Genomic DNA, 57,671 nt, shown 5'->3' with positions numbered 1-57,671 from the left:
CCTAGACCTACGGGCGCAGGGAATGTTTGCCCTGTTTGGCCAAGAACATCAGCTCACTTTTGGCTGGACGGGTCAGCGCCAAGAGTTTGCCAACCCGTACTATTATCCAACGGCCGCCGTACCACCCTTGGGAGATTTTCGCGATCCCAACTTCCAGTATCCAAAACCGCAGTGGAAAGACACTCACACCACGGGCTCCTTCGGTGAAACCGAGCAAAGCGCCGCCTATGTGGCCACGCAGCTCAATCTGACCGATGCCTTGGCATTACTTGCGGGGCTGCGCCTTAATCAGTGGCAAACCGACCAAAATAACTTTGGCAGTTTGTATGATTTTAAGGTCGACAATGAACTTACCACCTATCTTGGCCTGACCTACGCGCTGACCGAGCAATACTCCCTTTACGTCAGTTATACCGATATTTTTGCGCCACAAACCTTGCAGCGCATCGATGCCAGTTACATCGATCCCGTCAAAGGCAAAAACTACGAGGCGGGCATTAAGGCAAGCTTGATGGATGAAAGCTTAGATATGTCGTTGTCGGTATTTGAAATTCGCCAAGACAATGTTGGCGAACGCACCGGCGATGTGTTGCCAGGCACCACTATCCCTGTGTATCGAGAGGTTAACGGTACTAAGACCAAAGGCTTTGAGTTTGAATCCACGGGCAAAATCACCGATGACTGGAATATCTACTTCGGTTACACCCAGTTCAGTACCGATGATCCTAAGGGCAATCGCATCAACACCACTTCCCCTCGCCAACAGCTAAAACTCTTTACCACTTACACCTTTAGCGGCGATTGGAACAAGTTGCAGCTTGGCGCTGGGGTCAATTGGCAAAGCCGAGTCTATCAAACCGTGAACTCGCCCTTAGGCAGAGTCGAGGTTGAGCAAGACTCCTACGCATTAGCAAGCTTAATGGCAAGTTATGCCTTTACCGAGCAGCTAAAGCTAAGCGCCAATCTGCACAACGCCTTGGATAAAACCTACTACAGCCAAGTGGGGCAATATAGCCAATTCCAATACGGCACCCCGCGCAGCGTGAGCGTGAATTTGGATTATCGCTTCTAACAGACTGTCGATAACCAGCTGTTCATCAATGAAAGCTGCGGTGACTAGACTCGCCGCAGTTTAATCAATTCAAGCCAAAGGAGTGATTATGGCGCGCCAAAGGAAAACTATACCGACCTTAGCCAAGCTTTCCAGAGGAACTCAACCTGAACATACCAAGCAGTGTCATCACAAACCCTCACAGAGTGTTGGCACTGTAGGCGGCGCGCAAACAACCGACTTAACAGCGCTAAGCCCTGCGGATTTAACTCAAGTCGCCAAAGCGTTTAATCAACGACTGGCGCTGCGCGCCCCATTTTATGCCCAGCATTTTGTAGCAACCACCAAGCCCCAAGGACTCAGTATTGATACTTGGAGTCAGCCAGCCGTGTATCAATCGCTATTACTAGATTTTGCCAAAGCCTATCCACCTTTGGCAAAAACCACAGCTTCCATCCCGTTAGAAAATATACCCGAGCAGATTTTGCTCAGCCATAGCCATAATTCCAAAGCCCTGCACTCGCTCTGGGGACAGTGGTATTTCGGTCTGTTAGTGCCCCCCATGTTGGAATGGATTATTAACGCGCCGCACTCGCTCGCGAGCACGATTGAGCAAATTGAGCTGATTGATATAGCGCCTGAGCATTTTTATCTTCGGCCCAACAATTCGGGCAGAGTCGCAGGTTTTGAGTTTCAATTAACACCCACTCCTAAGGTGAAAACCGCCATAGTTAAAACCACGGTCTTAACGCCCCACCGCGAGCGACAACTTATTAAGTGGATTCAAAACCATCTAATCCCAAGCATTGAGCGATTAACCAGTCTAAGCCCAACACCCGCAAAGCTGTATTGGAGCCATTTAGGCTACCTTATTCACTGGTATTTAGGCGAAATGGCATTGCCAGAAATTGAATTTGAGCACCTCAAGGCGCTGCTATTTAACACAACATCCTTTGACGATGGCGAGGTTAATCCACTCTATAACAGCATTAATCTGCTACCCGCCCCAGTTGCTGACGTGGGCAATATTCGCCGCGTGTGCTGCTTAAGGTATCAACTCACGAATAGTCATCGCTGCGGCGATTGCCCGTTAGCTACGCGCGCCCAAGCAAAATGTGCTGCTCACGCTTAGCCTTATCGGTCGCAGCTCGCAGACTTGATGGACTATATGGATTACAACAGCCGTTGCCGCCGCTTTCATGCAACAGTTAGCAATCGGTCACCTTTCACGGCTTTTTCCCTCTAGCCCCCCGTGCTACACTCAAGCCCACGTCTTCTTAACACGATTATTTATGAAACAACTGCTTGATTTTTTGCCACTCGTTATCTTTTTTGCCGTCTATAAATTTTTCGATATTTATATCGCCAGTGGCGCCTTAATCGCAGCCACCGCACTGCAATTAGTCGTGACCTATGCGCTGTATAAAAAATTGGAGAAGATGCACCTGATTACCTTCGCTATGGTGACAGTGTTTGGCACCCTCACCTTAGTGTTCCATGATGATGCCTTTATCAAGTGGAAAGTCACTATTATTTATGCGTTATTTGCCCTAGCCCTTGGCGTGAGCCAACTACTCGACAAGTCGATTTTAAAGTCCATGTTGGGTAAAGAGATGAAGGTGGCCGATAAGATTTGGGCACATGTAACTTGGTACTGGGTAAGCTTTTTTGCCATCTGTGGCCTAGTCAATATCTATGTTGCCTTTAGTCTGCCATTAGAAACTTGGGTGAATTTTAAAGTGTTTGGCCTCACCGCCTTAACCCTGATTAATACCGTAATCACCGTCTTTTACCTTTATAAACATCTTCCCGAAGATCAACGCAAGGAACTCAAATAATGTGGTATATGATTTCAGCTCAAGATGTTGAGAACAGCTTAGAAAAACGTTTAGCAGCACGCCCTGCACATTTAGCACGCTTACAGGAACTGGCCGATGAAGGTCGCCTGCTCGTTGCCGGTCCACACCCGGCTATCGATAGCGAAAATCCAGGTGATGCAGGGTTTAGCGGCTCATTAGTGGTTGCAGATTTCGATTCGTTAGCCACAGCTCAAGCCTGGGCAGATGCAGATCCTTACTTCGCGGCGGGCGTATATCAAAGCGTTGTGGTTAAACCCTTCAAACGAGTTCTGCCTTAATGAAAATCGTTTCTTTCAATATCAATGGATTGCGTTCTCGCCTGCATCAATTGCAAGCGTTAATCGACAGCCATCAGCCCGATATTATCGGTCTGCAAGAAACCAAAGTGCACGATGAAGCCTTCCCGCTCGCCGAAGTTGAGGCCATGGGTTATCACGTGCATTACCACGGTGGCAAGGCACACTATGGCGTTGCCATGCTCTCCAAAGTCGCCCCACTTAAGGTGCAAAAGGGCTTTGCAACCGATGAAGAAGATGCCCAGCGCCGCATGATTATCGGCACCTTTGCTCAGGCAAATGGCCGTCCGCTAACTGTGCTGAATGGTTATTTCCCTCAGGGCGAAAGCATTGACCATCCGACTAAGTACCCTGCTAAGCGTAAGTTTTATCAGGACTTAATGGCGCATTTGCACGCTAATCATAGCAACGATGAAGATATCGCCATTATCGGGGATATCAATATTTCGCCCATCGATTTGGATATCGGCATCGGTGAAGTCAACCGCAAGCGTTGGCTAAAAACCGGAAAATGTAGCTTCCAACCCGAAGAGCGTGAATGGCTCAAAACCCTGCAAGATTGGGGACTGGTGGATACCTTCCGTCAACTGCACCCCGACCGCAGCGAGCGTTATTCATGGTTCGATTACCGCAGCAAAGGCTTCGATGATAACCGCGGCCTACGCATCGATGTGATCTTAGCTACGCCGTCACTGGCCGCGCGTTTAATCGAATCCGACGTCGATTACGATCTGCGCGGCATCGATAAACCCTCAGATCACGCGCCAATTTGGAGCTCCTTTAAAGAAGCCTAACTCGCTTGAGTGTCTACTTTAATCGATATAAAAAACATCGGCCTAAGCCGATGTTTTTGTTTGTCATTAAAATATAATCTCCGATTAATGATTGAGTGATTACATTTGATCATCGACATACTGAGATTAACCTGACACAGAAATTTGAACGGCCTCTTGGATTTCTATGTTTTATTTTCTGGTGATAGTGACGATTGTGAGGCCTTATCAATGAAGGGAGAGCGAAATTTGTCACTTAACGTTGTAAAAGAAAGCGTTAAAATTACACCATTAGAAAAATAGAAGATTTGTACAATAAAAATTTCAAAAGCGCTGTACGCCGCAACACCTTCAAACAATGAAATTGACAAGCTGATTAAACTTAGAATTGCAAATATATTCCTCGCTATCAGGTTAAAACTTAGCATAATTAAAGCCGCAACCTGCAAAGGACCAATTATGGACAATTTAAGCCAATGCGGAATTTGTGAATTAAAACCGTGCCATTCCATCGCATTGACGATGTCACTATGATACTCCCAACCACCAGTCATATAGTTCAAGAAGAAACTAGCAAAGCAAAGAATGATAATTGATATTCTATAGATTGTTTCAGACTGCATCTAAACTCCATTTCGCAATAAGAAAATAAATCCTGCCATCCGTATTAGCTCAACAACATAATGCACTTTCTGTTCTTCTACAACCTGCACAGGCCAAAGTAGCTTGGATGAGCGTCATCAAAAGTCGCAGGACCTTATCTGAGGAAAAATCGAGCTAATGCTTTAGAAAAAAATTGAGACTGACATAGCCTCAAGGTCGCACGTGAGCCTTTAGCTTTCTATCTCGACAACGTTACTCACCCTATTACCTTTGAATAGCAAAACGACTGTGGGTATAAGTTTTTTGGCCAAATGTACAGTCAATTTACAGTTAAACTAAATGAACAATATTGTCTAATTTTAAGAATATAAAAATGGCGGTACATCAGATGTAACCGCCATGTTTATTTGACTATTACGCTTCGCCAAGGGAGCGAGATTCAGCTTCAAAGCTAATGAGGACTCATAGAGCTAATCCACATAAAAGCAACCACTTAGCTAGTGCGGTACTGTTTAAGGATCCCTTCGAGTTCAACCGAGGCATGTTGCAAATCATGTGCTAGGGTGACACTGCGCTGTGCTGTTTGTTTAATGGTATCGGATTGATGACGGATCTCATTAAGCTGGCCAGCAATATCGCGAGCGGCAACGCTTTGTTCTTCCGCCGATGCAGCAATTTGGCTACTCATATCAAAGACGGCATTTACCGATTGCGCCATCCCTTCAACATCGTTACCCACTTCAACAATGGCACTGCGGCCTTCATCGGCGCGGTCCACAATCTCGGTGGTGATATTGGAGAGCTGACGAGTGCCCGATTGCAATCCTTCGATCATCGCTTGGATCTCAACTGTCGCTTGTTGAGTACGTCCCGCTAAGGTACGCACTTCATCGGCAACCACCGCAAAACCGCGACCTTGCTCACCTGCGCGCGCCGCTTCAATGGCCGCATTCAGCGCCAGCAAGTTAGTCTGCCCAGAAATACTATTGATGGTTGTCACTACCGCATCAATAGCCGCCGCATCCTTAGATAATTGTTCTACCGATGAAAAGGCTGCACCAATTTTGGTTGAGAGCAAACCAATACTGTCCACCGTATGGCTAATACGCCCTTGGTTGGCACTCATTTGGCTGGCGTTATCTTTAGTCTGTAGTGAAGTGTTACTGGCATTAACCGACACTTCTTCAATCGCCGAAGTCATTTGCGCCATGGCCACAGCCACTGAATCTAAAAATTGATGCTGGGCACCAATTAACTCACCGCTGATTTTTGCTTGCTGATTAAACTCATCGGCAGCGAGGGAAAGTGTTTGGGCATTATTGCGGATAGCGCTCACCATTTCGCTCATGTTATCGGCACAGCGGTCAATTTCGCGGGCGATTAAGCTGAAGTCATCAGTACCGAAAAAGTTTAATCTGAAACTTAAGTCGCCATCGGCTAAGCGTTTGATGGCCATGTACATATCCCACAGACCACCGCCGAGGGAAGTTGAAATCCAATAGCTTAATTGGAATAAGGGCAATAAACCGATTAATGCAAACCAAAACATCAAATTAGCATCGCTGCGGCCATCACTTTCCCATTCGGACACATTTTGCGACAGTGCGAGCGCGCTGCCAGATGCCACCGTGGCGCTGGCGGTAACATTATCCCTTTGGCGCTGCGCCTCAGTTTGGCGAGAGACAACACTTAAACCATTGTCTCGGGCAAATTGTGATAATGCATCGCCCTGTAACTGTTGCGCATTTGCGACTTGGGCAAAGGCATCAACCGTCGCCTGAACTCGAGCCAAAGAGGCTGCTTCTAGGTTGCGGTGAGCATGTTGGTAATTGATAAGTGCGATGGTAGCCGTGATTAACGCCACCATAGAACAGACAATCCAAAATTTGCCGTTAAGACTGAACTTGATCAATATGGCATCAATGGTGCGAAACTGGATTTGTTTCATCTTGATATTTCCTAAGACCTAAAGCTATCGGGTACTAAATCAGCATTATAGCTCATCTATTCGATCACTCAGTTACCGCATGGCTATCATGCGAACACAAAAGTGATGGAAGATTAATCGGCACTGGCGATTTCAGAACCTGTTGATGCTGACCATTTTTGGCGAAGAGTGATTAACTGCGCCGTCAATAAGCTCATGCAAAAACCTAACAGGGCGCCTAACACTAAAGGCGGCACAATATTGGCCACATCCCCAGCCATAGCAAAGGTAATACAACAGCCGATAAAGGCACCGGGAATAAAACTGAGTTTTTGATAACTGGCCTGTAGGCACATTGCCGAGGTAGCGATACCCGTAAACAGATAACCCGCCACAGGCGATACGAAAAAACTGCTACCGCTGATAATGAGCCAAGCCCAAAACACACCGGAGAGATTGGTGCACCACGCCATCATCACGCCTTGAAAACCGGCCTTCGGCTGAGCAAAAAACGTGCTACAACCTAAAAAGCCAATCCAAGTAACAAGATGAAAAGTATCTGCGATACCACACCATATTGCGGCTAATAGCCCCGCAGAAATAGCGACCTGCCAACGATTTTCCATGATGACCCCTTTATTGTTTTCACGGAAGTTAACTACTCAAATGCGCTCAAGGTGCAGCTGTATTATGGTGTTATAGCGCCCTTCACTTCCGTGTCGATCAATTTTTAGTAGGGATCTGCAATCGAAAACTGACTCACAGGCCGACTAGTAACCGATTCAAATGAATGTGTACGCGAGTCCGCATACCTTAGGTCACTTGAGTAAACATATTGGTTAAATTACCTCTATTCTGGTAACAAAAACCTGATCTATTGCTAATTTTCGGCATTAATGCCCGTAAATTTGCTAACAAGCAATTTATTTGTGGTAAAAAAACGAAAAAAGCGCTTATTAGGCGCTTTTTTGCTCACTCAGGTGTCGTTTACAACATCACACCTTTAACTGTTTATTAACCGGCAGGTCTCGGATCCTAAGGCCTGTTGCGGCAAATATCGCATTGGTCAGACTAGGCGCCACCGGCGGTACGCCGGGCTCACCCACACCCGCAGGTGGTGCATCCGAGTCGATAATGATGATCTCCATCTCGGGCACTTGGGGTAGACGTAGCAAGGGATAATCATGGAAGTTAGACTGCATCACCTTACCCTGCTGGTAACTGATCTCACCCATTAGCGCCAAGCTTAAACCAAATACTATCGCGCCTTCGGTCTGTGCTTTCACCCTATCGGGGTTAACCACAGTACCAGCATCAATCGCGGCAATGGCATTCAGCACTTTAAGCTGCTTATCCTCACCGACCTCAACTCGTATCGCCACCGCCACCACACTCACAAAACTGCGATGCACGGCAAAGCCCCAACCTTGATGTTTACCCGCTTTAGGCGCCTTAGCCTGAGCTTGTTCAACCGCCTCAATTACCTTGAGATAACGGCCAACATCGACGGGATGACGATTTAAGTCTTCACCATAGTTACCATATTTAAAGCCTTGGTTCTCAAAGGTCTCTCGCCTTGCTTGCCCCAGCAAGCTACGCCACATATCGGGGCAAGATAACTTGGCTTTATGGGCCATTTCATCGACAAAACTGCCCACGCCAAACCCGTGTTGGATGTTACATACCGAGCGCATCCAACCAATACGGCTATGGGCGCTGGCCTTTACAGCCTCATAGCGTAAATTTGCCAGAGCAAAGGGCACATCGACAAAACCTAAGTCCAACTCACCGCCGGATGGATACTCGACGCCCTCGGCAAAGGTGGAGCTGATCGACGGGAAGCCCGTACGCGCTAATAGCGCCGTCGGTTTGTTGTTGGCATCGAACAAGGCCTGATAACACTGGGCACTGATGGCATGGTAATAACCGTTTTGGATCTCATCCTCACGGCTCCAACTCACCTTCACCGGCCGTTTAAATTGCTTAGAGAGTAGCGCCGCCTCCACACTGAAATCTGGTTTGGACTTGCGCCCAAAGCCGCCGCCCAGAAGCGTGACATTCACTTTGACCGCCTCTTCGGCGATACCTAAGGCCGCAGCCACATTTTGCTGGGTACTCTGCGGTGTTTGTGTCGATGCCCAAATTTCACAGCCCTTCTCGGTCACATTGGCGGTGGCCACAGGCGGCTCGATGGAGGAATGGATAAGGTAAGGCACGGTATAAATCGCCTTAAGAGTATCGTCCTTTGGCCAGGCTTTGACCTCATCACCAACTTGACGTACCACCTTGCCAGGGGCTTGTACCTTGTCCACCAGCTCTTGCAGATAGGTTTTAGAATCGTGGCTACTGTTGGCAGACTCAGTCCAGCTCACTTGCAAGGCTTTACGTCCCTGCAGCGCGCTCCAAGTATTTGTCGCCACCACAGCTACGCCGCCTAAGGCTTGAAAAGCGGGCGCGCCCTTGGGCGTTGGCAAACGGTACACATCGACCACACCCGCTACGTTGCGCGCTGCACTATCGTCAAGACTTGCCACATCGCTCCCCAATACGGGTGGGCGCATAATGCTGGCATAAAGCATGTTATCCACTTGGATATCATAACCATAGATAGCCTTTCCCGTGAGCATGGCCTGCATATCGACTATCTGACGCGAAGCCCCTATTTGCTTGAAATCCTTAACCGCCTTTAATCGCAGCGAATCAGCCGCAGGCAGTGGTAACGCCGCCGCATCGAGGGCTAATTCGCCAAAGCTGGCAGAACGGCCAGATTTGGCATGCAGCACTTGATGATCTTTAGCCTGCACTTCACTCACAGGGACTTTCCAGCGGGCTGCTGCGGCTTGCTCAAGCATGGTTCGAGCCATCGCGCCCATCTCACGCATGCGATCATAGTTTTCGCGGATACTGCGACTACCATCGGTATTTTGGCTGGCGTAGCGTTTATCGGCGAGCCCTTGAATAGGCACAATTTTATCCCAATCAGCCTCTAGCTCTTCGGACAAAATTTGCAAAATCCCCGTGCGGATCCCCTGACCCATTTCGGAGCGGTGGCAGGTCAAATAGACCTTGTCGTCCTCACCGATGGCGATAAACAGATTGAGCCGCGCCTGTTGGTCCTGCGCCAATGCCATTGGACTCCAACTGAGGCCACTGGCACCAAGGGCGAGGCCGCCCCCGACGGCGCCGAAGAGTTTTAACACATCGCGGCGACTGATATTTTCAACTGCGGTGAATGTACTCATCTTAGCCCTCCTGTTTGGCATAGCTTTGCAGCGCCGCTTTTATCCGAGGATAGGTACCGCAGCGACACAAATTACCCGACATCGCAGCATCGATTTGTTCCGCCGATGGTTTTGGATGCTGAGTGACTAAAGCCGCTGCTGACATTAATTGCCCCGCCTGACAATAACCACACTGAGGCACATTGTGTTCGGCCCAAGCATTTTTAAGCTTTTGATTACTCAGCCCTTCGATCGTAGTCAGTTGTTTACCCTGCACCTGGGATAAGCTGGTTAAACAGGCGCGCACAGGCTGACCATCTACATGCACGGTACAAGCGCCACAGAGTCCGGCGCCGCAGCCATATTTAGTGCCCGTTAAGCCTAAAATATCCCGTAACGCCCAGAGGATAGGCATATTGGGATCCGCATTTAAGGTAAAGGATCTGCCATTAATGGTCAGGTTTAGGGAAGGCATCGCAAGGCTCTGGTCCTGTGCCGCCTCCGAGGATGGTATTGCCATAACTCACTCCTTAAGTGCCAACCACGACGCAAGATCGGCTTTAGTATCAATATCAATCGCGGCATGGGGCAAAGGAACAGCCACTAACTCACCCACATTTGCCAGTTGTTTTAAGATGGATTTGGCGCCGCGATCGCCAGTCAAATCCGTTAATAAATCGAATATTGAGGCATTAAAAATAGCAGGGGCGCCTAATTCATCCAACGTCCCTTGTTCATCCAACGTCCCTTGTCCATTCAACATCTCAGCTTCGTTCGTATAAAGAGCGGCCACAGATTGTTGACTCGTCTGCCAAGTCTCAATCACCTGCCGATAGTCTTCAAATGTCAGCGCGACTTGATCCGCTAAGGTGAGTAACATGCCATCAAACTGCTGCGCTTTTGCAAAGTCCGCCGCAACTCGCAGAGACGACGCCAAACCTGTTTGCCAATTAGGATTATCAAGCAACGTCAGTTTTAGCGCTCCGAGAGCGTCAAGTTGCGGACGCAATAATGTTTGATGGGCACCAAGCACTACCAACAGTTCTGCAGTGACTTGATTAGATGCTCCCATTACTAATGGAGCCGAGGTGAAGCGAGCCAAACGGTCGATATGGCGTTGTAAGATACTATGCCTTTGCCCCTCACTCGCCGCTGTTGATAAACGTTGTGCCAGCTTCGCCCCCTGAAAGCGCCGACTCTCGCCTGCCGCGAGCACAGCAATGAGCAATCTTTGCCTGATGCGCATTAAGGCATCATTCCATCGAGCGAGGAAAATGCCGCGCCATGAAGCACCCCATGGCATTGGGCCAAGATACTCAAGGCAATGGCGCTCGGTAACTCGCCACCAAGAGCAAGCCCCGCAGGTGCCGAGAAAAAGCCACTAAACGACTCAGTATTGAGTTCGGCCATCGCCAGCACTTTATCCCGCCGATGAGCGGGCCCCAAGAGAGCAACATATTTAAGATCAAAAGGTTGAATAGCTTTGAGCGCCGCCGCATCCAAATTCAGGTGATGGTGCATGACCACGGCGCAATCTAATTGCGCGACAAGCGCTTCGGCATCATTAAGGCTTTGCTTGACGATATGGGCATGGGGAAAGTCGGCACTTCTCGCGTAGGCGGTGCGCGTATCAAACACGCTCACCTGCCAACCTAAACTGTGGGCAATCGCTGCCACGGGTTTAGCATCTATTCCTCCACCAAAAATCCCTAAATGAAATCGTGGTCTGAGTGGGATGATAAGCGCCTCCCCTTCAGGCTGACTGAGTATGCCCGCCTTAGGAAAATCCGCCGTAGGAAAAGGGACACTTTGCGCCGGATAAAACTGTGCAGCGTAACTGCGAGCATCGCTGCCCGCAGGCACTAAGGGCAATTGATAGTAGCCCGACAGCCCCTTGCGAAACGCTTGTACTATGTCCACTAGGCCAAGATCATGATTTTCTTTAAGCAGAGGGATCAACATGATATCGACTTTACCACCACAACCTAGGCGGTAGCTGGCATCGGATTCATCGGTCGCATCATAGGTGATACAAGTAATCTGTTGCGATTGCATGGCTTGCTGCGCATGACGGCGAAGATCGGCCTCTAAACAGCCACCACTTAATATCCCTGCGCCTTGGCCAAACTCGTGGAATAACATCATGGCGCCGGGTTTACGGTAGGACGAGCCTTGGATATGGGTAATCACCGCCAGAACCCATGCATCATCCGCGAGGGGCAACCAATGTTCTAATAAGTCTTCCATTTGGTGATCCATCGACATTGATTCCTCTCTATTTCGCTAACTTAGGGACACATTTAATGCATCCACGATTGAAATCAGCGTAACTGATTAAAAAATTATCTTTATGTAGAACAAGCTAACAAAGGAAAATTGAATTTAAAAGGGCAAAAGCGGGGAAACACAAAATAGCTAAAGGATAAAGCTGACATCCCTGTCAACAAGTGTGAGATAGCCTTGAACTAAGGGTTAAAACTGATACTCTCCAGCCTTAGTTCGTAGTGCTTGGGATTGATTATCTAAGCTAATAGAGGTGAATTCGATTTGCTCAATAATTTGTGACACTTCGCGGGAATTATCACGGATCACCATAAGACTGGTGGCAATATCCTTAGACACCAGGGATTGCTCTTCGGTTGATGCCGCTACTTGGGTATTAATCCCATGAATCGCCGCAGTGCTATGGCGAATATCATCAAAAACCGTCACGATACGTTGCAATTCACCTGAGGCTTTTTTCATTAAGTTAGCCGCTTGGGTGACTGAGCTGCCCACCTGATTGGTGCGATTTTGTAAACTGGCAACAATATCATCAATTTCCTTGGTAGAATCTTGAGTGCGCTGTGCGAGTGAACGCACTTCATCGGCTACCACCGCAAAACCACGCCCTTGCTCACCCGCCCTCGCCGCCTCAATGGCGGCATTGAGTGCCAATAAGTTAGTTTGCTCAGCAATCGCTTTAATCACACTTAATACATTACTGACTTGAGTGCTCTCATTCACCAAATGCTGCATCGAATCTTGGGTGGTCGTAAATTCACTTTCGAGCACCGCCATCGCATTCAATGCCTCTGAAACCGTATCCTGACCAACGCCCACATGGGTCTCATTTTCCGCTGCCCGAATTTCGGCGTTCGAGGTGCTCTCACTAACATGCACTAAGGTGGTCGTCATTTCTTCCATCGCGCTCGCACTGGCATCGAGCTCTTTGGCGACTCGGTTTGAGCTTTGACGGGAAACTTGAATCGAAGCTTTGGTTTGTTTAGCGAGATCTGCCACCTCCTTCGCAATACTGTCCGTCGTCGCTAATGAACTGGCTAGAGATGAAATGAATAAATTAATTTGGCTAACAATTTCCCCAATTTCACCCTGAGTCGAAACTGAGATCCTGCGGGCAAGATTTTTAGACCTTTGAATATCAAGTAATTCGCGACAGGTTTGTACGAGTGGAGTCACAATCCTACTTTTAACAATAATAAAGCCGCCAACGGCAACTAAAATCACCAAAAAGAGTACAAACTGCGAACCATTGAGTGCCATATTTAAAGAATCCAATCGATTACTCACCTCACCTTCAGTGCGTTTATCCAAGGCGGTAAAAAACTGATCGATCGGCTGCATGATCTTGGCTTTTTCACTATGATATTGATCGCTATGTAGTAATTCCCTCGCCATCGCGAGATTCGGCTCACCTTTAATGCTGTAGGTTTGGGTATTAGGATCGATAAAAATTCCTTTCACCGCGTTCATCGCCTTGACCTCAAGGGCGACTAAAGCATCAGAATTTTGCTGTGCCTGCTCTAGATAATGGAATTCCTCATCGGAAAACCCCAAGGCCTTCATTTGGCTTTTGATGGCCACTCTGGCGCCATCTGGCTTAGGTTTATCGCCATAACTGAGCACCAAATCCCAATAAATCTGGTGATATTTTTCCGGCCTAGGTTTTTCACCGTTACGAATGGCCAGAATATCCATATACATTTTTTCGTACTTTTCATCCCCAGTCACCGCATAGGTACGGGCGAGTCTGGTCAAATCATCAGAACTTTGCCGAAGTTCATCAGCAATTTGGTAGGATTGATAGCGAATATTCGCAGCATCATTAAAGAGTTCAATCTTAGATTTGACATTAAAACTCAGCGCCGCCGTAATCACTGCACTAGCGACGATTGTGGAAAAAACAACACTCATCATCGTTTTTGTATTCATAGTTACCCCGATAGACACCTACAACGTTAGCTTTAAGTCTAGTCAGTAAAATGTAGCTAAAACGTAAAAAAACAGAATTTTGATGAAATAATACACAGAGTTACGAGCGATTCTCAGTTGCGTAAATAACCGATACTTGGTTTAGGTCAAAATATAATGCTTAAAAATAGATAGTTGCGGATAAATCTAACTAAAAAGACCTAAGACGTGTGTCAAGCAGAGATGAGGTTTGCAAGTTTAATCAGGCACAGTAAATATGAATTGTACCTGATTAAAACTCGCATTTTGGCTGATATTAAGTCAATCGACGCAGTGTTATGCAACTTAGAGCAGTAACTGATCAGCCACAAAGGGATTATGTTCACGCTCTTCGCCAAAGGTAGACATAGGTCCGTGGCCAGGAATAAATTCCACGTCAGCGCCTAAAGGCCAGAGTTTAGAGGTGATTGAATGGATCAAGCTTTGATGATTTGACTGAGGAAAATCAGTACGGCCAATCGAGCTTCTAAAGAGAATATCTCCGACCCATGCAAGCTTGGATGAGGCCGAATAAAACGCCACATGTCCTGGTGTGTGGCCAGGGCAATGCAGCACAGTCAAACTTTGCTCGCCCACGGTGACGGTATCGCCATCACACAGGTATCGATCGGGTTCAAAGGCATCACAGTGGGGAAAACCAAAGTTTTGACTCTGTTTAGGCAGATTTTCAATCCAAAACTTATCCGCCTCATGTGGACCAACGATGGGTACATTCGTTTGTTGTGCTAATAACTTAGCACCGCCAACATGATCAATATGACCATGAGTGAGTAACACTTTTTCAAGGGTCAGCCCTAATTTAGTGACTTCACCTAAAATACGGTCAACGTTCCCTCCCGGATCGACAACCGCTGCATGCTTAGTTTTTTCACACCAGATCAAGCTGCAATTCTGCTGGAAAGGTGTCACAGGAATAATTTGGTACTTCATAGCTTCAATCTCGTGTTATCCATAGCCGATAGATTACGCTAAGAGGGTTATCATGGCTCAATTTTTTATAATAAAAATTGATCTCAACCAAAGGCTAATCAAATAATCCTAACTTGCGACAACAGGGCTTTTGTATACAATCTGCCATAAATAACAAGCCTAGCCCTTAAGGTCAATTGATGAAACCCGATATGATGCTCGCTGGTGTTTTCGCCAAGAAACACACATTTACTTTGCCACTCAACTACCAACAACCCATTGGTGAGCAGATTACTGTGTTTGCGAGAGAACTTTGCGCCATTGAAAATAAAGATAAAAAATTACCCTATATCGTCTTTTTCCAAGGAGGTCCTGGCTTTGCCGCTATGCGGCCCGCCAGCAATAGCGGCTGGATCCGTCGAGCACTCAAAGAATTTAGAGTCTTATTGCTCGATCAACGGGGCACAGGCCTTTCTAGCCCCATCAATTATCAGAGCCTCAGTCACTTACCCCCTGAGCAACAGGCCGAATATTTAAGCCATTTTAGAGCAGACAATATCGTCCGTGACGCCGAATCCATTCGCACCCAGCTCTGCCCCGCCGATAAATGGGCTATCCTCGGTCAAAGCTTTGGTGGTTTCTGCGTGCTGCACTACTTAAGTGCTGCGCCTCAGGGCGTAAGTGAAGCCTATATCACAGGTGGTATTCCTTCCCTCACGCGCAGCAGTGATGAGGTTTATCAAGCCACCTATCAGCGCGTACTCGCCAAGAATAAGGACTTCTTCCAGCGCTTCCACGATGCGCAGCATCTGGTGACTCGCCTCGCCAAACATTTACTCGAACATCCAGTGCAGTTAGCCACGGGTGAACGCCTCACGGTTGAAATGCTGCAACTGCTTGGCATTAATTTAGGCATGGAGCAAGGCCCTGAGTCAGTCTACTATTTACTTGAACAGGCCCTAGTGCACTCGCCCCAAGGTGATTATGTCAACCCGCTGTTTTTAAATCATTTCTGCCAATTACTCGACTATAACACCAACCCAATTTTTGCCCTGTTACACGAGGCCATCTACTGCCAACACAGTGCGTCACAGTGGTCTGCCCATAGGGTACGGGAGCAGTATCCGGCCTTTAACTATCAAGTGGGTAAGCCTTTCCTGTTTACTGGCGAGATGATTTACCCTTGGATGTTTGAACAATTTAGCCATTTAGCGCCACTTAAAGCCGCAGCCAATATTCTTGCCCATAAAACGGACTGGCCAGCGCTATACAATCTTGAGCAGCTCAGCCAAAACCGCGTCCCAGTTGCGGCCGCGATTTATAGCGAAGATATGTATGTAGAGATGGATTTCAGCCTAGAAACCGCCAAACAGGTAGCGCACCTAAAGTATTGGTTAACCTCAGAATATGAACACAATGGTATTCGAATGGATGGCGAGCGGATCTTAGATAAGCTCATCAGTCTCAACCGCGGTGAACTCTTAAGATAAATGTTAAATTTAAGGGTTAATTAAGTAAAAGCTGTCATTGTGTGCAGGCTCCTCATCCAAATGAGTGATTTTGGCTACAACGTTCAACGACCTATTTTCCGTGAGAGTAATCCGAGTTGGATTACTCTTTTTTTTGCTGAAAAATGCACTCAACAAAGTTGAGTGCATGACAATAATCGTCAAAATACAGGGGAGCGGGTGTTTAACGAGGATGAAATTAACGTTTCATTTGAGGATAAGTAAACTCATGGCATTGATTGCAATAGACTTTACTTTCTTTGTGTTCCTGATGGCAGTAAGTACAAGGCAGATCAGTACCATAGTGCAGACTGTTATGGGGATTCGGCTCAACCGAATGACCCGCATCCGCAGGGCGCGCAGTCAACTTAGCCACGTCCTCGGGTGAACCATGACAACGACTGCAAGTCGCAACATCGGGAACGGTTTTGCGTTTTGCATCACCGTGGCATGCCGCACAATCGACTTTACCATCGGCTCCAGTCATTACCTCTTTATGGTAATCCTTGATATTCATTGCATTAGCAGCCATAGGTGCTGCCAGCATGGCACCGAGTAATAGAATAAATACGGGTTTTAACATCAGAGTCTTCCTAGGCGGGGCATGGTGCCCCGCATCGCAGATTAATAGTGTGTAATAAAGTCAGTCGACGCTTGGATGTCCGGCGTGAATGGGCGATCTTTCGCAACAAAAGGCACTTTCTCGCGGTAAGCCTTGTACATGGCTTGCGTCGCTTTACCAAGTTGCAGCTCAGGGTTCGCTTGTTTGCGTAAATCAATCGCTTGAGTTGAATGTAGCAGCTCTAAACCATAGATAACTCGCGTGTTATCCACGATTTGGATCAGGTTATCCGACGCTAACTTAAGGTTAGTGAAGGTATCTTCAATACCACCAGCGATAGAAATCCCATCGAAGGAGACTGGCGTCGCTAACTGCTTGTTACGCACTTGCATATCCACAAAGGCTTTTTGAATCGCACCAAAGGCATGGCCTTGGTTTTCAGGCGCACTTAGGAAGCGCGTCAGCTTAGTAAAGTGTTCATCGGACAAATGAATCGTACGCATCACACTGTTATGGGACACATGGGTCAAGGCCACACTCAGGTTTTGCACCGCGAGAGCCACAGGCAGCGGCTCAAAGTTAGTGGTTGGGAATACACCACCCTGCCCTTCAACCAAATACTTAGCCACTTGTGGGAACTGTGCATACTGGTTTGAGGCACCCACAATTACTGCGGGGTTATCATCTGAATGATTGATTTGGATATTGAGTACTTCATCCAATGAAGCTAAGGCCTGTTCGGCGCCAGCAAAAGTATAAGCTGTCGTTCTAAAGCTCAGCGGATCTTGTAAAGGACGCTCATCATTCAGCTTCCATAAATAGCTGCCATCGAGTTGTTTTAAAATGTCACTAGCGGCGGTTTTAATATAAGGGAATGGGCGAATATCATTGGTTTGTGGCAAGAATGGCGCCACGTTGCCGTTTAATCCCTCAAGGCTTAAGCCAAAGACGGTGGGCGACACGGCCAATAGTTGCTTCGCCTCGCGGTAACCTTGCATTGCATACGCCACAGCAAAGGCGTTGTTAGATAAAATCGACAGCGCATCTTTACCCATTGGGACTAATGGCGTAATGCCCGCATCAGCCATCGCCTCTTTACTGCTAACACGCTGACCTTTATAGAATACTTCCCATTCGCCAACCATGGCTAAACCGACATGGGATGAGAGTAGAATGTCCGCCTCACCTACCGTGCCCTTGGCTGGGATCACAGGTGTCAACCCCTTGTTAAGATAGGCTTCATAAAGCTCTGCCACCACAGGCTGCACACCGGTTTGTCCGGCTAGCATAGTATTTAACCGCACAGCTAATGCCAAACGTGTTAAGCGGATGGGCGCAGCGTCACCCACGCCTGCACTATGAGCACGAAAAGTACTAAAGTTAAAACTTCTTGAGGCATCGAGTACTGCATCACTCAATTTGCCATTAGCATCGAACAGTTTGTGGTCTTTATTAAGTCCAACACCTACGGTTAGACCATAAACGGGTTTACCTAGACGTGCGGCTTCCATCAATAGCTCGTGTGCTTTCACTAATTGGGTTTTCGCTTGTGGAGCAATTTTTACTTTAGCGCCATCGGCAATTGCCCAAGCTTGGTCTTGGGTTAAATGTTTACCATCAAGCACGACTTGCTCCATCGCTAACGCACTGCCTGAGAGTAAGCTCAAGGTGAGTGAAGCCATCAACACTGATTTATTCATAATCATCTCCAACATTTTGTTATATTTAGTAAAATCTAGGCTTGCTTAAGTGTCACAGCACTCGCTGCGGCGCAGTTACGGCCAGCGTTACGCCCCGTCACCACCCCTTCAGCAACGGCACAGGCACCTAATCGACTTGCACCGTGGATACCACCGGTTGCTTCGCCAGCGGCATATAATCCGGGGATGGCTTTATTGCTGACCAAATGCAGCACTTCGGATTGGGTATTTACCTTCACGCCGCCCATGCAGTAATGCACCTTCGGCCACATGCGCACCGCATACCAAGGTCCTTTGTCTAGCACGATGGCCTCTTGCATTGGGCGATCGAATTCTTTATCTACACCAGTCTTAACCGCCTCATTCCAGCGCTCGACTTGCGCCTTTAACGCCTTAGCAGGCATGCCGTAAATAGCAGCCAGTTCGTCTAAGGTCTCGGCTTTGCTGATGACGTTATATTTCAGTCCCCAATCTAGGGTTTGCGCTTTGCTGGCACCGGCGGCATTGGTAAAACCGATGGGGTAGACAGGCTGTCCCTTTTCATCTCGTCTGGTCATAATGGCGTCGGCCCGCGCCTTACGGTCGGCTAATTCATTGAAGAAACGCTCGCCGGTGCGTACATCGACAACAATGCCGTGGGGATAAGTGGCAATAGTGTTGAATTGTGAAGCCGTGCCAAACCCCTTCTCGTCAGGAGATGCCCAGGGACCGAGTTGAATTTGGTCTAAATGAATGGGATTGGCCCCAATCAGCATCATTTGCTTGAGTGCCTCAGAGGTGGCACCTGCATGGTTGGTTGAATCTAAATCACTATTTAACTCAGGTAATTGCATCATGCGGTATTCAATATCACGGCCAAAACCACCGGTCGCCATAATCACGCCGCGGCGCGCGCCGATACGGCGTATTTTACCCGTGCGCTCATTGGGAAAATAAAAACCTTCACGAACTTCGACACCGATCACCCGTCCAGCCTCATCTTTTACAAAGCCTTCGAGCTTGGTCTGATTTTTCATGATGACGCCCTTGTCACGCGCAGCTTTGATCAAGGGACGAATAATGCCTGCACCTGAGCTTTCGACGGTTTGCAGTACCCGTTGTACTGAGTGACCGCCAAAATGTTGTACAAAGGGCTTCCAGTGAACACCGTAATCAATTAGCCATTGGCAAGATTCTGCTGTGCCGTTGCACACCAGTTTAAGCATTTCAACATCGTTCATGCCGCGGCCTGCCCGTAACATGTCTTCGACCATGGCATCGACTGAATCTTCAATCCCAGCCTGCTTCTGTAGGACAGAACCTGCTACCGCCATCGCACCGCCGTTGATGGTCGAGTTGCCACCAAAGACTGGCATTTTATCGATAATCATCACGCTCACACCGGCCTCTCTGGCTTGCAGCGCTGCTGACATACCAGCAAAACCGCTGCCAACAACCAGCACATCCACTATTTCATCAAAGCTGACAGGGGCCGAATCACAACTTGCTGTGGCAGGCAACGCCATACTTGCCCCCAGCCCTGCGGCCATGACCATGCCTCCCTTTAGTAACTGGCGACGCCCCGCATTAATATCTTGGGTTTTACTCATGCTGATTTCCTTCAATAATCACTGGAACTTGTCAGCATGAAAGTGCAGGTGCTGTGCCAAGCACCTAAAAGGAGGTATTTAAGTGGTGAATTTTGATTGCAGGCACAAAATCACGAAATATAAAGATCTACAATCACGATACTTAGTGATCAACTTGAAATATCAATGGAAAAACACTTTTATTACGAATCAACCCTAAGGCTCTGTAGTAGTCTGCAACTGGAGAAATCCCTACAGAGCTACTTTGAGTTTATTCGGGATGAACTGCCCATTGATGGGCTATTTGTGAACATTTTCCGCAAACAATTTAATGATATACAGTTTATTGCCCATGTAGATGACACCCAATGTTGTACGCTCGATAAGCGTGTCCAAATTCCTGAAAAAATGGCGCAATACTTAGAAGATCCCGAGCGACCAAGGGTTAGAATTGTTAATGATATTGAGCATGATCCTGTTACTGCATTAGTCGCACCTCAGGTGATTAAAGATATTCGGTCACTGATTATCCTGCGAATGTCGATAGAAAATACTCATCTTGGAATTGTTGGCTTTTACGCCAAAACGACAGGGGTATTTAGACCACGCCATGCCGACTTAATCGCGCCGCATATGCAGAACTTAGCGCTGATCACGGCGCTAAATTTAAGGGATCGAAACTTACTCAAAGAAAATGAAGCGCTCTCAAAACAAAACGTCAGTCTGCGCCGCACTTTAGATATTCAAAATGGCGTGGTTGGTGCCAATTCGGGCCTAAAACAGGTGATGCAGCAGGTGCAATCCATCGCCAAAATCAACACCACAGTGTTAATGCTGGGAGAAACCGGCTGCGGTAAGGAAGTCATCGCCAACGCCATTCACGAGCTGTCTGAACGTTCGGGTAAACCTTTTATCAAGGTTAACTGTGGCGCTATCCCTGATACCTTGATTGACTCCGAGCTTTTTGGTTATGAAAAAGGCGCATTTACAGGCGCCGATTCGCGCAAAATTGGTTACTTCGAACAAGCCAACGGCGGCACAATTTTCTTGGATGAGATTGGCGAGCTACCGCTTTCAGCCCAAGTTAGACTACTCAGGGTTCTACAAAATAGTTGTATCACCCGTGTTGGCGGCCACGATGCAGTGCAACTTGATATTCGTATTATCGCGGCGACCCACAGAAACCTTCAAGCTATGGTGCACAGAGAAGTGTTCCGTGAGGATCTCTGGTATCGACTAGCGATTTTCCCCATTGAGATCCCGTCACTCAGACAAAGACGCACAGATATTCCTCTGTTAGTGCAACATTTTGTCGAGCAGCTCAGTGCCAAGTTTAATTTGCCGCAGTTACCAAGGATTGCACCAGAACAGTTGAATATCCTCAATCAATATGGCTGGCCAGGCAATGTGCGCGAACTTATCAATGTGCTTGAGCGCGCCATGATCCAGCATCCTGCAGGCCCGCTTGACTTTCGTTTTCTGGTTCCACAACACTGTGAAGAAGTGAAAACCCCATCAAATCAAACCGTGATTATCGATCCAAGCCATGCTAGCGATAAGTTAGTACCGCTGGATGTGATGACCAAAAAGTACATCAACCATGCCTTAAGGATCACGGGGGGTAAACTCTATGGCCCGGGCGGTGCCGCTGAATTACTGGATATCAATGCTAATACCCTGCGCAGTAAAATGAAGAAGTTAGGGATTGTTTAACTCTTTGAGTAGAAATGGATAGCTATAATAAAGGCCACAATCTGTGGCCTTTGATTTATGCTGCCGAATTAGTCGCTCAAGTCATTGAACTTAGAAGAAATAACGAATACCCACGGCGTAGTTGTTATCTTGTAGGTCTTCGTAGGCTTTATCGTCCATATCGCTGAAATCGATTTTGGCCTCGGCATACATGATAGTGTCGCGGCTATAGCGATAATGGAGGCCTAGCACGGCAAACTGACGGGTCCATTTACCTTGAATTGCCGTGTTTTCATCGGTATCCAAATCCTGGTAAGTCAGCAGTAGGCTAGGTACGAATCCGTTGTCATAGTGGTAGGCGACGATAAATTCAGCACCAGTTGAGTCGTACAGTTCGCCCCCCACTAACTCGTTTTGCTCACTCTTATGGGCGTTAAAACCAACATACAATCCCTTAGCATCACGACCCGGTGCATATTGATAGAAACTGCCGTATTGTGCGCCGATACCGATGATTTGGTTGGTGTTGTCTACGTCTTTACCCGCAAGATTGCCAGTGAAGTCGCCACGGTTAAAACCTGCTAACACCTTAAATTTATCAGTGAAATAGTAAGTCGCACTCGCACCATAGCTTGGGTCGAAGCTCAGCTCAGAACCATCGTTTAAGGCGTGACCCTGGTTGTCATAAATTGCTACATCGCTATTTTGCTTAGAAGCGTATTGCACCGCGATATGTAAATTGCCAAAAGTATTACGGTATTGCAGCGCCGCATCGGCACGTCCAGCCCCCGTTAACCCACCATCACCGAAGGTATAAGCACCGACCGACCAGCCAGTAAACGCATTGAGCACATCCGTGGTATAGGCCACATCGTAGTAAGCTCCCCACTGCTTACCAAAGCTGAGGGTGCCCCATTTGTCGTGCGACATGCCAACATAACCTAAGCGGTTAAATAGGAAATCTGAGGTTTTTGAAGCGGATAATTGGCCGCCACCTTGGCCTTGGGTATAAATTAGACCATCGTCGCTGGTGACCATATTAATACCCCATTCAGTATGGGCAAAGGAGCGCCAGCCGTTTTTCTCTTGGCGGTCAAAACGAAATCCCACCCGGGAAAAGTTATCGATAACTGAGGTTTCATGGCCATCATTTAACGCCGCAAAGCCTAACCACCCCATCATATTGACGCTATTGGTTTGATCGTTATACAACTCGACCGCATGAGTTGTACCTGTGAATAACATCGCGGGGATCATCACTGCAAGCAATTTCTTTTTCATATCATCTATACCTATTCATTCAGCTAAATCATAAATAATCTTATGATTTGATTGGCTTATTATATTCTCCGGCCAAGGCAAAGCAGTTAGCATGCCACGGAGCAGAAAAGTTGAGTTTCTAGGTATTTTTTAGAAGTGGATCGGCCAATCACGAAATAACGTGATTGGCGGTAATTAAATATCGCGGAATAAATTAAATATCGTTACCAAATCGCGAACATTAGCGACAGTTTGATTACATTTGTGTCATCAGGCTTGGGCGGTCGCTTTGCTCGTTCGCCGTCTAGGGACGGTCGGTTTAGCTGTTGTGGATGTGGAAGATGCTTCGGCTGAATTTCTAGCATTTCCTTTTTTAGCGCCCGTTCCGGCTTTTTTCCCGCCAGCAGCGCCTCTGGTTCCAGCTTTTCGATAGACGGACTTTTTAGCTGCTCGCTTAAAACCCTGTCCTTTTAAGCCATTGAGGGCTGAGGGTAATTGGGCGCCCGCATTTTCGATTAAGTGATTTAGCGTCCCCAGCAGTGGCTGCATAAATCCTTGATAAGAGATTTCCTTATGGCAGATGCCATTTAGGCTTGCCTCCCACAGCGCCGTCATATCGGGTGTTGTGGCGCTAAGGGGTAAACTATTAATTAAGCCCTTGCCCACCTCAGTGGCCACAATCGACTTGCCCTGACGCTGAATAAATCCCCGTTTAAATAGCAGTTCAATAATGCCTGCGCGGGTCGCTTCCGTCCCTAAGCCATCGGTTTCCTTTAAAATTTTGCGGATCTCAGGGTCAGTCACATAACGATTAATCCCCGTCATGGCGCTCAGCAAGGTCGCATCGGTAAAGGCTTTGGGGGGCTGAGTTTGCTTCTCGACCAATTCACCTTGGTTGCAGTGAAGGATTTGTCCTAGGGCCAAAGGCGGTAAAATGCCACAAAACACCTCATCTTCTGCATCCTTATCGGTACTTTTATCATCAGTGTTTTTAAGCGATTCTCGCCCCGTAGACTCTTTATGTTCATCAGCTTCCCGTGCAAACAGTTGTTTCCAACCTAGGGATTTATCCTGTCTAGCCTTCGTTTTAAAGAGACCACCTTCAATGGTCACTTCGACCGCAGTTTCACTGTAGCAATAGGCGGGGTAAAACTGCGCCAAATACTGGCGGGCAATATGTAGATAAAGCTGCCTTTCCCGCTGGCTTAAACTGCCTAAATTGGGCTGTTTTTCCGTTGGAATAATGGCGTGGTGGGCATCGACTTTTTTATCATCCCACGCCTTAGATTTAAGCCGAGGATTCGGCGCCTCAGCGTGTGCGACTAACTCGGGCGCCCCCCCCATAATGGCCGCTAATACACTGCTTGCTAGACCATGTTGCTCTGTAGGTAAATAGCGGCTGTCAGAGCGCGGGTAGGTAATCAGCTTATGGCGCTCATATAAACTCTGGCAGGTATCGAGCACGTCCTTAGCGCTCATCCCAAACCGCTTGGCTGCATCAATTTGCAGTGCCGATAAGCTGTAGGGTAATGGCGGATTCTGCTGTTTATCCTTAGTGCTTAACTGGGTCACTTTGGCGGGTTTATCGGTGATCCGACGCACCACATTTTGTGCTAAGCCCTTAGCAAGCACTCGCCCTTCTTCGTCCATATAAGGTAAACAGGTTTCACTGGGTTGCCACTTCGCAGTGAAAGATTGTTGTTTATCCGTTACTAAATGCGCTAAGACTTCATAAAAGGGTTTAGATTGAAATCGCGCGATTTCCTCATCGCGGCGCACGATAAGCCCAAGGAGCGGGGTTTGCACTCGACCGACGGATAGCACGCCCTGATAGCCGACCTTTTTCCCTTGGATGGTGTAGGCCCGTGTCATATTCATGCCATAGAGCCAATCGGCACGGCTCCGGGCAAGTGCAGAAGTAGATAAAGGAATAAACTCACGGTTACTACGAAGTTGCGACAAGGCACGTTTCACCGCCTGCGGGTTTAAGTCGCTGATAAGGAGTCGCTGCGTTTGCTGTAATTTATCGCCCGTCACGCCCAAATAGGCGATTACTTCATCAACCAATAATTGCCCTTCTCTGTCTGGATCACCCGCATTCACTAAGGTATCGGCCTGTTTTACCAGCTTTTTAAGTACAGTGAGTTGGCTACGGGTCGCGGCCTTAGGTTTAAGCTGCCACTTCTCGGGCACTATGGGTAAATGTTCAAATTTCCACGATTTGAACTCGGGGTTATAGGCATCGGGCTCGGCCTGTTCAAGCAAATGCCCAACACACCAAGACACGCAGTTTCCTTGGGCGTCTTCAATAAATCCGTCACCTTTTTTGTGGGGTTTTGGTAGCACATCGGCGATGGCACGCCCAAGGCTTGGTTTTTCAGCAATATAGAGGATCATATCTACATTAAATACTGGATATAATTACAGTGTAATTTAGCCCAAAGCAGACAATAGTGCAAACAGCCTTCTTTAGCTCAAGAGCCAATTTAGCTCGTTAAGCTAACTGAACACTAAAGCTGTGTAAATTTAGTTGAGAATCATTCTCATCTAAATTTATTATTCCTTCCATCACTTAAAGAGGAATCAGGAAAAAGAGATGAATACACTGACCTTGCCCTATCATGCTAAACCCGCATTCAAACCAGCATTAGTATTAAGATTCAATCAATTAATGCTATTTCATAGCCTCTTATTACTGGCATTAAGTCTGCTTTGTGGGATGGGTCTTGAAACATTAAATCTTGAGGTTCCGTTCCTCTCTTGGGCTTTTATCCTGTTTCTACCTGTAGCTGTAAGTCTATCTTTGCTATTAAAACATCGCGTTAGCCGCCGTAGCCTGGCATGGCTCTTTGGACTGTGGATGCTGTTATGGTTGGTAATTTAAGCCAAGTTTTCTTTGCCTTGCACAAATACCGTCCCCGCTATCCACTGTGGCTGAGTTAATAGTCTCAATCAATTCGCCTTATCTCCCCCGCTTTTCTCAATGATTCAAGTTGCTAGATTACAAATCTCAATGCAGCAGAGATAACACGCTGCAAAATAAAGCTCCTCAGTAACCCCATCAAATAAAGAACGTTAAATTATCAAATATTTAACAACTTTAGCTATGAAGTGACTAAAAAAATCGTTATGTTGAAGCTCTTGGACGCACACACGCGTTTTAACCTTAGGCCTAATTGGCTGTTTAGTACCTAAAATCACCGAAAAAATCTTAAAAACTCTGCAAAAAAACAACAGAATATTGGAGTTGAATTATATGAATGAGATTGTTAATGCGGTCAACAATATCGTCTGGAGTCCCGCGCTCGTTTATCTTTGCCTCGGTGTAGGACTCTTTTTCTCCCTGCGCTCACGCTTTTTACAGTTACGTCATTTACCCGAAATGATCCGTCTAATGTTTGATGGCAAAAGCACCGATGCTGGCGTGTCTTCCTTCCAAGCTTTAGCCATGACCTTAGCGGGTCGAGTAGGTACCGGTAATATCGCTGGTGTTGCCACGGCGATTACTTTTGGTGGCCCAGGTGCTCTTTTTTGGATGTGGATGGTAGCGTTTCTGGGCGCAAGCTCAGCATTCGTTGAATCCACCTTAGGCCAAGTCTACAAAGAAAAAATCAACGGTGAGTACCGCGGCGGCCCCGCCTTTTATATTGAAAAAGGCTTAGGCATGAAGTGGTACGCTTGGACATTTGCCATTGCGACCATTTTTGCCTGCGGGATTTTACTGCCAGGGGTACAAGCCAACTCCATTGGTTCAAGCTTAAAAACCGCCTTCAATATTGACCCTAATGTCACAGCAGCCATTCTTGCGATGCTATTAGGTTTTATTATTTTTGGAGGGGTGAAACGGATTGCGCAGTTCGCCAGTACTGTAGTGCCTTTTATGGCGCTCGGCTATATCATTGTCGCCTGCGTGATTATCGCCCTTAACATTGGCCAGCTGCCCGACATTATTCTGCTGATCCTAAAAAGTGCCTTCGGACTCGATGCAGGCTTTGGTGCGATTTTAGGTCTTGCGATTATGTGGGGGGTAAAACGCGGTATTTACTCCAACGAAGCGGGTCAAGGTACTGGGCCGCACGCTTCTTCTGCCGCCGCAGTGAGTCATCCAGCCAAACAGGGGTTAGTGCAAGCCTTCTCAGTGTATGTTGATACCCTGTTCGTCTGCTCAGCCACTGGCTTTATGCTGCTGATCACAGGCCTGTATAACGTGCAGGGCCCTGATGGCGCAGCACTTTATACTGGGATTGCGGGGATTGCGGCGGGCCCTGGTTATGTACAAACCGCAATGGAAAGCATGATGCCAGGCTTTGGTAATATGTTCGTCGCCGTTGCGCTATTCTTCTTCGCCTTCACCACCATTGTGGCCTACTACTATATTGCCGAAACAAACATCGCTTATATCAATCGCAAAGTGAATCGTCCTTGGCTTACAGTGGTACTGAAAGTCGTGCTCATGGCCTCCACAGTCTATGGCACAGTGAAAACCGCAGACTTGGCTTGGGGGATGGGTGATATTGGTGTGGGAATTATGGCGTGGTTAAACATTATTGCCATTATTCTCCTGCAAAAAATTGCCTTCACTTGTCTTAAAGATTATGAATCTCAGCAAAAACAAGGTATTGAGCCACAGTTTGATCCTGAAAAACTCGGTATTCACCATGCGGACTATTGGGTTGAACGTAAAAATGCGCAGGATGAGCTAACACAGAGCCAATCCAACGAGAATCCAAAAATCTCCTAAAGATTAAAATTCCAAACAAAAAGCCAGTGACTTATCACTGGCTTTTTATTGTGCATTTTAAAGTGTGCCGACGCTTAACGCCAAGCACACTCTTTCATCTTATTAAGCGTTTCGTCTTATGGATGGCAGACGTTGTGTAACTCAAGGTTAGTGCCAATATCCTTATTGCGGTCAGCTTTGGCATCATCGTTACGAAGCTGCGTTAAATGATCGAGATAGGACTGATCAACGTCGTTGGTGATGTAGTGACCATCAAATACTGACGTTTCGAAACGTTTGATCTCTGGGTTTTCCATTCTCACCGCTTCGACCAGATCCGGCAGATTTTGGAAGATAATGCCATCGGCGCCGATAAGCTTAGCAATTTCATCGGCATCACGACCGTGTGCGATAAGCTCATTCGAGGTTGGCATGTCGATACCGTACACGTTTGGGAAACGAATTTCCGGTGCAGCCGAAGCAAAGTACACTTTCTTCGCCCCTGCTTCACGGGCCATCTCAATGATTTGCTCTGAAGTAGTACCACGCACAATGGAGTCATCGACTAACAGGACATTCTTACCTTTAAACTCAGTGTTGATGGCATTGAGTTTACGGCGTACCGATTTTTTACGCTCTTGTTGGCCAGGCATAATAAAGGTACGGCCGATATAACGGTTTTTCACAAAACCTTGGCGGTAAGGTAAGTCCATGCAACGGGCGATTTCTAATGCAATATCGCATGAGGTTTCCGGAATTGGGATCACCACGTCGATATCATGGTCGTACCATTCTTTTTTGATCTTTTCACCGAGCTTGGCACCCATGTTCACGCGGCTGGCGTAAACCGAGACATTATCGATAGTCGAATCTGGACGCGCAAAATACACAAATTCGAAGATACAGGGCGAGTAGCTTGGCTCTTTTGCACATTGGCGAGTGTAAAGATTACCGTCGAGGGAAATATAAATCGCTTCACCCGGCGCGACATCACGCATCACTTCAAAGCCGACAGCATCGAGTGCCACACTCTCGGAGGCAACCATATATTCAGTGCCAGTTGGGGTTTCGTGCTTACCCAGCACTAAGGGGCGAATGCCGAAAGGATCACGAAACGCCACTAAACCTTGGCCAACAATCAACGCCACAACGGCATAAGCACCACGGGCTTGCTCATGCACTTTAGCGATAGTGTCAAACACTTCATCAGCCGTCAGTGCTAAGCTCGTGGTTTTTTGTAGCTCATCGGCGAGCAGGTTTAACAACACTTCGGAGTCGGATGTGGTATTCACATGGCGACGCTTTTTAATCAGGCCTTCGGCCAATTCAAGCGTGTTGGTTAAGTTACCGTTATGGGCTAATGAAATCCCAAATGGCGAGTTAACATAGAAAGGTTGCGCCTCTGACGCGCTGGAACTGCCAGCAGTAGGATAACGCACATGACCAATGCCCGCATTGCCCTGTAAGCGCTGCATGTGTTTGACTTCAAATACGTCTTTGACCAGACCATTGGCTTTACGTAGTCTGAAAGCACCACGATCAACGGTGACAATACCTGCCGCATCCTGACCTCTGTGTTGAAGCACAGTCAGTGCATCATAAATGGTCTGATTAACCGATGATTGGCCAACTATTCCGACGATACCACACATGGGTAAGCTTCCTCATTGTAAGATGTTCTATGCCCTTTCATGTGAAATATAAGTAAAACACGAAGTAACTCCCCAGCCATTTGACCAGCGACCTTCGCCTCGATTTGAGTCTGTACCAATAGCGCGACAGAGTTCAAAGCAGACTTATTTTTCATCACTTAGGATAAATTTATTGTCTTTTTTATAGTTTGGGTACAAAGCTGGAGGTGTTTTCCAAATAGTTAAAGAACCACTGGATGACAACGCCAAATTCGGGCACTAATACAGAATCCTTCCACCATTGGGCGTTAGGTGAGCCTGTAAAAGCATCCATAAAAAACAGCAGCGCACTGACAATCAACGCGCCCCTAATAGCACCGAAACACAGACCTAAAAGTCTGTCAGTGCCAGATAATCCGGTTTTAACCACTAATTGCCCAATGATGTAATTGATAAGGGCACCGAGTATTAATGTGGTGATAAAAAGAATGGCTATAGAAACGCCATTGCGCAGCATCTCATCGTTCATTTGTGTCAGATGGATGGCGAGGTCTTGGTAAAATTGACTGGCAACAAAGAAAGCAGCAAACCATACCACTAACGACATGGCTTCTTTGGCAAATCCACGGATCAGACTAATAAGAGTCGATAACCCGATAACGAAGATGATAGCGTAATCAATCCAAACCATTGAGATGGCTTTCCAGCATAGGCTTTAAGACGGCGCGATTCTACCAGAGACTGAAACGATTCTCACCCCTAGAGAGGTAAATAAATTATTTCAGCCTCGGCAGTTCTGCATTAAGATTCCAATGGATTAAAAGGCACAATCCGACCTTTTAAACGTGTCAGACTTTCAACTTCTTCTTGTATTTTCTTCAACTTAACTTCTGACACATCTGGCCCCACAAACACTTTAGTCAACACGCCATCCTTTGGTGTGTCTGGAATTGTGTACGCCTTGTAACCGCTTTTACGCAACTGCGCCACTAGCGCTTTCACATTGGCGGCATTACTAAATGCGCCCAGTTGCAGGGTAAGTCCGGGCTTTAATGAATCACGACTCACCACTTTTATGCCATCGTCTTTGGCAGGTTTTGCAGATTCAGTTTTCGCCGTTTCGGCCTTAGGCTTTTCAGCTTTTGCAACCGTGGTTGGTTTAACCTCTGGCTTTTTAGGTTCGGTTTTAGCTATCGCAGGCTTAGGTGCATCTTTTTTAGGTTCAGACTTTGCCGTTTCAGTTTTTGCCGTTTCCTTCAACTCAGCCTTGGCATCAGTTTGTACGGCCTGTGGCTTAAGTTGCTCCTTAGCCGCAGCTTGCACGGGTTCAGATGCAGATTCAGGTTTAGACTCTGGCTTAGCATCCGCGCCCACTGCCTGCGCTAATGTCGCCTCATCATTGGGAGAAGGCTCTTCTGGCATAACATCTTTGACATCCACTTCTTGCGCAGATAGCACTTCAAACGTGTCATCGGCATTTTTATGCGCTATCGCGGTAGGACGTAAGGGAATTTCGGCAAATTGCTCCTCTTGCCGCTCCTTCTTACCGTCTAAAATATCCGGCAAAAAAATCACCCCGAGGGCGACCAGCACCACAGTGCCGACTAATCGATTATGAAACTGGCTAGACAAAACGGTTATCCTGCTTAAAGAGAGACTTAAAACCTGCCACAGTGTAAAAGGAGCCAAACACAATTACCACATCATCGGGTTGAATTTGCGCTTTTAATGCCGTCCAAGCCGTGGCGATATCCTCGAATTCGAGGGCCTTAGTGTCTTGCGCTAAGGTTTGACGTAGCAAGCTGGCATTAGCGCCACGCTCGCCCTGTAAACTCACTAAGTACCAAGTGTCAATTAAGGGCGAAACCACAGGTAATACGCCGCCAATATCCTTATCCTTTAGCATACCGCACAGGGCAAACACTCGCTTACCCGCGACGATGGGCGTGAGTTGCTTGACTAAAAACCTTGCCGCATGGGGATTATGAGCCACATCGAGTAAAATCAGTGGCTGTTCGCTGACTTGCTCCAAACGTCCAGTTAAACGGGCGCTGCTGATGCCTTTGGCAATAATATCGGCAGCAATATGTGGCCAACCCTGTTCGACAATGGCAATCACTGTCGCAGCATTGGGTAATGGCAATGTGGGGAGACTAAGCTGTGTTAATTTAAGTACTTGCCCTTGATAGTCCCAAGTGTTGCCATTTTGCTGATAGGTAAATTCTGTCCCGACTCGATACAACTTGGCGCCTAGGTGTTGGGCGACATCATTGACGGTATGGGGCAAGTTTGGCTCGCCGACAATGGCAGGTTTTCCTTGGCGAAAAATCCCCGCCTTTTCGCGGCCAACCAGCTCACGGGTATTACCCAAATACGCCTCATGGTCTAAATCAACCGAGGTCACAACGCTGATATCAGCATCAATCATGTTAGTGGCATCTAAACGGCCGCCAAGACCGACTTCTAAGATCACCACATCCAGCTTGGCCGCTTTAAATAGGATTAAGCCCGCCAAGGTGGCATATTCGAAAAAGGTCAGCGAAATCTCGCCACGTGCCGCTTCAATCTGTTCAAAAGCAGCGACAAAGGCATCATCGCTAGCGTCCTGACCGTTGATGCGCACCCTTTCATTGTATTTGAGCATATGGGGCGAGCTGTAGACGCCCACCGTCAACCCTGATAAACACAGGATGTTCTCTAGCATGGCGCAGGTCGTGCCTTTACCATTGGTGCCAGCAACAGTGACAATTTGACTTGGCCCTAAATCCAATACATTAAGGCGCTCGGCAACCTTAGAAACCCGAGTTAATCCCATGTCGATTTCGGTTGGGTGAATCGATAATAAATACGCGAGCCATTGATCCAGTGGCGCGTTTGCTCCTGGCGCAACTAAGGCTGTCAATTCACTTGGGGCTATGGTCATCGGTTATTTCCTTCCTTCGAAACGCATTTAAGCTCTGCCACGATAAAAGCCATTAATCCAACATAAACAATGGCCCAAGCGCTAACTTTGGCAATTGATATTGCTCCGGATATGTCACATCCACAAGATAAAGTCCGTTCGGTTTAGCCGTTGCCGCGGCTTGATTTCTATCTTTTAGTGACAACAGATCCGCCATCCAAGTCAATGGCTGGTTGCCAAGCCCAATCTCCAGCAGCGAACCGACAATATTACGCACCATATGGTGCAAAAAGGCGTTGGCAGATATATCGACGATCACATACATGCCCTGACGCGTCACTTTAACGCTGTGTACATTGCGAAACGGGGTTTTAGATTGACATTGAATAGCACGAAAACTGGTAAAATCCTGCTCGCCGAGCAGCGCCTGCGCCGCAATATGCATTTTATCAACGTCGATATCACCATGATAATGGCTGACGCCGTGGCGTAGGATCCCTGGGCGAAGATTATGATTGTAAATCACATAGCGGTAACGTCTAGCCGTGGCCGAAAAGCGGGCATGGAAGCTCTCATCAACCTCTTTTACCCAGCGTACGGCAATATTATCGGGTAAATTGGCATTTACACCTAAGGTCCAGGCACCTTCGTTACGTACGGCGTTGGTATCAAAATGCACGACCTGCCCCGTTGCATGAACACCAGCATCGGTTCTTCCTGCACAAAACAAGCTAATGGGCTCGTTTGCTACCTTAGACAAGGCTTGTTCTAATTGCCCTTGTACTGAATCGACTTCGGCCTGACGCTGCCAACCAAAATAGCCACTGCCGTCATATTCAATACCTAATGCAATCCGCATCACACATCCTCACAATTAATTTAGCGGCGCATTTTATCACAGCAGCCCGTAAAAAAAACGGCGCTGTGAGCGCCGTTGATCGTTAACATTAAAGCTTAATGCTAGTTCAAACTTAGCCGATCTCTTTAAGTAAACGAGCAGCTTCGTCCTGTTGACGCTCATTACCATCAATTTGAACTTCACGGAGTAGCGCTTTGGCGCTGTCACTGTCATCGATTTCGATATAGGCACGGGCCAAATCGAGCTTAGCGTTAACAGAGTTCTCTTCATCGTCCACATCAATCATGGCTGCATCACCAATCAGGGCACCCACATCACTCATCTCCACATCCATTTCAGGATAGAGATCTGTCTCTGTGTTATCCTGCTCGGCGTCATTAAGCAGTTTTTCAATATCGATATAGCCATGTTCGTTTTGGAAATTAGTCAAATCATGCTCAGGTACAAACTTCTTCGACTGACGTGACTCCTGCGCATCTAGCGCTGCTAATGCTTCATCGACCGTGAGAGTATGCTCATCATCGAGAGCAAAGCTATCTTCTGGTGTTAATACCTCATCATCTTCAACTTCGGTATTGGCACTAAAAGCAGCAAGCACATTGTCGTCACTTAAATCGATATCGTCATCAGTATCTAAGTCCGCCCTGAAAGCAAACTCATGAGCGACATCCTCATCAACAATATCATCATCTTTGTCAGTGATAATCTCGAATGTAGGCTCGACCTTATCAATCGGTTCGTCTAAAACAAATTCCAGAGGTTGACGCGGGGAAACCGCCTTCGGATCGACAGCGATAGGATCCACGGGTGCAACAGGTTCGGATTTAGGACTGTCAGTTTGTGCGCTAGACGTAGGCGCAAAGTTAAGCTCAGTGTCCCAATCCAGTACATGGGGATCTTTACTCTTGTTAGCTTTTAAGTCGTTAAAGAAAGAAGCCTCTTTCTCTTTAACTTTTGCCGCTGCGGCAGCTGTCGCAGCCGTTAAAGCTGCTGTGGCGAGTACCGTATTATCCGCTTGATTATCAGCATCGAAACCGGTAAATGTTGGCTCAATTGCGATTTCGTTTGGATTATCATCTGGGCTCTTCGCAATCGTATCGCTAAGCTCAAAGGTATCATCCGTACCATCAATCGCATGGGCAGCACCGATGCCCTTGAGTAAGCCTTCATCCTCGAGCTTATCATCTGTTTCAGGGTAGGTGGTTTCGAGGTCGAAATTAAACTCATCCGCGTCGGCTTCAGCCTGCTCTGGCACATCAAATTCGGCGAGAAGAGATTCGAGATCATCATCTGCAGACGATAACTCTTCAGGTAATGCCGTTTCGAGCTCTGCTGCCAGCATATCGTGAGGGATGTCGGATTCATCGCTAGACGTTTGTTGTTCCGCCGAATCTTGGGCCTCAAAACCTGCGAGCAACTGGTCAAGATCATCATTGACTGGTAGGTCGGTGTTTAGTTCATCTTCCAATTCGGCAGCAATGGCTGCTGCAAGTGCAGGGTCATGCGCGGTTGGTGCATCCAAACCTGCGAGCAGAGAATCAATATCGTCGGATTCAATGACACCGATATCATTAAGTTCAGTATCTAATTCTGCGGCGATTTCATCGCTTAAATCAGGCTCTGGCGCTGCGGGTTTATCAAAATCTGCCAGTAACGCATCAATATCGTCGGTTTGCGCGACCCCTAGCTCTGCTAACTCATTATCTAATTCAGCAGCAATTTCATCGCTAAGATCGGATGCTGTAGCGGTGTTTTCCTTACCATAATCCGCTAATAATGCATCGAGGTCGTCCTCAGCCACTGGCTCAGATACCGAATCGGTCATTTCAGATTGATTAAACCCGGCGAGCAAGGCATCAATATCATCTTCAGCCGTTTCAGTTAACGCTATATTTTCAAGTTCATTATCTAATTCCGCAGCAAGCGATACGGTTAAATCTTGATCGGTATCTAACTCTGCTGCATCAACCACCTCTTGGTCGGCTGGAATATCAAATCCCGCTAATTCATCAAGGTTCTCATTAGTAGATGGCGCATCAGGCTCTTCGGAGCCAAGCCCTGCCAATAATGCATCAAGATCCTCTTCTTCGAGAATATTACCTGATTTGGGTTTTTCTTCCGCAAAGGCTTCCTCTTGGTCGCCCATGGCCTCAGCCCAGAGATCATCTAAGGATTGGCCTTCGTCCTCTTCAAATTGTGGTTCTGCCGCAGTGTTAACACCTGGGTCAATAAACATTTCAGAAGCGATGTCCATCTGCTCATGGCCATCGGTCATTTCATGCTCGGGTTGTAAACTCACGCTACCGACATCTAATAAGCTATCGATGGAATCGGCATGGTCAGTGTCTAAATGCACAGCCATATCGTCAAGATCATCGTCATCCATCGCCAGCACTGATGCTCCCGTTGCCACACCAGCAGCACCTGTCGCCATGGCTACCTGCTGGGCTGCTAACTCACGGCGTTCTTTATTACGCTTACGACGAAGCATCCAGAACACAAGCAGCAGTAGTAACAATGCAGGGACCACCGCTGCTGCAACCAATAGCAGCGGATTATTTATCAAGTTTCGCCATAGATCTTCAGGCTCAGTAGGTGTTTGCGGCTGCGCATCGGCATCTGATGGGGCTTGAGCAGCTTCCACCTCGGCCTTCAGTGCAAGATTTTGCTTTTTACTCGCCTGTAAGGTTTCCTCTAATACCGCAATTTGTTGGTTTAAATCCTCAATTTTGGCTTTAAGGGCTTCAACATCGGCATTTCTTACCGCGAGCTGATCTTGTGCTCTGGCTAACTCATCAGTTAAGGATAAATTTTTGCTCTCCGCGGCCTCAAGGCGAGTATTCACATCGGAACTCACCATTTTCGGCGCAGCGGGTGGCGTCGCAACGGCATCCGTTTTAGCAACTTCGGTCTTAGCCGCTTCGGGTTTAACATCGACTTTAGGTTGAGGCTCTACCTTAGGTTTATTTTCAACTACAGGAGTAACAACAGTCGGTTTAGATACTGGTTTAGTCGCCGCTTTGGCGGTATTACGGACTTGCTTATCGCTGCGTTCGGCGCGAGCAATCGCTACACTATTAGGAATGGATAACATCACTTCTTTCGAAGGGATCAGCAAAATCATGCCACGTTCGAGGCTATTGTAACTGTCGGAGTTAAACGCATGGGGGTTGGCATCAAATACTGCAGCCATGACTTGATAAACACTGACACTGGCATCGGGACGGACTTTTTGCGCAATACTCCAGAAAGTATCTTTAGCGGTCGTTGGTCCATATTGATGATTGACCTGACGGATTTGTCCATCTGGTCCCATGATTTTTAAAGGTTTTATTTTGGGAGTATCGGCAGCTATCGCAGGATCAATAAAAGAGGTCGTGGAAAAAACAGCTAAAACGGTGGCCATCAGGCCCACAAGATACGAAGTGCGAAATTTCATCAATCCTTCCCTTTGAAGCGCTATTTAAGTTATCTCGCTGATAACAGGCTTTAGGCAATTGTATTTATTGAGATTACTATAAACTAGAAATCCCAGCCCTGCTACTGTTCACAATTGTAAAACAAAAAAAGCCTGCTGGCAGCAGGCTTTTTCATTGGGCATCAATTGCTACTTAAGACTTAGTAATAATCTCTCACTAAAATCTCGGCAATTTGCACACTGTTTAAGGCTGCGCCTTTACGAATATTGTCCGACACTACCCAAAGGTTAATACCGTGAGAATGGGAGATATCCTTACGCACACGGCCCACATAAACAGGATCGGTACCCGCTGCATGGGTCACAGCCGTTGGATATTCGTCATCGGATTCGAACAATACCACTCCTTCGGCATTACGCAGTAAAGCTTTAATATCTTCTGCATCGGCGACTTGACGCGTTTCGATATGTACGGCTTCTGAGTGACCATAGAATACCGGCACGCGCACAGCAGTCGCGTTAACGAGAATGTCATCGTCGCCAAAAATCTTCTGGGTTTCCCAGACCATTTTCATTTCTTCTTTGGTGTAGCCGTTGTCCATAAATTTATCAATTTGCGGCAATACGTTAAACGCGATTTGCTTTGGATAAACTTCAGCGTCAGCAGGCAGACCTTGCAGCAGCTTAGTGCATTGTTTTGCCAGTTCTTCAATCGCTTTTTTACCCGTACCAGAGACAGATTGATAAGTCGCCACGTTAATACGACTGATGCCATAAGTGTCGTAAATCGGTTTTAGAGCCACCAGCATTTGGATGGTCGAGCAGTTCGGGTTGGCAATAATATTACGGTTGCGGAAATCAGCAATCGCATGGGGGTTAACTTCAGGCACAACCAATGGAATATCAATGTCATAACGGAAGTGAGAGGTGTTATCGATCACCACACAACCCGCTTCAGCTGCGATAGGCGCCCACTTGGCCGAGACATCACCACCGGCAGAGAAGAAGCCTAATTGCGCTTGGCTCCAATCGAAGGTTTCGACGTCCAAAATGGTAACTTGTTTGCCATGGAAGCTGACCGTTTCACCGGCGCTACGGCTACTGGCTAAAGGATATAAGTTCGCAACCGGGAAGTTACGCTCTTCGAGGATCTCAATCATTGTTTGACCCACTGCACCCGATGCACCTAAAACGACAACATTAAATTCCTGCGACATAATTACCGACCGACTCCTGAAAAACCTAAATTGGACAACCAATCTACCTCAGATTGGCCGTGATAAGCCAGCGCCAATGCACTAAATTCGCGTCTATGTTTGTGATTTTTTCTCATAGTGTCGAAGCCATTCGACCTTGCAAAGCCATTTCGGAATACGGCATCGTCATCACGCAGGTCGTAGACGAATCTTGCGAGCTGTAATAGGGCTTTTTCATCGGGGACTTGTTCGAGTTCAACCGCCTTAAAATGAAATGGAGGCAATAGCTCGGATAAGCGTTTAGTGGCCGGAATGGCTAACAACTCACACAATTTTTGGTACAGCATAAAAGTGCCACGAGCCTTACCTTCTAAGCTGTAACCGGCGATATGTGGGGTGGCAAACTCAGCAAAAGGCACCAACTCCGGCATGGGATTTGGCTCCCCTTCCCATACATCGAGCACCAATTTAAGATCATCCCTTTGCTGCTTAACCTTAATTAAGGCTTGATTATCAATTACATCACCGCGGCAACAGTTCACCAACCACGTATTAGGTTTAAGACTCATTAGGCGCGATTCATCGAATAAATGCAGTGTCTTATGCTCGCCAGTGCGAGTGATGGGCACATGTAGGCTGATGATATCCGCTTCAAGTAATAGGGTATCAAGGCTCACAAAATGACGGGGATCGCCCTCGGCCGCTTTGATGGGGTCATTGAGTAATACCTTAATGCCGTAGGCTTCGAGGCATTTGGCCGTCGCGCTACCAGTATTGCCCGCGCCGACAATCCCCACGACTTTGCCCTTGAGCGGCGAGTTAAACCGCGCCGCCAGTTCTAACATCGCAATAAAGGCAAACTCCCCGACTGCGGTCGCATTACAGCCGGGCGCATTCGAAAAGGGAATGCCACGCCCAGCAAGGTAGGCCAGATCCACATGATCAGTCCCTATAGTTGCGCTGCCGACAAACTTAAGTTTTGGATTGGCATCTAACAGTGCGGCATTGACTCGGGTGACAGAGCGCACCAGCAGCACATCGGCATCTTGCACCTGCTCAGGCGTTAGCGTGCGGCCATTGACTGGAATTATCTCGCCTAACGCCCCAAATAAGGGTTCGACATAGGGCATATTTTCATCGACAACAATCTTCATGGGGACCTTTCTGATAAAAATGGGCTAGAGAGTGAGTAGCCAAGGATTCTAGCAAGACTCTGATCATAAACCCAATCCCTGAGTCGCATTGCTCAATTTTAGCTAATAAAAAAGGAAGCCGAAGCTTCCTTTTTTAACAAAAATAATAGTTTACTTATATTTGCGCATCACTAACGTTGCGTTAGTGCCACCAAAACCAAAGCTGTTGCTCATAACAGTGTTTAGCTCTGCATCGCGGTATTCACGCACGATTGGCATGTCCTTCGCAGCTTCATCTAAGTTATCGATGTTGATGCTTGGGGCAATAAAGCTGTTTTCCATCATGATTAAGCTGTAAATCGCTTCATGTACGCCTGCGGCGCCTAATGCATGACCCGTCATAGACTTAGTCGATGCAATCGGTGGACACTTGTCTTTAAAGACTTCACGTAGTGCTTCTAATTCACGCACGTCACCTACTGGAGTAGATGTACCGTGGGTGTTGATATAGTCAATTGGTGTGTCCACATCGGCCAGTGCCATTTGCATACAACGCACCGCACCTTCGCCAGACGGAGCCACCATATCGTAACCGTCTGATGATGCACCATAACCAATCACTTCAGCATAAATCTTCGCGCCACGAGCCAGAGCGTGCTCTAACTCTTCAACGATTAAGATACCGCCACCGCCAGAGATAACGAAACCATCACGGTCAGCATCATAGGTGCGAGAGGCTTTTTCTGGAGTGGCATTGTATTTAGTCGATAGCGCGCCCATCGCATCAAAGCCCATGGTCAGTGTCCAATCCACTTCTTCCGAACCGCCCGCAAACACCATATCTTGCTTACCCATTTGGATAAGTTCAACGGCGTGACCGATACAGTGAGCACTGGTCGCACAGGCTGAACTGATTGAGTAGTTCATACCTTTAATTTTGAAGGGTGTCGCTAAACAAGCGCTGGCCGTGCTCGACATAATGCGTGGCACGATATAAGGACCCACGCGTTTTACGCCTTTTTCGCGTAGAATATCAGCCGCTTGCACTTGGTTAGAAGACGAAGCGCCGCCTGTACCCACAATCAACCCTACGCGAGGATCTGAATATTGCTCTTCAGTTAACTGAGCATCCTTAATGGCTTCTTGCATTGCAATGTAAGCATATGCCGCAGCATCGCCCATAAAACGCAGCGCTTTACGGTCAATCAGCTCTGAAGGATCTAATTTGATATTGCCCCATACATGACTGCGTAGTTGCATTTCTTCAAACTGAGCGGAATGTGTAATACCACTACGGCCCGCTTTAAGTGACTCAGTCACTTCTTGCTTGTTATTACCGATACTTGAAACAACACCCATTCCGGTGATCACGACTCTTTTCATTTTATTGCTATCCATTGTGTACATGTCAGTACCTACTTTTTGCTGAGCCAATAGTATCTGTTTTGCTTCAATTAAGTGGTCAGCTTTCCATAAAGGCGGGTAAAATAATGCCTAATATGAGACCGAGAGTATATTTCTTTGACTGCTAAGCCCCAAAAATCTTACCAATTTAAGCGTGATTACCCGCAACTAATCAACCTTTATCCCCCATGCGCATTGACTACTGCACAGTCTCTGGACAATTTTACTCTCCTTCAACTCTCTCGCTTACCGACGCAATCAACTCAGCTCATTCAGGGCTTGCACGTCATGGGGCAATGGGGATTAGGCGATGGACTCGAGCTACTCTCTTTACTGCATCACTGGCAAACGCATACTCAACCTCAAGGCAAAACGCGTCTGTTAGTCAAAGTGTTTGAGCCCAATCCCATTAACGATTACGAACTTAAATTACTTTGGGATCAATCGCAAAGTTTAATTTCCAAGCCTCATTTACAACCCATTGCCAATGCCATACTTAAGGCAAAGCCTGCGCGCATTATAGGGTGCCAGAGATTAATTTTTGATGACGGCCTAATCACAGTCGATTTGCATTTTGGCGATCTGAACACAGCAGTTAGCCAACTCCCCCACAGTACTTCTCATCCCATTCAGCAATGGCTGGTTTTACCGCATTTACCTGCGCAGCTAAATGGTAAGCAGCTCTGGCAAATGGCGCGCTTGAGTGCGGATGATGCCCTACTGATTGGGCTTAATCTTAGTGAAACAGCGCAACACCTTGCCCACAGTTGCGGCTTTAGCACGCTTGACGTCAGCCAAGACGCTCTCAATGAAAATACCTGCGACTCACTGCGAAGCCAGATTATCAGCGACAATATTCTGATCCATGAGCGTAAATTGCTGCGTCAACAAGCCGATACCGTTCAGGCATTTACCCCAAAACCTTCGGCACTCGCCACTAAAGAGCAGCCAATTGCCATCATAGGCGGCGGACTCGCGTCAGCACATCTGATGCTATCACTCGCCGAACGAGGCCAAAGTAGCATATTGTTTTGTAAGGATAATGAGTTAGGCCAAGGCGCATCTGGTAATCGCCAAGGGGCGATCTATCCCCTACTCACGCCAGAAAATGATGAACTTAGCCGTTTTTTCCAACAGGCGTTTCTATTCAGTCGCCGCCGAATCGAGGCGCTGAGTCTTGCATCAACGATGGGCACGAACGGAACATCTGGCGTGACACCAATTTCCCATGATTTTTGTGGTGTGCTGCAAACGGGTCATGATGAGCGCAGCCAACAACGGCTCGATAAAATCATCCAAAGCCAAGACTGGCCAGTGGAAATCGCCTACGCCGTAGATGCGAATGAAGCCAACGAAATAGCTCAAATAGGGATTGATAAGGCTGGATTTTTCTATCCTCTTGGAGGCTGGGTATGCCCATTTGAATACGCCAAGGCGGCGGTAGATAAGGCCTCTCAACTTGCCCATGTGCAGTGCCATTTCAATACCGACATCACCGAAATCAAGTGTGATACAAATGCTTGGTATCTCCACACTCAAGGCCAACGTTTTGGACCATACAGCCAACTCGTACTCGCCAATGGCGCGCAACTCACCCAATTTTCGGCCAGTGAGCGGTTACAGATAAGTCCGTTTCGCGGCCAAGTGAGCCACGTCCCCGCCCAATTTAAGCTGAGCCAACTGGCGACAGTGTTATGCGCCAACGGTTACCTCACGCCGAGTCATCAAGGCTTGCATTGCCTCGGCGCCAGCTACGTAAAAGCAGCAGAGCACCTCGATTTTTGCCCGCAGGAGCAACGGGAAAACCTGGGGAAAATGCAAGAAAGCTACCCCAATCAAGCCTGGGTTGACGATATCGACATCAGCGGCAATAGCGCCCGAGTTGGCGTGCGCATGGTAACGCGGGATCATTTCCCTATGATGGGCTGCGCGCCCGATGTGGCTGAAATATTGGCGCGCTATGAACAGCATCAACTCAATCAGCAGCAGGCCGAACAAAGCAAGCATTATTGGCAAACAACCCAGGCTCCGATCCTCGATGGCCTTTATATCCTAGGTGGTTTAGGGTCGCGGGGGCTAAGTTCAGGGCCGTTGGCGGCCGAATGCTTAGCGGCACAATTAACCGGTGAGCCGCTTCCACTGGATTGGCCAACCTTAAATAAACTCAACCCAAATCGGATGTGGTTACGCAAATTACTAAAGGGTAAAGCACTTTAGTAAAGTGCGGCCTGAGTGAAAACTAGTTGATTAAAACAAAGGCTTATCATTGAATGCTAATCAGGCTTGCATCTAATCGCACCAGTGATTGGCAGCCCAAAACAAAAAAGGATTAAGCAGTGCTTAATTCTTTTTGTATTTAGACTGAGCATTAACTATTAAGCGTTAACCCTAGAGCGAAGTACCCTGCTTAGTCGTTTTTACTCGAGTGCGATTATTGTTGTCGCGACTTTGACGGATCAAGGCATCACCATCGAACTCGGTTTGAGCTGATACTTGCTCACGATGGGCTTTCGCTAATCTATCGTACAGCAGCACATTGACCGACGCAGCCAGATTCATACAGCCTACAGTCGGCACATACACCACGGCATCCGCTCTATCGATAATCTCTTGGCCAATGGTGCCATCCTCAGGGCCAAACACATAAAAGGCTTTCTCGGGATGCACAAACTCCGGCAAAGGCGTCGCCCCTAGGACTAAATCCACGCACACCAGTTTCGTGTCAGAGGGGAGCGCATCGAGTAAGGAGGCCACTCCAGTCAATGGAATCCGCTCGGCGGCGCTCTGCGTATCGGCGTTATATTGCTGCGGCCCACGGGCGGCATATTCATAGCGTTTACCCGTGTAAAACACCGCATCGACACCATAACACCCCGAAGCGCGCATAATGCCGCCTACGTTCGTCGGAGTTTTCGGATTGACTAGACCGATATAAACCGCTTGCTGCCCCTCAGGTTCAGCCATGGCATCAACCGAAGTCGTCGTGGATATACTCATTAATTAGGCCGCTAAATGACTAACAATCTTGCCATGTAATTGTGTCCAAGCCGCTTCCACTAATGCAAAATCGGCATCATTTAATTCTTGGCGCGCCAGTGCTAAACAGTCGGTCATTTTTTCAAGTAAGGCTTCTAACGTGCTCTCGCCTTCGTCTTCGAGTTGCGATAACACCACCGCCACATGGCCTTGCAGATAACCGCAGGCAAATAAGGCGTCGTCATCACCATGGCTTACGACAGACTCAATCCACTGTTCTAGTGCTTCTTCATACTGCTCTAACATCGGGTCAAACTCTCCAATAACGTATTTCGCCCAAATGGCCGCTGGCCCCTCGGTGCTTGCAATCTCCGAGGAGAATAAATCTGATTAGTCGGGGTTGGCCACCTGATACATCACATAATCATGGTAACCCGTCGTCACTTTGTAATAGCCACAAAGCTCACGATCTAATTGAGGGTCGCCACTATCCACAATTAAGGGGCGTCCTTCAAGTGCTTTTAGCTTAGTTTTTGTGGCGAGGATAATAATATTGTCCTTACCGAGGCGGCGGATCAGCTCTGGCGACAACTGCTGGTTGCCACGACCGAGAATATGCCCCTGCCCGCCAATCAAGGTAATAACCAGTTTTGCCGGCTTATCTTGAGTAAAGTCGAGCAACTGCTTGGCGGTTAAATCACTCGCCACCAAGGCTTTATCTTGAATAAGATCAACCCCCAACAGGGTGTTATCGAGCCCAAGCTCTTCCATTACAAAGGCGACCGTGCTGCCCGAGCCCATAATGTACAGCTCGTCTTCCATTTGCTGGATAACATCGGCGGCAATATCGGCAAGCACGAGCTCATCGACCTCTTTTCCGCCCATCTTTACTGCTTGTACATAACGGGGTTCAGCGGGCACTAATAGCTCACCAAAGCGTTTGGCGCGCACCGTGCCTTGGCGAAAAGCTACTTCATCGATATCCATCACATCGGCACTCATCAGGCTGACTAACTCACCCTCAAGCAACATTTTGACCACCATACCCGCAGCATGGGGCGTGATGCCGTAAACACCTGAATGGATTTTTACTCCAGCAGGAACACCAAGCACGGGTAATTTATCGTCGATAACGGCTTGTTCAAACACGCTATACACATCACGCGCCGTGCCATCGCCCCCCGCAAACAGTAATAAATCCAACGGTTCGTTCAGCAAGGTACGCACTACGGCTTGCGTGTCGACGGCTTGGGTTTTATCCGGAGTTTGATACACCACACGGGTGTTAAAACCTAAGGCGTTGGCGGCATCCTCCCCCATCACACCTGAGGCGGTAATGATTTCGATATCTTTGGCAAAAGGGGCAATCACTTCTAAGGCTTGCATCATACGCTTTATCGCCTTGGGCTCGGCGCCTAAGGCAAGGGCTTCTTCTGCCACGCCATCGCTGCCCTTAAGACCCACACTGCCACCTAAACCCGCCAGTGGATTGATGACTAAGCCTAAACGAAACCGGACCACCTTAACCTCTCTTGTTAATTATTCTAGTTTTTACAATGAGTTACTTTCAAAATCAATATAAGCTTATGCAGCAACCGCTTGCGCCCTATCCTTAGGGATCAAAAATACCGCTAACATGGCCGCAAAGGCACAGGCCGCCGCAAATACCCAAGACCATACAGCGCCGCTACCATCACCCCAGATATAACCGCAAATCCAAGTGCCGAGTGCGCCGCCAACCCCAAAGCTTAAGCTGGCATACAGGGCTTGCCCTTGGCTGCGATGACTGGCATCAAAATTTCGATGCACAAATTGAATCGAGGCCGCATGGGTCAAGCCGAAGGTGAACGCATGCAACACTTGGCTTAAGCCCAGTAACAACATGCTCTCAACGCCAAAGGCGACCAGCAACCAGCGCACGGCGGTCATGGCGATACTGACAACAAGCAAGGTATTGACGCCATAACGTCCAAGCAAGCGAGGCGCAAACATAAACATTACGATTTCGGCCATTGCACCGAGGGCGACAAAAATCCCCGCAGCCGCTTCGGTGTAACCCGCCTGCTTAAGATAAAGCACAAAGAAGCCGTAAAAAGGCCCAGCGCTCATCTGTAATAACATCGCCGACACCATGAACCACAGAATGGGTTTAGTCCATTTGAGCGGCTGCCGCTCCTGCCCTTGAGGACGCACGGCACGATTCGCAGGCAACGGCAAGGCGCTGACCAACATCCCAGTAAACAAAGCTAAACCAATATAAGGTAACACCTCGGTGCCCCATTGGCCGATAGCAAAACCGGCGCCGACCACTAAGCAGATATAGCCAATGCTGCCAAAACTGCGGATTTGCCCATAGCGGCTAGCATTTTCACCTAAGGTTTCGAGGGTGATCACCTCAAGTTGTGCCAAAATCGCGTTCCAAAAGAAGGTATAAAGCGCAAGGCTCAGCGCCATATACACAAAGCCACCGTGGTAGAAGAAACTCAAATACGCCAGCATCGCGGCGCCCGCGCCCATCTTCACCAATTCGGAGCGCATGCCAGTGCGATCGGCCACCTTAGCCCACACATTGGGTGCCACGATACGGGTCGCCATTAAAATCGCGAGTAAAAAACCGATTTCTTGAGGATTAAATCCTCGGTTTTCGAAGAAGACCCCAAGGTAGGGGATCATAGTACCGAGAATTGAAAAGAAGAAAAAATAGCAAGCACATAACCAGCGTAATTGCTGGCTTGTGCTAGAGATTGTAAACATTAACGCATTCCATTTATTACACAGCCGCTATGCATCTTTATTCCATGCAGACTGTCTCATTCATCGCGCCTATCTCATGCCGAGAATCGGTGTATGACTGCGAACATCCTGATTTTGAGCTCTGTGTCTTAACAGATGATCCATCAACACAATCGCCAGCATAGCTTCGGCGATCGGTACCGCGCGGATCCCGACACAGGGATCGTGACGACCTTTAGTCACCACTTCTGCCATTTCACCTTGGGCCGTCATGCTTTGACCCGGCACACTGATACTCGAGGTTGGTTTTAATGCGATATGAGCAATAATCGGTTGACCCGATGAGATGCCGCCGAGGATGCCGCCCGCATGATTAGATTCAAAACCCTGCGGCGACATTAAATCGCGCCCTTCTGAGCCCTTTTGCGTCACAACCCCAAAACCATCACCAATTTCCACGCCTTTTACCGCGTTTATGCCCATTAAGGCATGGGCGATGTCGGCATCGAGCCTATCGAACACAGGCTCACCCAGTCCAACAGGCACGCCCGTCGCCACCACCGAAATTTTTGCACCAATGGAATCACCGGATTTTTTCAGCTCGCGCATATACTCATCCAGCGCCTCGAGCTTAGTCGCATCGGGGAAGAAAAAGGCGTTCTGCTCGATTTGACTAAAATCGAGGGTCTCGGCACTAATCGGTCCAAGTTGCGACATATAGCCTTGGATATTAATCCCATGCACTTGCTTTAAATACTTTTTCGCCACAGCGCCTGCAGCAACCCGCATAGCGGTTTCGCGTGCCGATGAACGGCCGCCACCACGGTAATCACGCAGGCCATACTTTTGCTGATAGGTGTAATCGGCATGTCCTGGACGGAATAAATCTTTGATATTGGAATAATCTTGGCTGCGCTGATCGGTGTTTTCGATCAAAAGCCCAATGGAGGTGCCCGTGGTTTTGCCCTCAAACACACCGGATAAGATCCGTACTTCATCAGGCTCACGACGCGCGGTGGTATAACGGGATGTGCCAGGACGACGGCGGTCTAAATCATGCTGCATATCGGCTTCGGTGAGTTCGAGCCCTGGTGGGCAACCATCAATAATACAACCGAGCGCCACACCGTGACTTTCACCAAAGGTAGTCACCACAAAATTTTGACCAATACTGTTTCCAGACATCCGCTTTTTACACCTTAAATGATTTGCTTATCGCTCCGCGCCCAGCAATGGCTGGACAATTCTTTTTCCCGCTGCAAGCCTAACTGGCAGCGGGAAAAGACTCAACCTAATTTATGTGCTTATTGTGATTATTCCGCGTCGCGATAAATGGCAAAAAGCGATTGATGTTCGATCAATTGATCACGAGTTAGCACAAACACACCGTCGCCACCGTGTTCAAAGTTAACCCAAGTGAAAGGTACTTCAGGGAATTGCTCCATCAGATGCACCATAGAGTTACCCACCTCAACCACTAAAATGCCCGTTGGTGTCAGGTATTGAGCCGCATTCGCTAAAATGCGTTTGGTTAAATCAAGGCCGTCACGACCCGAGGCTAAACCAATCGCAGGCTCATGGTGGTATTCATCTGGCATATCGCCAATATCTTCTTCATCCACATAGGGCGGATTAGAGACAATCAAATCATATTGTGGACCTTCAGGAATGGCCGAAAACAGATCCGATTGCATCGGGAACACTCTGTCCATCACCCCTAAGGTTTCAACGTTGATTTGCGCCACATCGAGGGCATCTTCGCTGATATCGAGCGCATCGACCTCTGCTTCATCAAATTCGTAGGCACAGGCAATCGCAATACAGCCACTGCCAGTGCATAAATCTAAAATACGATTAACGGGTTTGCCATATAACCAAGGACCAAAGCGATTGGCAATCATCTCGGCGATAGGTGAACGAGGTACCAATACGCGCTCATCCACATAGAATTCAAGCCCTGCAAAGCGCGCTTTATTGGTTAAATAAGGCACAGGCAAACGCTCACGTACGCGGCGAATGATCAGCTCAACGATTTTGTGTTTTTCACTGCTGGTTAAGTTACTTAAAATCACTTGTTGACCGATTTCTTCGGGCAAGTGCAGCGCATGAAACACTAATGCGATGGCCTCATCCCACGCGTTATCCGTCCCGTGGCCATAGTACACATTGGCATCATTAAAGCGGCTCACCGCCCAACGCAACATGTCACCTATGGTGCGTAACTCTGTCACAGCTTCATCTACAAAGATCTTATCCAAAACGCTCTCCCGCTTGTGTGTTCGTAAACATTGTAACTGAACTCTGTTCAGAAACCATAGGATTCAATAGAATACCCGCCATGAATAAAGACGATGATAAAGAAGGCATGGCGATGTTTTCGGCGCTGATCGAGGGGATAAAACCTATCGACCAAGATAAGCGGCATTTTCGCACGCCCCTAAAAACCAAACAGGAAATAGAACTGAAAGAGCAGCAACTGCATGCTGACAGTTATTTCTCAGATACTTATCAACCTCTGCTGCCCGTTCAGGGGCCAATGCGTTGGCTCGACGAGGGTGTCGACAGTCTCGAGCTTAAACGCTTAAGACGAGGTGATTACCAACCGGATTTATTGCTGGACTTACACGGTTACCGCCAATCCGAGGCTAAACTCGAACTCGCGGCGCTGATCCAAGCCTGCGTAAAACAGCAAAGCCAATGTTGTTGTGTGATGCACGGTTACGGCACTGGCATACTAAAACAGCAGGTGCCTATGTGGTTGGTGCAACATCCTATGGTAAAAGCCTTTCATCAGGCCCCCAAAGAATGGGGTGGCGATGCGGCGCTGCTAGTACTTATCGATATTGGCGACCAGCCGCATCGACGTTAATGGACGAATTAATCCTCTAAAAACAAAGGGCCCACTGATGTGAGCCCTTTGTTTTATCGAAGAAATTAACTAATGCTGTGGGGCGCATGCTGCCAAACAATGCAGGCCTGCTCGGCATGTTTATCTATCAGAGTAATTCCTGAGGTGGCAAATAAGGGCGGCTCAACACCTGCGACTAACTCACTAACCAAATAGCCTAAGAGCGGCATATGGGAAATCACCAGCACTTTATCGGCCTTATACAACTCGGCATAGGCAACAATTAAGGCGGCCACATTGGCGGGATCGCCTGAAGGCACTAAATCATCCACGACCAGCCATTTGCGTGGTTCGGGGAAATGCTGACTCAATTCTTGCCACGTTTGCTGCGCACGTAAATAAGGGCTGACCAAAACAAGATCAAAATCGCTGACACTTCGGGCTAACCAGTTACTCATTAAGACAGTATGGTGTCTTCCTAAATCGGTAAGCGTTCTGTCCCTATCCGACTGAGCATTAAATCCAGCGTCACCATGTCGCATCAAAAATAGCTGCATACTTCTCTCGCTACCCACACTTGTTTTTGTTTTATCCCAATTGTAGCCCTAAAATGGATTTCAACAAACCTTGTAAGGGTTAATCTTTAGTCGATAAACACAAGAGATATTTGCCAAAAACCATTAAGACTATCAATATATAACAAGCCATCGTTACCGGAGTGTCTCTTTGCAAGCCTCTCAGTCTATTTACAAAAGTCCAAACGATCATCGTCAGTACCGTTATCTCGTGTTAGATAATGCCCTGCGGGTATTATTGGTCGAAGATTTGGACGCCAGCCAAGCCGCCGCTTCCATGGCGGTGGCCGTAGGACATTTTGATGATCCTGTGGATAGACCCGGTATGGCGCATTTTTTAGAGCATATGCTCTTTTTAGGCACGGAAAAATTCCCCGACTCCGGCGAGTATCATGCCTTTATCAATCAGCATGGCGGCAGTAACAATGCTTGGACCGGCACAGAGCACACCAATTTCTTTTTTACGATCAACGCCGACGTATTTGCCGACTCCCTAGACAGATTTAGCCAATTCTTTATCGCCCCCAAATTTGACCTCGACCTAGTCGATAGGGAGCGCCAAGCGATTGAATCTGAATTTAGTTTAAAGCTGAAGGACGATATCCGCCGCACCTATCAAGTGCTTAAAGAAACCGTCAATCAACAGCATCCGTTTTCAAAGTTTTCCGTGGGCAATTTAGTCACGCTAGGCGGAGAACAGGCGCAGGTCAGAAGCGAGCTATTAGCATTTTATCAAAGCCATTACAGCGCCAATTTAATGACGCTCTGTTTAGTCGCACCTATGCCGTTAGATGAGCTTCAGGCGCTTGCAGTGCAATATTTCAGTACAATCAGAAACTTAAACTTAGTCAAACAGTATCCCGATGTACCGCTGTTTTCTGAAAACGAACTGCTTAAGCAAATCAATATTGTCCCCTTAAAGGAACAAAAGCGTTTAAGTATCAGTTTTAACTTTCCTGGCATCGATCACTACTACAAACGCAAGCCGCTCACCTATATTAGCCATATCCTCGGCAATGAGAGTAAAGGCAGCCTGCTGTCGTATCTTAAAGAACAAGGTTTAGTGAATAACCTCTCCGCAGGCGGCGGAGTCAATGGCTATAACTTCAAGGACTACAGTATAGGCCTACAACTGACCGACAAAGGCGTGGCCAATATTGATGATATTGTGTGCAGCTGCTTTGAATACATCGAGCTGATAAAAAACCAAGGCCTTGAGGATTGGCGCTATTTAGAACGTGCGAATCTGCTCAAAATGGCGTTTCGCTATCAGGAGCAAGTGAAATCCCTCGATTTAGCCAGCCACTTAAGCATCAATATGCATCACTACGAAGTGGAAGACTTAGTCTTTGGTGACTATCGCATGGATGGCTTAGATATTGATGAAACCCTTGAGCTATTGCGCTTAATGACACCGCAAAATATGCGCTTGCAACTCATAGCACAGTCCGTTAAGACCGACCGCAAAGCCAATTGGTACCATACGCCGTATCAAGTCTTACCGATAAAGCCCGAATCCCTTGCCCGTTGGCAAGTCACACACATTCGCCCAGAGTTGCAATTGCCCGCTGCCAATCCCTTTATTGTGGCAGATTCCATTGCTCGGCCCGATAAAAGTGAAGTCGCTGTGCCTGTGATTGTCGCGGAATCAACGGGATACCGCATTTGGCATAAAAAAGACGATGAGTTTAATGTCCCGAAAGGCCATATGTATTTATCACTCGATTCAGAGCAGGCGAGTAAAACCCCAAAACATGCTGCCCTCACCCGCTTATACGTTGAGATGCTGCTCGATTACTTAACTGAGCCCACTTACCAAGCGGAAGTCGCTGGACTTAGCTATAACATTTACCCCCATCAGGGTGGGATCACCCTACATTTGTCTGGTTTTACTGGGAATCAAGAGACGCTGTTAGCTTTGCTTATCCATAAAGCAAGAGAACGTAATTTCACCGAAGAACGGTTTGCCTTAATCAAGTCTCAGCTGTTACGTAGTTGGCAAAATTTAGCTCAAGCTAAGCCGATTTCACAACTGTTCACCAGCCTGACAGCAACATTACAGAAGCGCAGTTACGAACCAGCCAGAATGGCCCAAGCACTTGAAAATATAACCTTAAATGATCTACATAACCATGTAAGGGCATTTTACGAAAAAATTTATCTAGAAGGATTAATTTACGGCGATTGGTTAGTCTCAGAGGCGCAGGCACTCGGCAAACGTCTGGAGCATATCTTGTCCCTCGTCTCTAGCCCTAGCGCAGAATCCACCCGTGAATTAATTAATTTAACCGGACAAGGCACCCTTTTAAGAGAACTGGCGATAGATCATCAAGACAGCGCCATTATCGTCTATTACCAATCAGCAAGGGCAACGCCAGAAAAAATGGCACTGTTTAGCTTACTCAATCACGCGATGTCCTCAACCTTCTTCCATGAACTGCGTACTGAAAAACAATTAGGCTACATGGTTGGCACAGGTTACCTTCCGCTGAATCGCCATCCTGGACTCATTTTCTATATTCAATCACCCACAACGGGTCCACTGCATTTACTGGAAGCAATCGACGAGTTTATCGCGGACTTTAACTATGCAGTTATGCAAATAACGAATGAAGAATGGGAAAGCACAAAACAAGGACTCATCAACCAGGTAATGGAACATGATGCCAATCTTAAAACTCGTGGCCAACGTTATTGGGTGAGTGTAGGTAATCGAGATTATCAGTTCAATCAACGGGAACTGGTTGTGGCTGAAATCAGCAAGCTCACCCGCCCCGATTTAATCAAGTTTATGATGCAAAAAATGCGCACGAAGCATAGTGATCGCTTAGTGCTTTTTAGTACCGGTTCTGAGCATGTATCTCAATCAGCCCTCAAATCTGACAATATGATTACCGATCTAAAACTGTTCAAACAAAACGCTGAAAAGTTCAATTTTTAACCTAAAAAAAGCTGCTAGATCATTAATCCAGCATTTACTGTAAACAAACAAAACCGCTGCATTCATGCATTTGTGCAGTAGTATCTCTGGTCTTTGTTGTAAAAATTAATGTAAAACATGGTCAATCCATCCCTCAGATCAAATGCTGCACACTATCTAACGCCATCTGTCTGCAATTTAAAGGAATTTTTACATTATCACTTTTGACAAAAGCTTCTATTTCTGGAAAAGTGATGTAACACAATTGTTTCATGGCATCCTCGGACAATACTAAGAACAACACTATGCCGAAAATACTCTTAAAAATCGTCTTGCTCGCTTTTTTTGGCATCTATGCATTCGAAGACGTAAACGCGTCGCCCTTTTCAAATAAATCTCCAATAATTCTCCAATCACAATCTTTTGGTGTACCAGAAGGACTTTCCCAAAGCACCGTTACCTCCATTGTTACGGATAATGAAGGATACATTTGGATTGGTACACTTAATGGACTCAACAGATTCGATGGGAAAGAGTTTAAACATTATTATGCTGACGAAGGCGCTTCTGGATTACCCAGCTCTTTCATTAGAAGCCTATTAATCACTGAAGATGGTGAGCTACTTATCGGTACAGACAAGGGACTTGTTATATACGATAAATATGATGAATCACTTAAAAGCATCAATATAAAAAATGAATATTTGAATGGTGAAATATGGAGTTTATCCAACAATGACTTGACTAAAGAAATTTTAGTAGGAACGAATAAGGGTATACTTAGCCTTAACTTAAACAATCAAAAAATAAGTTATGAATTCATCCAAAATGAATATTTTGAAGTAAAGAAAAGTTTAAATATAGGAAAAAAAATATTCATAAAAAGTTATAGTGGTAATCTATACGAAATAAATAATGGAAGCATAGTCAAGATCATTGACAATGTACTCGATATAGAAAAGTACAACAATACTCTTTACGTATCAACAAATGATGGATTTTATAGCCACAATGATAGTGGAATAACAAAGATTTCAAATGATAAATATACATTTTTAAGTCAAAGTGAAAGTGATTTTTTTGGAATAGAAGAAAACAAAATATACTCACTTAATAACGAGCCGCACCTGATCGGCACTCTAAGTGAGGGGAAAGGTAAAAGCTATAAAACATACTTACTTGCAACAAAAGATTATCTAGCAATAGGAATGAATAATCAAGGATTTGAATTAGTAAGGAAGTCAAAGAACCTCATACTAAGCACAAATTTAATAAAAGATAATGTTTGGCATATTAGCAAGACCTTTGATGGCAACATACTAGTTTCGTCCAACGATAGTATTCTTCGATGTTATGACAATAGACTTAACTTAATAAAAACTTACCAAACAGGTATTATTGGTTATAAAAATGCAGTAATGACCAAAAATGGAATTTATATTGGAAGTGAAACTGGAATAATTTTTTTAAATAAAGATGGAAGTATAACTAACATACTAGAAAACGAGCAAATAACAACCATTGATGTGATTAATAAAGAACAAGATATTATCGCCGGAACCACTTCAGGCAAGGCTATCATCATAAAAAACAATCTTATCAATAAAACAATTACAACAAATAAAAGCGATCCCATATTCGAGACACTTTACATATCAGATTCTAACATTTATTTAGCAAGCCAGAATGGTTTATATCATTACGTCGATGGTATTTTTAATAAGTTATCAGAAGAACTAACCTACAGCATTTCAAAATTTAAAAACAAAATTATATTTGGAACTGCAACATCAATAATGGAGTATGACCCCGATAGTAAAAAAGTAGAAAAAATATTCTCTGACAATAAAGAAATTTACTCGATATTAACCTTAGATGGTAATATTTTTGCATCATCCCTTGGTCAAATAGTTTTAATTGAAGGAGATAATAGCTATATTCTTTCAACTAACAATGGCAGTCAATATGAATATAATACCAGAAGTGGTGTTGTTGATAATGAAAACATTTTCTTCGGCGGTATTGATGGATTAAGTTTAATATCTAAAGATATAATTATTGAACATATAAAAAAATCCTCTCCACCTGAGACGCTCATCTCTGGATTGCGTGTTTTTAACTCTATAATAGTGGGTGACGGAGAGTATTTTACCGGTTCAATAAGTAAATCAGAAAGTATAAAGCTGAAATACTCAGATTACCCATTCACACTTACGTTTAACTCACCAACATCAGAGCCATCATCTACATCTTATTATTACAAAATGGATGGTCTATCCAACGAATGGATCGCATCAAATAAAATAAATTCAGCAACCTATACTAACTTATCTCCAGGCGAGTATTTTTTTAAAGTGTATGCAGTTGATTCGTTGACACAAAAAAATGGTCCCGTAAAGGTTTTAAGAGTTATAGTTACACCACCTTGGTGGTTATCGAGTTTAGCAAAATCACTTTATTTAGCTATTGTAATTTTCATACTCCTTGGAGTTACAAAATCAATCTTACGTAAACGTGAGGTTCAACGTCAAATTGCGCTGAGTGAAGAACGCCTAAAGCTTTCTCTCTGGGGAAGTGGCGATGAAATGTGGGACTGGGATATAGAAACGGGTAATATTTTCCGCTCGAATATTTGGGGCGCATTAGAGTTTCCAAGGGATGGCCACCGTTCTGGTAATACTGATGAAGAAAGCAACATTCATCCCATGGATCAGGAGCGCGTCAGAGAAGCACTTAATAAACATTTCTATGGTGAGACAGATCACTTTGAAGCGGCATATAGAGTTAAGGGCAAAGATGATAGCTGGATCTGGATTTTAGATAGGGCCAAAATTGTAGAAAGAGATGATAAAGATAATGCCCTTCGAATGACTGGCACTATTAAAAATATCAGTCAATTTAAACAAAAAGAAGAACAATTAAAACTATTCGAAAAAGCCATCGAAAATATTTCAGAAGGCATGTTTATTCTCGACAGCGAGTATCGTTTTGTCGAGGTCAACGAAGCATGTTGTAGAATTTCACAGCGAAATCGAACTGATTTTATTGGTAACTTGCTTACCTTTGAGTTATATCCAGAGTCCTTCTCAAATCAGATCCGCAGTATGCTGAAGCAGCAAGGTCGATGGGCGAGTGAAGTCGAAGCTAGTCGTGGTGATAAAAGCCATTTCCATATGGAGCTCACCATAGACGCGATTTACGATGAGTCGGGTGAACTATCACACTATGTAGGTGTTTTCTCCGACATATCAAGACGTAAACAGCAGGAAGAAGAGCTTCGAAAACTCACCAACAATGATTTACTGACTGGCCTGCCAAACCGTTCAAACTTACAAGTCACATTAGGGAACTTAGTCAATAAAGAAATTAATCATGCATTAATGGTACTCGATTTAGATAATTTTAAGCGTATTAATGACTCATTAGGTCATCAAATTGGCGATCAATTACTTAAACTGGTATCTGTCAGAATAAAATCCTCCGTACCGAAAAACACGAGCATCTATCGTTTAGGTGGAGATGAATTTGCCATTGTGCTCGATAAAACCTCTGATATAAGTGCCTGCGCGGCAATTGCGGGACGAATTATTGAAGCTTTTAAAGCTGTATATGAAATAGGCAATGAGCAACTTGTTTTGGGTGCAAGTATCGGGATTGTACTTTATCCAGAGGATGAACAGAGTGAACAAGCATTACTGAGAAAGGCGGATATTGCCATGTACCATGCAAAATCGGCTGGCGGTAATTGTTACCAATTCTACTCAGAATCTCTTAACCAACATGCGATTAAGCAATTAGAAATTGAAAATCTTATCAGGGAAGGTTTAAAAGATGATTTATTTGAGGTGTATTACCAGCCTAAAGTTGATCTAAAGCATGGTCATGTTACCGGAATGGAAGCCTTAGTGAGATTAAATCATCCAATCTTAGGACTTATTCCACCGAATGATTTTATTCCTCTTGCAGAAGAAAATGGCCTCATTATTGAAATTGGCGAAATTGTACTCAGAAAAGCCTGTTTTGCCGCCCAAAAATGGCGTGAACTGGGTCTGTTTAAAGGGAGAGTCGCCGTCAATTTATCGTCACGTCAGTTTGCACTGCCCGATCTGCAACAACGAATTGAATCTATTTTACGATTAACACAATTGCCAGCTGCACATCTTGAACTCGAAATCACCGAAGGGACGGTGATTAAACAACCGGAAATGGCCATTACCGTTATGCAGCAACTGACGAAAATGGGTGTCAATCTAGCATTAGATGACTTTGGTACGGGTTATTCGTCACTTTCTTACTTAAAACGATTCCCTATCCATACGCTAAAAATCGATAAAGCCTTTGTCGATGATATTGATAAGTCAGATCGTGATTTGAAGATGGTCGATTCTATTATCACCATTGCTCATAATATGGGACTATCAGTGGTTGGAGAAGGTGTTGAACAAGCAGCACAGCTAAATATCCTACGCGCCCTAAACTGTGAAGAAATACAAGGTTATATCTTTAGCAAAGCGATTAATGAGACCGAGTTTACTCAATTGCTGCAAGATGACCGGAGTAAATTCATGCCCCACCACAACATTATTTGATCATCTAATTATCTCTCTGTCAGTAGTTTGAAACATTGGCACAACATCTGCAAATAGATATCCAGTGTCAAAAAATAAAATATTATCAACTACCCTGAGAGATAAAACGATGAAAGGAATTCTTACCGCAGCAGCTTTACTATCTACAATCGGCTTTGTAACAACTGCCGCAGCCATTGAAACAACTGTAACTGTAGAGAAAAGCCTCTCTCAAACTGTTGTATCATCTGAAGCGACTAAAGAAGTTAATCAAGAAGTCACAGGTTCTCCATATGTGAAATTCAAACCTCTTGAAGTCGCTGGTTCTCCATATGTGAAATTCAAACCTCTTGAAGTCGCTGGTTCTCCATATGTGAAATTCAAACCTCTCGAAGTCGCTGGTTCTCCATATGTGAAATTCAAACCTCTTGAAGTCGCTGGCTCTCCATATGTGAAATTCAAACCTCTTGAAGTCGCTGGCTCTCCATATGTGAAATTCAAACCTCTTGAAGTCGCTGGTTCTCCATATGTGAAATTCAAACCTCTTGAAGTCGCTGGTTCTCCATATGTGAAATTCAAACCTCTTGAAGTCGCTGGTTCTCCATATG

At 46.5% G+C, this 57,671-nt stretch carries 44 protein-coding genes (1 of these 44 running past the window's edge); 14 read left to right on the top strand and 30 right to left on the bottom strand.

The window, feature by feature from the left end; genetic code table 11:
- The 5 genes from IEY09_RS10110 to xthA form a co-directional block, all read left to right on the top strand.
- Nucleotides 1–1,072 carry the final stretch of a TonB-dependent siderophore receptor gene (locus IEY09_RS10110; RefSeq protein WP_188870981.1) on the top strand. It extends 1,142 nt beyond the left edge of the window, so only the last 1,072 of its 2,214 coding nucleotides appear in the window; its start codon lies off the left edge, out of view; the stop codon is at nucleotides 1,070–1,072.
- 88 nt (nucleotides 1,073–1,160) lie between these two features.
- Complete coding sequence (fhuF, locus tag IEY09_RS10105) at nucleotides 1,161–2,183, top strand: siderophore-iron reductase FhuF (protein WP_188870934.1); 1,023 nt, start codon at nucleotides 1,161–1,163, stop codon at nucleotides 2,181–2,183.
- A gap of 160 nt (nucleotides 2,184–2,343) precedes the next feature.
- Nucleotides 2,344–2,889 carry a septation protein A gene (locus IEY09_RS10100; protein ID WP_037428627.1) on the top strand — a complete coding sequence of 182 codons (546 nt, stop codon included), beginning with the start codon at nucleotides 2,344–2,346 and terminating at the stop codon, nucleotides 2,887–2,889.
- Nucleotides 2,889–3,188 carry a YciI family protein gene (locus tag IEY09_RS10095; protein WP_011072939.1) on the top strand — a complete coding sequence of 100 codons (300 nt, stop codon included), beginning with the start codon at nucleotides 2,889–2,891 and terminating at the stop codon, nucleotides 3,186–3,188. Before IEY09_RS10100 ends, IEY09_RS10095 begins: the two co-directional genes overlap by 1 nt.
- Nucleotides 3,188–4,000, top strand: a complete 813-nt coding sequence (gene xthA / locus IEY09_RS10090; RefSeq protein ID WP_055648768.1) for an exodeoxyribonuclease III — start codon at nucleotides 3,188–3,190, stop codon at nucleotides 3,998–4,000. Before IEY09_RS10095 ends, xthA begins: the two co-directional genes overlap by 1 nt.
- Before the next feature lie 164 nt (nucleotides 4,001–4,164).
- Here the strand turns inward: xthA and IEY09_RS10085 are convergent, their stop codons facing one another.
- The 9 genes from IEY09_RS10085 to IEY09_RS10045 all read right to left on the bottom strand — a co-directional run bounded on the left by IEY09_RS10085 (nucleotide 4,165) and on the right by IEY09_RS10045 (nucleotide 14,911).
- Nucleotides 4,165–4,602 (bottom strand): hypothetical protein, encoded by a 438-nt coding sequence (locus IEY09_RS10085; protein ID WP_037431528.1) that lies wholly within the window; start codon nucleotides 4,600–4,602, stop codon nucleotides 4,165–4,167.
- Between the two features lie 473 nt (nucleotides 4,603–5,075).
- Nucleotides 5,076–6,530, bottom strand: a complete 1,455-nt coding sequence (locus IEY09_RS10080) for a methyl-accepting chemotaxis protein (RefSeq protein WP_188870932.1) — start codon at nucleotides 6,528–6,530, stop codon at nucleotides 5,076–5,078.
- A gap of 113 nt (nucleotides 6,531–6,643) precedes the next feature.
- A complete protein-coding gene (locus IEY09_RS10075; protein WP_037420065.1) occupies nucleotides 6,644–7,135 on the bottom strand; it encodes a DUF1097 domain-containing protein in 492 nt (163 codons plus the stop codon).
- A 369-nt stretch (nucleotides 7,136–7,504) separates the two neighbouring features.
- Nucleotides 7,505–9,751: a xanthine dehydrogenase family protein molybdopterin-binding subunit gene (locus IEY09_RS10070; protein ID WP_188870930.1), complete on the bottom strand. Its 2,247-nt coding sequence runs from the start codon at nucleotides 9,749–9,751 to the stop codon at nucleotides 7,505–7,507.
- A gap of 1 nt (nucleotide 9,752) precedes the next feature.
- Nucleotides 9,753–10,250 carry a (2Fe-2S)-binding protein gene (locus IEY09_RS10065; RefSeq protein WP_037431089.1) on the bottom strand — a complete coding sequence of 166 codons (498 nt, stop codon included), beginning with the start codon at nucleotides 10,248–10,250 and terminating at the stop codon, nucleotides 9,753–9,755.
- A gap of 3 nt (nucleotides 10,251–10,253) precedes the next feature.
- Nucleotides 10,254–10,976, bottom strand: coding sequence for a nucleotidyltransferase family protein (locus tag IEY09_RS10060; RefSeq protein WP_037431091.1), 723 nt, complete (start codon nucleotides 10,974–10,976; stop codon nucleotides 10,254–10,256).
- Complete coding sequence (locus tag IEY09_RS10055; RefSeq protein WP_109277662.1) at nucleotides 10,976–11,989, bottom strand: XdhC family protein; 1,014 nt, start codon at nucleotides 11,987–11,989, stop codon at nucleotides 10,976–10,978. The genes IEY09_RS10060 and IEY09_RS10055 overlap by 1 nt, the downstream gene beginning before the upstream one ends.
- 213 nt (nucleotides 11,990–12,202) lie before the next feature.
- The gene (locus IEY09_RS10050; RefSeq protein ID WP_099458353.1) at nucleotides 12,203–13,942 is read right to left on the bottom strand and encodes a methyl-accepting chemotaxis protein; all 1,740 of its coding nucleotides are present in this window, start codon (nucleotides 13,940–13,942) and stop codon (nucleotides 12,203–12,205) included.
- Between the two features lie 324 nt (nucleotides 13,943–14,266).
- Nucleotides 14,267–14,911 carry an MBL fold metallo-hydrolase gene (locus IEY09_RS10045; protein ID WP_037420082.1) on the bottom strand — a complete coding sequence of 215 codons (645 nt, stop codon included), beginning with the start codon at nucleotides 14,909–14,911 and terminating at the stop codon, nucleotides 14,267–14,269.
- 179 nt (nucleotides 14,912–15,090) lie between these two features.
- Between IEY09_RS10045 and IEY09_RS10040 the strand changes: the two genes are divergently transcribed.
- Complete coding sequence (locus IEY09_RS10040; RefSeq protein WP_140907264.1) at nucleotides 15,091–16,380, top strand: alpha/beta fold hydrolase; 1,290 nt, start codon at nucleotides 15,091–15,093, stop codon at nucleotides 16,378–16,380.
- 217 nt (nucleotides 16,381–16,597) lie between these two features.
- Here IEY09_RS10040 and IEY09_RS10035 read toward each other — a convergent pair whose 3' ends face one another.
- Genes IEY09_RS10035 through IEY09_RS10025 form a run of 3 tightly spaced genes read right to left on the bottom strand, consistent with a single transcriptional unit; the run spans nucleotide 16,598 to nucleotide 20,249 of the window.
- Nucleotides 16,598–16,981, bottom strand: a complete 384-nt coding sequence (locus tag IEY09_RS10035) for a cytochrome c3 family protein (protein WP_188870928.1) — start codon at nucleotides 16,979–16,981, stop codon at nucleotides 16,598–16,600.
- Nucleotides 16,982–17,022: 41 nt separating this feature from the next.
- Nucleotides 17,023–18,660 carry an HAL/PAL/TAL family ammonia-lyase gene (locus tag IEY09_RS10030; protein WP_188870926.1) on the bottom strand — a complete coding sequence of 546 codons (1,638 nt, stop codon included), beginning with the start codon at nucleotides 18,658–18,660 and terminating at the stop codon, nucleotides 17,023–17,025.
- A gap of 35 nt (nucleotides 18,661–18,695) precedes the next feature.
- On the bottom strand, nucleotides 18,696–20,249 hold the full coding sequence (locus IEY09_RS10025; RefSeq protein ID WP_188870924.1) for a flavocytochrome c: 1,554 nt from the start codon (nucleotides 20,247–20,249) through the stop codon (nucleotides 18,696–18,698).
- A 165-nt stretch (nucleotides 20,250–20,414) separates the two neighbouring features.
- Between IEY09_RS10025 and IEY09_RS10020 the strand changes: the two genes are divergently transcribed.
- Nucleotides 20,415–21,941, top strand: coding sequence for a sigma-54 interaction domain-containing protein (locus tag IEY09_RS10020; RefSeq protein WP_037430095.1), 1,527 nt, complete (start codon nucleotides 20,415–20,417; stop codon nucleotides 21,939–21,941).
- Nucleotides 21,942–22,031: 90 nt separating this feature from the next.
- Here IEY09_RS10020 and IEY09_RS10015 read toward each other — a convergent pair whose 3' ends face one another.
- Both IEY09_RS10015 and IEY09_RS10010 read right to left on the bottom strand, forming a co-directional pair.
- Nucleotides 22,032–23,201: a porin gene (locus IEY09_RS10015; RefSeq protein WP_037430094.1), complete on the bottom strand. Its 1,170-nt coding sequence runs from the start codon at nucleotides 23,199–23,201 to the stop codon at nucleotides 22,032–22,034.
- Between the two features lie 249 nt (nucleotides 23,202–23,450).
- A complete protein-coding gene (locus tag IEY09_RS10010) occupies nucleotides 23,451–25,577 on the bottom strand; it encodes a DNA topoisomerase III (RefSeq protein WP_188870922.1) in 2,127 nt (708 codons plus the stop codon).
- A 199-nt stretch (nucleotides 25,578–25,776) separates the two neighbouring features.
- Here IEY09_RS10010 and IEY09_RS10005 point away from each other — a divergent pair, with 199 nt between their 5' ends.
- Nucleotides 25,777–26,064: a hypothetical protein gene (locus tag IEY09_RS10005; protein ID WP_037420093.1), complete on the top strand. Its 288-nt coding sequence runs from the start codon at nucleotides 25,777–25,779 to the stop codon at nucleotides 26,062–26,064.
- Between the two features lie 372 nt (nucleotides 26,065–26,436).
- On the top strand, nucleotides 26,437–27,921 hold the full coding sequence (locus tag IEY09_RS10000) for an alanine/glycine:cation symporter family protein (RefSeq protein ID WP_037430090.1): 1,485 nt from the start codon (nucleotides 26,437–26,439) through the stop codon (nucleotides 27,919–27,921).
- Between the two features lie 116 nt (nucleotides 27,922–28,037).
- Here IEY09_RS10000 and purF read toward each other — a convergent pair whose 3' ends face one another.
- The 9 genes from purF to fabB all read right to left on the bottom strand — a co-directional run bounded on the left by purF (nucleotide 28,038) and on the right by fabB (nucleotide 40,422).
- Nucleotides 28,038–29,552 (bottom strand): amidophosphoribosyltransferase, encoded by a 1,515-nt coding sequence (gene purF, locus IEY09_RS09995; RefSeq protein ID WP_037420099.1) that lies wholly within the window; start codon nucleotides 29,550–29,552, stop codon nucleotides 28,038–28,040.
- Nucleotides 29,553–29,733: 181 nt separating this feature from the next.
- Nucleotides 29,734–30,222 carry a CvpA family protein gene (locus IEY09_RS09990; protein WP_011072963.1) on the bottom strand — a complete coding sequence of 163 codons (489 nt, stop codon included), beginning with the start codon at nucleotides 30,220–30,222 and terminating at the stop codon, nucleotides 29,734–29,736.
- Nucleotides 30,223–30,332: 110 nt separating this feature from the next.
- Nucleotides 30,333–31,163 (bottom strand): SPOR domain-containing protein, encoded by an 831-nt coding sequence (locus IEY09_RS09985; protein ID WP_188870920.1) that lies wholly within the window; start codon nucleotides 31,161–31,163, stop codon nucleotides 30,333–30,335.
- Nucleotides 31,156–32,454 (bottom strand): bifunctional tetrahydrofolate synthase/dihydrofolate synthase, encoded by a 1,299-nt coding sequence (gene folC, locus IEY09_RS09980; RefSeq protein ID WP_188870919.1) that lies wholly within the window; start codon nucleotides 32,452–32,454, stop codon nucleotides 31,156–31,158. The genes IEY09_RS09985 and folC overlap by 8 nt, the downstream gene beginning before the upstream one ends.
- 52 nt (nucleotides 32,455–32,506) lie before the next feature.
- The gene (gene truA / locus IEY09_RS09975; RefSeq protein ID WP_037420111.1) at nucleotides 32,507–33,292 is read right to left on the bottom strand and encodes a tRNA pseudouridine(38-40) synthase TruA; all 786 of its coding nucleotides are present in this window, start codon (nucleotides 33,290–33,292) and stop codon (nucleotides 32,507–32,509) included.
- A 112-nt stretch (nucleotides 33,293–33,404) separates the two neighbouring features.
- Nucleotides 33,405–36,731: a FimV/HubP family polar landmark protein gene (locus IEY09_RS09970; protein ID WP_188870917.1), complete on the bottom strand. Its 3,327-nt coding sequence runs from the start codon at nucleotides 36,729–36,731 to the stop codon at nucleotides 33,405–33,407.
- A 179-nt stretch (nucleotides 36,732–36,910) separates the two neighbouring features.
- Entirely contained in the window at nucleotides 36,911–37,927 is a 1,017-nt protein-coding gene (locus IEY09_RS09965; RefSeq protein WP_055648755.1) for an aspartate-semialdehyde dehydrogenase, read from the bottom strand.
- A 2-nt stretch (nucleotides 37,928–37,929) separates the two neighbouring features.
- Entirely contained in the window at nucleotides 37,930–39,060 is a 1,131-nt protein-coding gene (locus IEY09_RS09960) for a 4-phosphoerythronate dehydrogenase (RefSeq protein WP_037430081.1), read from the bottom strand.
- A 150-nt stretch (nucleotides 39,061–39,210) separates the two neighbouring features.
- On the bottom strand, nucleotides 39,211–40,422 hold the full coding sequence (fabB, locus tag IEY09_RS09955; protein WP_037420122.1) for a beta-ketoacyl-ACP synthase I: 1,212 nt from the start codon (nucleotides 40,420–40,422) through the stop codon (nucleotides 39,211–39,213).
- A gap of 138 nt (nucleotides 40,423–40,560) precedes the next feature.
- Here fabB and mnmC1 point away from each other — a divergent pair, with 138 nt between their 5' ends.
- A complete protein-coding gene (gene mnmC1 / locus IEY09_RS09950) occupies nucleotides 40,561–42,660 on the top strand; it encodes an FAD-dependent 5-carboxymethylaminomethyl-2-thiouridine(34) oxidoreductase MnmC1 (RefSeq protein ID WP_188870915.1) in 2,100 nt (699 codons plus the stop codon).
- Between the two features lie 171 nt (nucleotides 42,661–42,831).
- Here the strand turns inward: mnmC1 and IEY09_RS09945 are convergent, their stop codons facing one another.
- The 6 genes from IEY09_RS09945 to prmB all read right to left on the bottom strand — a co-directional run bounded on the left by IEY09_RS09945 (nucleotide 42,832) and on the right by prmB (nucleotide 48,410).
- Nucleotides 42,832–43,440: an RNA methyltransferase gene (locus tag IEY09_RS09945; protein ID WP_047536570.1), complete on the bottom strand. Its 609-nt coding sequence runs from the start codon at nucleotides 43,438–43,440 to the stop codon at nucleotides 42,832–42,834.
- A 3-nt stretch (nucleotides 43,441–43,443) separates the two neighbouring features.
- The gene (locus IEY09_RS09940) at nucleotides 43,444–43,725 is read right to left on the bottom strand and encodes a YfcL family protein (RefSeq protein ID WP_011622202.1); all 282 of its coding nucleotides are present in this window, start codon (nucleotides 43,723–43,725) and stop codon (nucleotides 43,444–43,446) included.
- Between the two features lie 84 nt (nucleotides 43,726–43,809).
- Complete coding sequence (locus tag IEY09_RS09935) at nucleotides 43,810–44,940, bottom strand: ATP-NAD kinase family protein (RefSeq protein ID WP_037431456.1); 1,131 nt, start codon at nucleotides 44,938–44,940, stop codon at nucleotides 43,810–43,812.
- A 63-nt stretch (nucleotides 44,941–45,003) separates the two neighbouring features.
- Nucleotides 45,004–46,173 (bottom strand): MFS transporter, encoded by a 1,170-nt coding sequence (locus IEY09_RS09930; RefSeq protein WP_188870913.1) that lies wholly within the window; start codon nucleotides 46,171–46,173, stop codon nucleotides 45,004–45,006.
- A 69-nt stretch (nucleotides 46,174–46,242) separates the two neighbouring features.
- A complete protein-coding gene (gene aroC, locus IEY09_RS09925) occupies nucleotides 46,243–47,337 on the bottom strand; it encodes a chorismate synthase (protein ID WP_037431452.1) in 1,095 nt (364 codons plus the stop codon).
- Between the two features lie 128 nt (nucleotides 47,338–47,465).
- On the bottom strand, nucleotides 47,466–48,410 hold the full coding sequence (prmB, locus tag IEY09_RS09920; RefSeq protein ID WP_188870911.1) for a 50S ribosomal protein L3 N(5)-glutamine methyltransferase: 945 nt from the start codon (nucleotides 48,408–48,410) through the stop codon (nucleotides 47,466–47,468).
- Between the two features lie 80 nt (nucleotides 48,411–48,490).
- Between prmB and smrB the strand changes: the two genes are divergently transcribed.
- Complete coding sequence (gene smrB / locus IEY09_RS09915; protein WP_037431201.1) at nucleotides 48,491–49,021, top strand: endonuclease SmrB; 531 nt, start codon at nucleotides 48,491–48,493, stop codon at nucleotides 49,019–49,021.
- A gap of 65 nt (nucleotides 49,022–49,086) precedes the next feature.
- Here the strand turns inward: smrB and sixA are convergent, their stop codons facing one another.
- Nucleotides 49,087–49,557: a phosphohistidine phosphatase SixA gene (sixA, locus tag IEY09_RS09910; RefSeq protein ID WP_011625784.1), complete on the bottom strand. Its 471-nt coding sequence runs from the start codon at nucleotides 49,555–49,557 to the stop codon at nucleotides 49,087–49,089.
- Between the two features lie 169 nt (nucleotides 49,558–49,726).
- Here sixA and IEY09_RS09905 point away from each other — a divergent pair, with 169 nt between their 5' ends.
- The 3 genes from IEY09_RS09905 to IEY09_RS09895 form a co-directional block, all read left to right on the top strand.
- Nucleotides 49,727–52,516, top strand: coding sequence for an insulinase family protein (locus tag IEY09_RS09905; RefSeq protein ID WP_188870909.1), 2,790 nt, complete (start codon nucleotides 49,727–49,729; stop codon nucleotides 52,514–52,516).
- A gap of 284 nt (nucleotides 52,517–52,800) precedes the next feature.
- Nucleotides 52,801–57,084 carry an EAL domain-containing protein gene (locus tag IEY09_RS09900; RefSeq protein ID WP_229777838.1) on the top strand — a complete coding sequence of 1,428 codons (4,284 nt, stop codon included), beginning with the start codon at nucleotides 52,801–52,803 and terminating at the stop codon, nucleotides 57,082–57,084.
- A 109-nt stretch (nucleotides 57,085–57,193) separates the two neighbouring features.
- Nucleotides 57,194–57,671: hypothetical protein (locus tag IEY09_RS09895; protein ID WP_188870905.1), on the top strand; the 478-nt coding region annotated here is incomplete at its 3' end.

This window comes from Shewanella xiamenensis (genome assembly GCF_014647135.1).
GTDB lineage: Bacteria > Pseudomonadota > Gammaproteobacteria > Enterobacterales > Shewanellaceae > Shewanella > Shewanella xiamenensis.
Note: the sequence above shows the minus strand (reverse complement) of the source record. Positions and strands in the feature narration are given on the sequence as shown.

Excerpts from the sequence above, each read along its gene's own strand:
- fhuF (WP_188870934.1), top strand. The coding sequence starts at position 1,161 with ATGGCGCGCCAAAGGAAAACTATACCGACCTTAGCCAAGCTTTCCAGA.
- IEY09_RS10100 (WP_037428627.1), top strand. The coding sequence starts at position 2,344 with ATGAAACAACTGCTTGATTTTTTGCCACTCGTTATCTTTTTTGCCGTC.
- IEY09_RS10095 (WP_011072939.1), top strand. The coding sequence starts at position 2,889 with ATGTGGTATATGATTTCAGCTCAAGATGTTGAGAACAGCTTAGAAAAA.
- xthA (WP_055648768.1), top strand. The coding sequence starts at position 3,188 with ATGAAAATCGTTTCTTTCAATATCAATGGATTGCGTTCTCGCCTGCAT.
- IEY09_RS10085 (WP_037431528.1), bottom strand. The coding sequence starts at position 4,602 with ATGCAGTCTGAAACAATCTATAGAATATCAATTATCATTCTTTGCTTT.
- IEY09_RS10080 (WP_188870932.1), bottom strand. The coding sequence starts at position 6,530 with ATGAAACAAATCCAGTTTCGCACCATTGATGCCATATTGATCAAGTTC.
- IEY09_RS10075 (WP_037420065.1), bottom strand. The coding sequence starts at position 7,135 with ATGGAAAATCGTTGGCAGGTCGCTATTTCTGCGGGGCTATTAGCCGCA.
- IEY09_RS10070 (WP_188870930.1), bottom strand. The coding sequence starts at position 9,751 with ATGAGTACATTCACCGCAGTTGAAAATATCAGTCGCCGCGATGTGTTA.
- IEY09_RS10065 (WP_037431089.1), bottom strand. The coding sequence starts at position 10,250 with ATGGCAATACCATCCTCGGAGGCGGCACAGGACCAGAGCCTTGCGATG.
- IEY09_RS10060 (WP_037431091.1), bottom strand. The coding sequence starts at position 10,976 with ATGCGCATCAGGCAAAGATTGCTCATTGCTGTGCTCGCGGCAGGCGAG.
- IEY09_RS10055 (WP_109277662.1), bottom strand. The coding sequence starts at position 11,989 with ATGGATCACCAAATGGAAGACTTATTAGAACATTGGTTGCCCCTCGCG.
- IEY09_RS10050 (WP_099458353.1), bottom strand. The coding sequence starts at position 13,942 with ATGAATACAAAAACGATGATGAGTGTTGTTTTTTCCACAATCGTCGCT.
- IEY09_RS10045 (WP_037420082.1), bottom strand. The coding sequence starts at position 14,911 with ATGAAGTACCAAATTATTCCTGTGACACCTTTCCAGCAGAATTGCAGC.
- IEY09_RS10040 (WP_140907264.1), top strand. The coding sequence starts at position 15,091 with ATGAAACCCGATATGATGCTCGCTGGTGTTTTCGCCAAGAAACACACA.
- IEY09_RS10035 (WP_188870928.1), bottom strand. The coding sequence starts at position 16,981 with ATGTTAAAACCCGTATTTATTCTATTACTCGGTGCCATGCTGGCAGCA.
- IEY09_RS10030 (WP_188870926.1), bottom strand. The coding sequence starts at position 18,660 with ATGAATAAATCAGTGTTGATGGCTTCACTCACCTTGAGCTTACTCTCA.
- IEY09_RS10025 (WP_188870924.1), bottom strand. The coding sequence starts at position 20,249 with ATGAGTAAAACCCAAGATATTAATGCGGGGCGTCGCCAGTTACTAAAG.
- IEY09_RS10020 (WP_037430095.1), top strand. The coding sequence starts at position 20,415 with ATGGAAAAACACTTTTATTACGAATCAACCCTAAGGCTCTGTAGTAGT.
- IEY09_RS10015 (WP_037430094.1), bottom strand. The coding sequence starts at position 23,201 with ATGAAAAAGAAATTGCTTGCAGTGATGATCCCCGCGATGTTATTCACA.
- IEY09_RS10010 (WP_188870922.1), bottom strand. The coding sequence starts at position 25,577 with ATGATCCTCTATATTGCTGAAAAACCAAGCCTTGGGCGTGCCATCGCC.
- IEY09_RS10005 (WP_037420093.1), top strand. The coding sequence starts at position 25,777 with ATGAATACACTGACCTTGCCCTATCATGCTAAACCCGCATTCAAACCA.
- IEY09_RS10000 (WP_037430090.1), top strand. The coding sequence starts at position 26,437 with ATGAATGAGATTGTTAATGCGGTCAACAATATCGTCTGGAGTCCCGCG.
- purF (WP_037420099.1), bottom strand. The coding sequence starts at position 29,552 with ATGTGTGGTATCGTCGGAATAGTTGGCCAATCATCGGTTAATCAGACC.
- IEY09_RS09990 (WP_011072963.1), bottom strand. The coding sequence starts at position 30,222 with ATGGTTTGGATTGATTACGCTATCATCTTCGTTATCGGGTTATCGACT.
- folC (WP_188870919.1), bottom strand. The coding sequence starts at position 32,454 with ATGACCATAGCCCCAAGTGAATTGACAGCCTTAGTTGCGCCAGGAGCA.
- truA (WP_037420111.1), bottom strand. The coding sequence starts at position 33,292 with ATGCGGATTGCATTAGGTATTGAATATGACGGCAGTGGCTATTTTGGT.
- IEY09_RS09970 (WP_188870917.1), bottom strand. The coding sequence starts at position 36,731 with ATGAAATTTCGCACTTCGTATCTTGTGGGCCTGATGGCCACCGTTTTA.
- IEY09_RS09965 (WP_055648755.1), bottom strand. The coding sequence starts at position 37,927 with ATGTCGCAGGAATTTAATGTTGTCGTTTTAGGTGCATCGGGTGCAGTG.
- IEY09_RS09960 (WP_037430081.1), bottom strand. The coding sequence starts at position 39,060 with ATGAAGATTGTTGTCGATGAAAATATGCCCTATGTCGAACCCTTATTT.
- fabB (WP_037420122.1), bottom strand. The coding sequence starts at position 40,422 with ATGAAAAGAGTCGTGATCACCGGAATGGGTGTTGTTTCAAGTATCGGT.
- IEY09_RS09945 (WP_047536570.1), bottom strand. The coding sequence starts at position 43,440 with ATGAGTATATCCACGACGACTTCGGTTGATGCCATGGCTGAACCTGAG.
- IEY09_RS09940 (WP_011622202.1), bottom strand. The coding sequence starts at position 43,725 with ATGTTAGAGCAGTATGAAGAAGCACTAGAACAGTGGATTGAGTCTGTC.
- IEY09_RS09930 (WP_188870913.1), bottom strand. The coding sequence starts at position 46,173 with ATGTTTACAATCTCTAGCACAAGCCAGCAATTACGCTGGTTATGTGCT.
- aroC (WP_037431452.1), bottom strand. The coding sequence starts at position 47,337 with ATGTCTGGAAACAGTATTGGTCAAAATTTTGTGGTGACTACCTTTGGT.
- smrB (WP_037431201.1), top strand. The coding sequence starts at position 48,491 with ATGAATAAAGACGATGATAAAGAAGGCATGGCGATGTTTTCGGCGCTG.
- sixA (WP_011625784.1), bottom strand. The coding sequence starts at position 49,557 with ATGCAGCTATTTTTGATGCGACATGGTGACGCTGGATTTAATGCTCAG.
- IEY09_RS09900 (WP_229777838.1), top strand. The coding sequence starts at position 52,801 with ATGCCGAAAATACTCTTAAAAATCGTCTTGCTCGCTTTTTTTGGCATC.